General features: G+C 70.8%; 48 protein-coding genes and 1 tRNA gene (1 of these 49 cut by a window edge). 17 read left to right on the top strand and 32 right to left on the bottom strand.

Translation table 11 applies throughout. The annotated features are described in order from the left end of the window. Together ACFWI4_RS12805 and phoU are read right to left on the bottom strand one after the other, a co-directional pair. On the bottom strand, positions 1-347 hold the 5' portion of the coding sequence (locus ACFWI4_RS12805) for an ATP-binding domain-containing protein (protein WP_387194452.1). Its footprint begins 3304 nt before the window's first position; the window shows 347 of its 3651 coding nt (coding positions 1-347); its start codon is at positions 345-347; the stop codon falls past the left edge of the window. Positions 348-1246: 899 nt separating this feature from the next. Continuing rightward, the gene (phoU, locus tag ACFWI4_RS12800; protein WP_387194449.1) at positions 1247-1936 is read right to left on the bottom strand and encodes a phosphate signaling complex protein PhoU; all 690 of its coding nucleotides are present in this window, start codon (positions 1934-1936) and stop codon (positions 1247-1249) included. A 231-nt stretch (positions 1937-2167) separates the two neighbouring features. Here phoU and ACFWI4_RS12795 point away from each other — a divergent pair, with 231 nt between their 5' ends. Beyond that, entirely contained in the window at positions 2168-3445 is a 1278-nt protein-coding gene (locus ACFWI4_RS12795; protein WP_385399493.1) for a sensor histidine kinase, read from the top strand. Then, positions 3442-4122, top strand: a complete 681-nt coding sequence (locus tag ACFWI4_RS12790; protein WP_037622332.1) for a response regulator transcription factor — start codon at positions 3442-3444, stop codon at positions 4120-4122. The genes ACFWI4_RS12795 and ACFWI4_RS12790 overlap by 4 nt, the downstream gene beginning before the upstream one ends. A gap of 160 nt (positions 4123-4282) precedes the next feature. Here ACFWI4_RS12790 and ACFWI4_RS12785 read toward each other — a convergent pair whose 3' ends face one another. Continuing rightward, positions 4283-4954 (bottom strand): DUF461 domain-containing protein, encoded by a 672-nt coding sequence (locus ACFWI4_RS12785; protein WP_385399489.1) that lies wholly within the window; start codon positions 4952-4954, stop codon positions 4283-4285. A 746-nt stretch (positions 4955-5700) separates the two neighbouring features. Here ACFWI4_RS12785 and ACFWI4_RS12780 point away from each other — a divergent pair. The 6 genes from ACFWI4_RS12780 (at position 5701) to ACFWI4_RS12755 (ending at position 12562) form a co-directional block, all read left to right on the top strand. Then, positions 5701-6183: a CarD family transcriptional regulator gene (locus tag ACFWI4_RS12780; protein ID WP_003953493.1), complete on the top strand. Its 483-nt coding sequence runs from the start codon at positions 5701-5703 to the stop codon at positions 6181-6183. A 365-nt stretch (positions 6184-6548) separates the two neighbouring features. Beyond that, positions 6549-7301 (top strand): 2-C-methyl-D-erythritol 4-phosphate cytidylyltransferase, encoded by a 753-nt coding sequence (gene ispD, locus ACFWI4_RS12775; protein ID WP_387194444.1) that lies wholly within the window; start codon positions 6549-6551, stop codon positions 7299-7301. Then, positions 7291-7818 (top strand): 2-C-methyl-D-erythritol 2,4-cyclodiphosphate synthase, encoded by a 528-nt coding sequence (ispF, locus tag ACFWI4_RS12770; protein ID WP_387194441.1) that lies wholly within the window; start codon positions 7291-7293, stop codon positions 7816-7818. Before ispD ends, ispF begins: the two co-directional genes overlap by 11 nt. A gap of 434 nt (positions 7819-8252) precedes the next feature. Beyond that, positions 8253-9653, top strand: a complete 1401-nt coding sequence (gene cysS, locus ACFWI4_RS12765) for a cysteine--tRNA ligase (protein ID WP_339130158.1) — start codon at positions 8253-8255, stop codon at positions 9651-9653. Between the two features lie 119 nt (positions 9654-9772). After that, entirely contained in the window at positions 9773-10714 is a 942-nt protein-coding gene (gene rlmB, locus ACFWI4_RS12760) for a 23S rRNA (guanosine(2251)-2'-O)-methyltransferase RlmB (protein ID WP_385399479.1), read from the top strand. Between the two features lie 123 nt (positions 10715-10837). Then, positions 10838-12562, top strand: a complete 1725-nt coding sequence (locus ACFWI4_RS12755; protein WP_387194682.1) for a DoxX family protein — start codon at positions 10838-10840, stop codon at positions 12560-12562. Between the two features lie 206 nt (positions 12563-12768). Here ACFWI4_RS12755 and ACFWI4_RS12750 read toward each other — a convergent pair whose 3' ends face one another. The 3 genes from ACFWI4_RS12750 to ACFWI4_RS12740 form a co-directional block, all read right to left on the bottom strand. Then, positions 12769-13500 (bottom strand): NDP-sugar synthase, encoded by a 732-nt coding sequence (locus ACFWI4_RS12750; protein ID WP_385399478.1) that lies wholly within the window; start codon positions 13498-13500, stop codon positions 12769-12771. Between the two features lie 136 nt (positions 13501-13636). Beyond that, a complete protein-coding gene (locus ACFWI4_RS12745; protein ID WP_385399477.1) occupies positions 13637-14086 on the bottom strand; it encodes a hypothetical protein in 450 nt (149 codons plus the stop codon). A gap of 266 nt (positions 14087-14352) precedes the next feature. After that, positions 14353-15489 carry an ABC transporter ATP-binding protein gene (locus tag ACFWI4_RS12740; RefSeq protein ID WP_387194436.1) on the bottom strand — a complete coding sequence of 379 codons (1137 nt, stop codon included), beginning with the start codon at positions 15487-15489 and terminating at the stop codon, positions 14353-14355. 238 nt (positions 15490-15727) lie between these two features. Between ACFWI4_RS12740 and ACFWI4_RS12735 the strand changes: the two genes are divergently transcribed. Further along, positions 15728-15801 (top strand) — tRNA-Thr (locus ACFWI4_RS12735). A 47-nt stretch (positions 15802-15848) separates the two neighbouring features. On the opposite strand, the gene ACFWI4_RS12730 is transcribed toward ACFWI4_RS12735, so the two are convergent. From ACFWI4_RS12730 to ACFWI4_RS12665, 14 genes are all read right to left on the bottom strand, one after another. Further along, a complete protein-coding gene (locus tag ACFWI4_RS12730; protein ID WP_387194433.1) occupies positions 15849-17237 on the bottom strand; it encodes a tyrosine-type recombinase/integrase in 1389 nt (462 codons plus the stop codon). A 72-nt stretch (positions 17238-17309) separates the two neighbouring features. After that, positions 17310-17510, bottom strand: a complete 201-nt coding sequence (locus ACFWI4_RS12725; protein WP_365734053.1) for a helix-turn-helix domain-containing protein — start codon at positions 17508-17510, stop codon at positions 17310-17312. Positions 17511-17678: 168 nt separating this feature from the next. Then, the gene (locus ACFWI4_RS12720; RefSeq protein WP_387194429.1) at positions 17679-18836 is read right to left on the bottom strand and encodes a DUF3631 domain-containing protein; all 1158 of its coding nucleotides are present in this window, start codon (positions 18834-18836) and stop codon (positions 17679-17681) included. After that, a complete protein-coding gene (locus ACFWI4_RS12715) occupies positions 18833-19264 on the bottom strand; it encodes a hypothetical protein (protein WP_387194426.1) in 432 nt (143 codons plus the stop codon). The genes ACFWI4_RS12720 and ACFWI4_RS12715 overlap by 4 nt, the downstream gene beginning before the upstream one ends. Continuing rightward, complete coding sequence (locus tag ACFWI4_RS12710; RefSeq protein ID WP_387194423.1) at positions 19261-20178, bottom strand: bifunctional DNA primase/polymerase; 918 nt, start codon at positions 20176-20178, stop codon at positions 19261-19263. Before ACFWI4_RS12710 ends, ACFWI4_RS12715 begins: the two co-directional genes overlap by 4 nt. After that, positions 20175-20903 carry a DNA methylase gene (locus ACFWI4_RS12705; RefSeq protein WP_387194420.1) on the bottom strand — a complete coding sequence of 243 codons (729 nt, stop codon included), beginning with the start codon at positions 20901-20903 and terminating at the stop codon, positions 20175-20177. The genes ACFWI4_RS12710 and ACFWI4_RS12705 overlap by 4 nt, the downstream gene beginning before the upstream one ends. A 91-nt stretch (positions 20904-20994) precedes the next feature. Then, positions 20995-21156, bottom strand: coding sequence for a hypothetical protein (locus tag ACFWI4_RS12700; protein WP_387194417.1), 162 nt, complete (start codon positions 21154-21156; stop codon positions 20995-20997). 396 nt (positions 21157-21552) lie between these two features. Beyond that, positions 21553-21855, bottom strand: coding sequence for a hypothetical protein (locus ACFWI4_RS12695; RefSeq protein ID WP_387194414.1), 303 nt, complete (start codon positions 21853-21855; stop codon positions 21553-21555). A 234-nt stretch (positions 21856-22089) separates the two neighbouring features. Beyond that, positions 22090-24207 carry a hypothetical protein gene (locus ACFWI4_RS12690; RefSeq protein ID WP_387194411.1) on the bottom strand — a complete coding sequence of 706 codons (2118 nt, stop codon included), beginning with the start codon at positions 24205-24207 and terminating at the stop codon, positions 22090-22092. 1 nt (position 24208) lies between these two features. After that, positions 24209-25771: a hypothetical protein gene (locus tag ACFWI4_RS12685; protein WP_387194408.1), complete on the bottom strand. Its 1563-nt coding sequence runs from the start codon at positions 25769-25771 to the stop codon at positions 24209-24211. A 78-nt stretch (positions 25772-25849) separates the two neighbouring features. Further along, positions 25850-26191, bottom strand: a complete 342-nt coding sequence (locus ACFWI4_RS12680) for an RRQRL motif-containing zinc-binding protein (protein WP_387194405.1) — start codon at positions 26189-26191, stop codon at positions 25850-25852. Continuing rightward, positions 26191-27198, bottom strand: coding sequence for a DUF2637 domain-containing protein (locus ACFWI4_RS12675; protein WP_387194402.1), 1008 nt, complete (start codon positions 27196-27198; stop codon positions 26191-26193). Before ACFWI4_RS12675 ends, ACFWI4_RS12680 begins: the two co-directional genes overlap by 1 nt. Then, positions 27195-27728, bottom strand: a complete 534-nt coding sequence (locus ACFWI4_RS12670) for a hypothetical protein (protein ID WP_387194400.1) — start codon at positions 27726-27728, stop codon at positions 27195-27197. The genes ACFWI4_RS12675 and ACFWI4_RS12670 overlap by 4 nt, the downstream gene beginning before the upstream one ends. Beyond that, positions 27725-27982, bottom strand: a complete 258-nt coding sequence (locus ACFWI4_RS12665; RefSeq protein ID WP_387194397.1) for a DUF6284 family protein — start codon at positions 27980-27982, stop codon at positions 27725-27727. Before ACFWI4_RS12665 ends, ACFWI4_RS12670 begins: the two co-directional genes overlap by 4 nt. 448 nt (positions 27983-28430) lie before the next feature. Between ACFWI4_RS12665 and ACFWI4_RS12660 the strand changes: the two genes are divergently transcribed. The 3 genes from ACFWI4_RS12660 to ACFWI4_RS12650 all read left to right on the top strand — a co-directional run bounded on the left by ACFWI4_RS12660 (position 28431) and on the right by ACFWI4_RS12650 (position 31249). Further along, a complete protein-coding gene (locus ACFWI4_RS12660; RefSeq protein WP_387194394.1) occupies positions 28431-29234 on the top strand; it encodes a GntR family transcriptional regulator in 804 nt (267 codons plus the stop codon). Further along, positions 29231-29896 (top strand): YdcF family protein, encoded by a 666-nt coding sequence (locus ACFWI4_RS12655; protein ID WP_387194391.1) that lies wholly within the window; start codon positions 29231-29233, stop codon positions 29894-29896. Before ACFWI4_RS12660 ends, ACFWI4_RS12655 begins: the two co-directional genes overlap by 4 nt. 282 nt (positions 29897-30178) lie before the next feature. Continuing rightward, the gene (locus ACFWI4_RS12650) at positions 30179-31249 is read left to right on the top strand and encodes a hypothetical protein (RefSeq protein WP_387194388.1); all 1071 of its coding nucleotides are present in this window, start codon (positions 30179-30181) and stop codon (positions 31247-31249) included. Positions 31250-31440: 191 nt separating this feature from the next. Here ACFWI4_RS12650 and ACFWI4_RS12645 read toward each other — a convergent pair whose 3' ends face one another. Together ACFWI4_RS12645 and ACFWI4_RS12640 are read right to left on the bottom strand one after the other, a co-directional pair. Beyond that, entirely contained in the window at positions 31441-31803 is a 363-nt protein-coding gene (locus ACFWI4_RS12645) for a mCpol domain-containing protein (protein ID WP_387194385.1), read from the bottom strand. A 35-nt stretch (positions 31804-31838) separates the two neighbouring features. Beyond that, positions 31839-32807, bottom strand: a complete 969-nt coding sequence (locus ACFWI4_RS12640; protein WP_387194382.1) for a hypothetical protein — start codon at positions 32805-32807, stop codon at positions 31839-31841. Positions 32808-34037: 1230 nt separating this feature from the next. Between ACFWI4_RS12640 and ACFWI4_RS12635 the strand changes: the two genes are divergently transcribed. Continuing rightward, positions 34038-34433: a hypothetical protein gene (locus ACFWI4_RS12635; RefSeq protein ID WP_387194379.1), complete on the top strand. Its 396-nt coding sequence runs from the start codon at positions 34038-34040 to the stop codon at positions 34431-34433. 100 nt (positions 34434-34533) lie between these two features. Here ACFWI4_RS12635 and ACFWI4_RS12630 read toward each other — a convergent pair whose 3' ends face one another. Then, the gene (locus tag ACFWI4_RS12630) at positions 34534-37104 is read right to left on the bottom strand and encodes a hypothetical protein (protein WP_387194376.1); all 2571 of its coding nucleotides are present in this window, start codon (positions 37102-37104) and stop codon (positions 34534-34536) included. 384 nt (positions 37105-37488) lie between these two features. Next, the gene (locus ACFWI4_RS12625; RefSeq protein WP_387194373.1) at positions 37489-39240 is read right to left on the bottom strand and encodes a hypothetical protein; all 1752 of its coding nucleotides are present in this window, start codon (positions 39238-39240) and stop codon (positions 37489-37491) included. A gap of 195 nt (positions 39241-39435) precedes the next feature. On the opposite strand from ACFWI4_RS12625, the gene ACFWI4_RS12620 reads away from it, so the two are divergent. Continuing rightward, positions 39436-42372, top strand: a complete 2937-nt coding sequence (locus tag ACFWI4_RS12620) for a BTAD domain-containing putative transcriptional regulator (RefSeq protein ID WP_387194370.1) — start codon at positions 39436-39438, stop codon at positions 42370-42372. A 140-nt stretch (positions 42373-42512) separates the two neighbouring features. On the opposite strand, the gene ACFWI4_RS12615 is transcribed toward ACFWI4_RS12620, so the two are convergent. From ACFWI4_RS12615 to ACFWI4_RS12600, 4 genes are all read right to left on the bottom strand, one after another. Then, positions 42513-44096, bottom strand: coding sequence for a glycosyl hydrolase (locus ACFWI4_RS12615; protein WP_387194367.1), 1584 nt, complete (start codon positions 44094-44096; stop codon positions 42513-42515). Positions 44097-44198: 102 nt separating this feature from the next. Continuing rightward, positions 44199-45044: a hypothetical protein gene (locus ACFWI4_RS12610; RefSeq protein WP_387194364.1), complete on the bottom strand. Its 846-nt coding sequence runs from the start codon at positions 45042-45044 to the stop codon at positions 44199-44201. Positions 45045-45610: 566 nt separating this feature from the next. Continuing rightward, a complete protein-coding gene (locus tag ACFWI4_RS12605) occupies positions 45611-45928 on the bottom strand; it encodes a hypothetical protein (protein WP_387194361.1) in 318 nt (105 codons plus the stop codon). Between the two features lie 246 nt (positions 45929-46174). Beyond that, the gene (locus ACFWI4_RS12600) at positions 46175-48088 is read right to left on the bottom strand and encodes a hypothetical protein (protein WP_387194358.1); all 1914 of its coding nucleotides are present in this window, start codon (positions 48086-48088) and stop codon (positions 46175-46177) included. 322 nt (positions 48089-48410) lie between these two features. Between ACFWI4_RS12600 and ACFWI4_RS12595 the strand changes: the two genes are divergently transcribed. After that, a complete protein-coding gene (locus ACFWI4_RS12595; RefSeq protein ID WP_387194355.1) occupies positions 48411-48917 on the top strand; it encodes a DUF4913 domain-containing protein in 507 nt (168 codons plus the stop codon). 122 nt (positions 48918-49039) lie between these two features. Here the strand turns inward: ACFWI4_RS12595 and ACFWI4_RS12590 are convergent, their stop codons facing one another. After that, a complete protein-coding gene (locus ACFWI4_RS12590) occupies positions 49040-50074 on the bottom strand; it encodes an NlpC/P60 family protein (protein WP_385399442.1) in 1035 nt (344 codons plus the stop codon). Positions 50075-50236: 162 nt separating this feature from the next. On the opposite strand from ACFWI4_RS12590, the gene ACFWI4_RS12585 reads away from it, so the two are divergent. After that, a complete protein-coding gene (locus ACFWI4_RS12585) occupies positions 50237-50629 on the top strand; it encodes a hypothetical protein (protein WP_385399439.1) in 393 nt (130 codons plus the stop codon). Continuing rightward, positions 50626-51867, top strand: a complete 1242-nt coding sequence (locus ACFWI4_RS12580) for a DUF418 domain-containing protein (protein WP_387194351.1) — start codon at positions 50626-50628, stop codon at positions 51865-51867. Before ACFWI4_RS12585 ends, ACFWI4_RS12580 begins: the two co-directional genes overlap by 4 nt. On the opposite strand, the gene ACFWI4_RS12575 is transcribed toward ACFWI4_RS12580, so the two are convergent. The 3 genes from ACFWI4_RS12575 to ACFWI4_RS12565 all read right to left on the bottom strand — a co-directional run bounded on the left by ACFWI4_RS12575 (position 51785) and on the right by ACFWI4_RS12565 (position 56891). Beyond that, a complete protein-coding gene (locus tag ACFWI4_RS12575) occupies positions 51785-53590 on the bottom strand; it encodes a type IV secretory system conjugative DNA transfer family protein (RefSeq protein ID WP_387194348.1) in 1806 nt (601 codons plus the stop codon). The genes ACFWI4_RS12580 and ACFWI4_RS12575 overlap by 83 nt on opposite strands. After that, positions 53578-55095 (bottom strand): ATP/GTP-binding protein, encoded by a 1518-nt coding sequence (locus ACFWI4_RS12570; protein ID WP_387194679.1) that lies wholly within the window; start codon positions 55093-55095, stop codon positions 53578-53580. Before ACFWI4_RS12570 ends, ACFWI4_RS12575 begins: the two co-directional genes overlap by 13 nt. A 302-nt stretch (positions 55096-55397) precedes the next feature. Continuing rightward, positions 55398-56891 carry an SCO6880 family protein gene (locus ACFWI4_RS12565; protein ID WP_385399431.1) on the bottom strand — a complete coding sequence of 498 codons (1494 nt, stop codon included), beginning with the start codon at positions 56889-56891 and terminating at the stop codon, positions 55398-55400. Between the last annotated feature and the right edge of the window lie 287 nt (positions 56892-57178).

The raw sequence follows: 57178 nt of genomic DNA, 5'->3' as shown, positions 1-57178 counted from the left end.
TTCTGCCAGCTCACGGCCAGCGGGTTCGTCCAGGAGACCACCACCTGATCGCGGGTCTCGGTGTCGAAGACGTGGCGTCGTCCGACGTAGAACGTCTCCGGCTCGGCCTCGCCCTCTTCCTGGACGTCGACGCGGCTGATGACCAGGGCCTCGCCCCCGAGACCCCCGTACTCGTCCGCCGCGCTCCGCGCCTTCTCGCGGACCGCGATGCCGTCCTTGCCGCTCGCGGAAGCCGCGGCCGCCGACGGAGACGTCATCTCCGCGAGCCGGGCCTCGTAGCAGTCGTAGGCGCGGTCCACGGCCTTCTGTTCGATGGCGATGACCGCGTCCCGTGGTGTCGTGCTCACGTGTGTCCCCTCCTGGCGGCGCCCCTCGCGCCGCCGCGGGCCGGGCCCGCCTCCCCTGTCCCAGAGGTAGCAGAGTTCGCCGGTCGGACCACGGTCAATCGGACAACAGCACCACAATCGCGCAGATTTCGGTCAGGCCCGGGCGCATACGGTCCTCGCGTGTACGTCTTCGCCCGCGCGGCCGTCCCGATGGATCGCGCCGGGCGGGACGGGCGGGGGAGGAAGGGCGAAGGGCCCCGTCGTGGCGACGGGGCCCTTCTGTATCCATGTCTCTGTACGGGGTCAGCCGCACTGGCAGGGATTGCCCGACTGGCATCCGCAGCCGCAGCCTGAGCCGCAGCCGCAGGCGCCGAACAAAGGGAGACTTTTGATCTCGGCGGGCTGTTGGGTGTCGCGGTCCTGGGTCGGATCGGGCGTGCTGGGGGATTCGGCCATGGGTCCCTCCTTCAGGCAAGGAGGCGTCGGCACACACCGCGCCGCACGGCTCCTGTCGCTCATCTCATGCCCAGCCCGGCGGGCGCATCAACGGCGCACTGAGGCGTCCCATGCGCCCGGAGCGCGATACGCGGGCCGGGGCGCCCACCACCAGAACCACGCCGCCCACCCACCGGGGCCATCACCGGCCCCAGGAACCGGCCCCCCGACACGCCCCCGAAAACAGCCGGGCCCAGCCGCCCCCCGGTGGAACCGGTGGGGGAACGGCTGGGCCTGATGAGCCTGAGCGCCCTCGCGGCCAGGGCGACGAAGGCCGAGGTCCGACGCCCGCCCGGCAGGGCCGAAGGCCCTCGCGACCTGCGCCGGGGAACGCCGGTCGGCCTCCCCGGCTCGGGTGCGGGCGGGCGGGTGGGCCTGCCGTGTGGGCCGGGGGAGGTCGAGGGGCTGGTGGCCGCCCCGGAGGGTTATGCGGTCTCGGCCCCCGTGACCGGCTGGATGTCCGACTGGAGCTCGTCGGCGTGCTCGCCGGTGACCAGGTAGACGACCCGCTTGGCGACCGAGACGGCGTGGTCGGCGAAGCGCTCGTAGTAGCGGCCGAGGAGGGTCACGTCGACGGCGGTCTCGATGCCGTGCTTCCACTTGTCGTCCAGCAGGTGCTGGAACAGCGTGCGGTGCAGCAGGTCCATGTCGTCGTCGTCCTGCTCCAGCTGCATCGCCAGGTCGACGTCCTTGGTGATGATCACCTCGGCGGCCTTGGCCATCAGACGCTGGGCGAGCTGGCCCATCTCCAGGATCGTGGCGTGCAGGTCGTGCGGGATCGCGCGCTCGGGGAAGCGGAGCCGGGCCAGCTTGGCCACGTGCTGCGCCAGGTCGCCCGAACGCTCCAGGTCGGCCGACATCCGCAGCGAGGTCACGACGATCCGCAGATCCGTCGCCACCGGCTGCTGCCGGGCCAGCAGGGCTATCGCGCGGGCCTCCAGCTCGTGCTGGAGATCGTCGACCCGCTGGTCGGCGGCGATCACGCTCTCGGCCAGCTTCAGGTCGGAATCGAGGATGGCCGTCGTGGCGCGCCCGATCGCCGACCCGACGAGCCGGGCCATCTCGACCAGGCCGTCGCCGATCGAGTCAAGTTCCTCGTGATACGCGTCACGCATGTGGTCGTCCCTCTCGTACGTCAGCTTCGGGGTCCGGGGTCCGGGACCGGGCGGCGTCGACCGCCGGAGGGGCCCTGGAACCCCACGCTCCCACGTTCGGCCCCGTACGCGTCCGTTTCCGACACCTCAAGTGAATCAGTACTGGCTCCTGGGTGAACTCTGGGCGACGAGTGTTCGAGCTCGCACGCTGATGGCTGTGGCCAGGAGCTACGCCATGCCTAACCTGGGTGCATGGACGTGAACGCGGCGGTCGCCGCAGCGGCAGCGATCGCCGGAGTGCTCACCGGTGTCATCGCCATGCTGGCGTTCCGCTGGAGCGAGCGCGACCAGAAACGCCCCACCCGCACCTCCCTGCACACGGACGCGGTCCTTCCGCCCGGCGTCGACACCGTGCTGTCCGTGCTGAGGTCCTCGGCGGTCGTGCTCGACGAAGCGGACGCCGTGGTCAAGGCCAGCTCGGCGGCGTACGCCCTCGGACTGGTGCGCGGCGGCAAACTGGCCGTCGAACCGATGCTCCACATGGCGCGTGACACCCGCCGTGACGGGGAGATACGCCAGGTGGAACTGGATCTGCCGAGAAGGGGCACCGGCCGGGGAGAGGCACTCGCCGTCTCGGCGAGAGTGGCCCCCCTCGGATCGCGGCTGGTCCTGCTGCTCGTGGAGGACCTGACCGAGGCGCGCCGCATCGAGGCGGTACGGCGGGACTTCGTCGCGAACGTCAGCCACGAGCTCAAGACTCCCGTAGGAGCGCTCTCCCTGCTCTCCGAGGCCGTCATGGACGCCTCGGACGACCCGGAGGCGGTCGAGCGCTTCGCCGGCCGCATGCAGATAGAGGCCACCCGGCTCACCAACCTCGTACAGGAGCTCATCGACCTGTCGAGGGTGCAGAACGACGACCCCCTGGAAGACGCCGAGCCCGTACGGGTCGACGAACTCGTCGCCGAGGCGATCGACCGCTGCCGCCACCAGGCCGGCGCGAAGCAGATCACCATGGCGGCCGGCGGAACGGCCGACCTGAGCCTGTGGGGGAACCGGGGCCAGCTCGCGGCGGCCCTCGGCAACCTCGTCGAGAACGCCGTGAACTACTCGCCCGCCCGCACCCGCGTCGGCATAGCCGCCCGCCGGGTGACCGCGCCCGGCGGGGAGCACATCGAGATCGCCGTGACCGACCAGGGCATCGGCATCTCGGACAAGGACAAGGAGCGCATCTTCGAGCGCTTCTACCGAGTCGATCCCGCCCGCTCCCGTGCCACCGGCGGTACGGGCCTCGGGCTGGCGATCGTCAAGCACGTGGCCGCCTCGCACGGCGGGGAGGTCACGGTGTGGAGCTCCGAGGGTCAGGGCTCCACGTTCACCCTGCGGCTGCCGGAGGCGAGTGCGGCCCGCGAGCGCGTCACCGATCACCACATGCCCGGACTCGACGAAGAGAACGAGACCGGGCAGCCCGACGGGACGACCACCGTCACATCCCCGTACGAACCGCTTCCTGCCCCGGAGGTCCTTCCGTGACCCGTGTGCTCGTCGTCGAGGACGAGGAGTCCTTCTCGGACGCCCTGTCGTACATGCTCCGCAAGGAGGGCTTCGAGGTCGCCATCGCGACCACGGGGCCCGACGGACTGGACGAGTTCGAGCGCAACGGCGCCGACCTCGTCCTCCTCGACCTGATGCTGCCGGGCCTGCCCGGCACCGAGGTCTGCCGCCAGCTGCGCGGCCGCTCCAACGTCCCGGTGATCATGGTCACCGCCAAGGACAGCGAGATCGACAAGGTCGTCGGCCTCGAAATAGGAGCCGACGACTACGTCACCAAGCCCTTCTCCTCCCGTGAGCTGGTCGCCCGCATCCGGGCCGTCCTGCGCCGTCGCGGGGAGCCGGAGGAGGTCGCCCCGGCCGCTCTGGAGGCCGGTCCCGTCCGGATGGACGTCGACCGTCACGTCGTCACCGTCTCCGGCGGCAAGGTCGACCTTCCGCTGAAGGAGTTCGACCTCCTGGAGATGCTGCTGCGCAACGCGGGCCGCGTGCTGACCCGTATGCAGCTCATCGACCGGGTGTGGGGCGCCGACTACGTCGGTGACACCAAGACCCTCGACGTCCACGTCAAGCGTCTGCGCGCCAAGATCGAGCCGGACCCGGGCGCGCCCCGCTACCTGGTGACGGTCCGCGGTCTCGGCTACAAGTTCGAGCCGTAGACCGGCCCGGTCACCGCGCACGACACGCCCGTACGACACGCCCGTACGGCGCACCGGTACGGCGCACACGCCGAAGGGCGGGATCCCCGGAGAGGGGGTCCCGCCCTTCGGCGTAGATGTACGGACCGCTGTGCGCGGCTGTCCCAGCCCGCGTCCGGCGTCACTGGCCGGCGGACGCCGACGCGGAGGTGGAGGCGGTGGCCTTCGCCGAGGCGGACGTGCCGGGCTTGCCCGACGCGGAGCCCGACGGCGAGGGGGAGCCCGTGACCGACGCGGACGGCGAACCGGCCGGGGCGGAGGGCGAGGCGGGCGCCGACGGGATGTCGCTCGGGCCCCACTTCGAGAAGTAGCTCTCGGCCGGGACGATGTAGGCGCCCAGGCTCACGTCACCGGTCTGGCTGAAGGTGAAGGTGACCTTCTGGACACTGCCGTTCAGGACGGTCTGCGAGGGGCTGGACAGGGCCGCGGAGGCGTTGCCCTTGCCGCCGAGGACGACCGAGCCGCCGGGCGGGACGGTCAGCTTGCCCTTGCCGCTCGCGGGCGTGATCTGGGCGGTGCCCTCGCCCTCGACGCTGACCGAGTCCAGGGTCTGCGGGGTGGTCCCGTTGTTGAACAGCGTCGCGGAGACCACGGCCGGACCGGTGGCCTTCACGTCGGGCTGGGTGATGACGAGCGCGTTCTGGACCTTGATGACGCCCACGGAGGTGGCCGCGTTGTCCGGCTTGACCTCCAGCGTCTGGGCGTCGCTGCCTGCGCCACACGCGGCGAGCGAGGCGATCGAGAACGCGATGACGGCGGCGGCGAGAGTGCCGCGTCGAAGGCTGCTGCTCACGGCGGCGGCAACTCCTTGAACGTGGGCGAAGCAGGGCGACCTCTGTGTAAAGCCGCCCTAAGGGTCTGTCAGCGGCCTTAGGTTACCGATCCGTTCCCGCGGGACCGCACCCGACCCTCCCCAAGGCGCCGACTTTGCCCGTCCGGGGGGAACCGGGGGTCCGCCCGGCCCCCCGGAGAGGACGGGGGAGAGGACGGGGGAGAGGGCGGGGGGAGGCGCGTCCGCGGGCTCCGTCGCGCCGGGCGTGCGCCCCGCCGGTCACGGTCCGCTCCGGCGGCTCCCGCCGCCGCTTCGGCCGCGGGCCCCGCCATTCACATAAGTTCCGCACAGTGTTCCGCGGACTTCGGCTTGCGCATTTCATGGAATGAATGTCCGGCTCTCCGGGAAAAGGATCACGGAGGTGTCCAGGGCCGATGAGCGGGTGATCACGGAACTTCTTGATCAATTCCGGATTCGTCTCGTACTCGGCTCCGTCCATCGAACGGAGTAGCGGAAGTCGCGCTCTTGGAGCAGGACAAAACGGGATGTTCGGACCCTGGCGGCGGGCCCCGGGTGTGTGTAACGTACGCGTTTCACTCCGCATGGACAGCGGCTCCGACCTGCGAATACCCTCTTCCGCTCGCCCCTCGCAGCACGTTCCGGTTGCGGTTGTCAAGCCCCGAGATATGCCCTGACCTGCGAAAACGCCATTCAGAAGACGCCGTTTCCGTGTTACTCTGGATAGCCACGGAAGGGGTACCTGTCACATGACGTTCAAGGTTGGCGACACCGTGGTCTATCCCCATCACGGGGCCGCGCTGATCGAGGCCATCGAAACTCGCCAGATCAAAGGCGTGGACAAGACCTACTTGGTGCTGAAGGTCGCCCAGGGTGACCTGACGGTACGTGTGCCAGCGGACAATGCGGAGTTCGTCGGCGTGCGTGATGTGGTCGGTCAGGACGGGCTGGACCGGGTCTTCGAGGTGCTGCGCGCGCCGTACGCCGAGGAGCCCACGAACTGGTCGCGTCGCTACAAGGCAAATCTGGAGAAGCTCGCCTCCGGCGATGTCATCAAGGTCGCGGAAGTCGTGCGTGACCTGTGGCGTCGTGAGCGCGAGCGCGGACTCTCCGCAGGTGAGAAGCGCATGCTCGCCAAGGCGCGCCAGATCCTGGTGAGCGAGCTCGCCCTCGCGGAGAACACCAACGAGGACAAGGCCGAGGCCCTGCTCGACGAGGTCCTCGCGTCCTGACGCCGGCTCAGTCGCCGAGACGCCCGTCGTCTTGACGTACGCCCAAGCCCGCGCAGCAGCGCAATGAAAATGCCGCGGTGCCCGATGACGCAATTACTCTATTGCTGTCGCCGGGCGCTGCGGCATGTTCGTACCCGCACCCATTCGGTAAACCGGGTGTTCACCCGGCATCGGCTTTCCCGAGGTATACCGGCGTATCCGATCCGTATCCGATACTGGGACACCGACCCGGGTGGTCGACTTGACCGGATGTCACGGAAGGGTCCGGTCAAGGCGTCGCGCCCGGCGTTCCCCCAGCTCCCCGAGCGGGGGGTACCCCCAGGCCATACCCATCCCGGTCGAGCACACAAACCTGACAGGAACCGATGTCTGACGTTTCGCTCCCTTCGCCGTCGGAGGCCCGCACCGCCGCCGTGATCCCGGCCGCCGGACGAGGTGTGCGCCTCGGTCCGGGCGCCCCCAAGGCGCTCCGCGCGCTGAACGGCACGCCCATGCTCATCCACGCGGTCCGCGCGATGGCCGCGTCCAGGGCCGTCTCCCTGGTCGTCGTCGTGGCTCCGCCGGACGGCACGGCCGAGGTCAAGTCGCTCCTCGACGCGCACGCGCTGCCCGAGCGCACCGACTTCGTCGTCGTCCCCGGCGGTGACAGCCGCCAGGAGTCCGTGAAGTACGGCCTCGACGCGCTGCCGCCCGGCTTCGACATCGTCCTGGTGCACGACGCGGCCCGGCCGCTCGTGCCCGTCGACACCGTGGACGCCGTCATCGAGGCGGTACGGGACGGCTCCGCCGCCGTCGTACCGGCGCTGCCGCTCGCCGACACCGTCAAGGAGGTCGAGCCGGCGGCCGTCGCCGGGGAGACCGAGCCGGTGGTGGCCACCCCCGACCGGGCGCGGCTGCGCGCCGTGCAGACGCCCCAGGGCTTCGACCGCGAGACGCTGCTGCGCGCCCACGAGACGGTCACCGACGACGTCACGGACGACGCGAGCATGGTCGAGCGGCTGGGCGTGCGGGTCGTCGTCGTGCCGGGCCACGAGGAGGCGTTCAAGGTGACGCGCCCGCTGGACCTGGTGCTGGCGGAGGCGGTTCTCGCGCGGCGGAGGCTCAACGATGGGTTCTGAGACACCGGAGCGGGCGGCCGGAGCCGCCCAGGGTCCGCTGGTGCTCCCGCTGGTCGGGATCGGCACTGACATCCACGCCTTCGAGGAGGGCCGGGAGCTGTGGTGCGCCGGTCTGAAGTGGGAGGGGGAGGGACCCGGACTGGCCGGGCACTCCGACGCCGACGTCGTCGCGCACGCCGCGTGCAACGCGCTCTTCTCGGCGGCGGGCCTCGGTGACCTCGGGGCCCACTTCGGCACCGGGCGCCCGGAGTGGTCCGGAGCGCCGGGGACCGTGCTGCTGACGGAGGCGGCGCGGATCGTCCGCGAGGCCGGCTTCGTGATCGGCAATGTCGCCGTCCAGGTCGTCGGACCCCGCCCGAAGATCGGCAAGCGGCGGGACGAGGCCCAGAAGATCCTGTCGGACGCGGCCGGGGCGCCGGTGTCGGTCTCGGGCGCCACGACGGACGGCCTCGGCTTCCCGGGCCGCGGCGAGGGCCTGATGGCGGTCGCCACGGCACTGGTCGTCCGCGCGGGCTGAACACCGGCCGGCGGAACGACGCGGGCTGAACACCGGCCGGCGGAACAAGGGGAACCGGGCGGGGAGCGGCGGGCGTTCCGGCGCTCCCCGGCCCGGCCGCGGGCCGTCGCCCGGTTGCCGTTCACCCGGCGGGCTCCCTGCCCGGCCCGGAGTCCGGCCGTCGCCCGGTTGCCGTTCACCCGGCGGGCTCCCCCCCGGCCGGGCCGCCGTCGGTCCGGTGGGGGCCCCGCCTCCGGCCGGCGTCCGGGCCGCGGACCCCCGGTCCCGGGGCTCTCGTTCGGGCCGCGGACCCCCGGTCCAGGGGCTCTCGTTCGGGGCAGGGGCTCCTCCCCGGGCATCGGGCGGCCGGCGAGCGCCCCCCGTATGTCACGAATACATGGCCTTGCCGGGGAAAGGGGCGCGGGGCACTACCCGGGGCCCACTACCCTGGAGTGGTGACCATTCGCCTGTACGACACCAGCGCCCGGCAGATCCGTGACTTCACCCCGCTCGTGCCGGGTTGCGTCTCGATCTACCTGTGTGGCGCCACCGTGCAGGCCGCACCGCACATCGGGCACATCCGCTCGGGCCTCAACTTCGACATCATGCGCCGCTGGTTCGCGTACCGCGGCTATGACGTGACGTTCATCCGCAACGTCACGGACATCGACGACAAGATCATCGCCAAGTCGGCCGACCAGGGCCGCCCCTGGTGGTCCATCGGCTACGACAACGAGCGCGCCTTCAACGAGGGTTACGACGTGCTCGGCTGCCTGCCGCCCACGTACGAGCCCCGCGCCACCGGTCACATCCCCGAGATGATCGAGATGATGCGCGGCCTCATCGAGCGCGGTCACGCCTACGCGGCCGACGGGAACGTCTACTTCGACGTGCGGTCGTTCGAGGGCTATCTCCAGCTCTCCAACCAGGAACTGGACAATCTGCTCCAGCCCTCGGGCGAGGGCGAGACCGGAAAGCGCGACCCGCGCGACTTCGCCATGTGGAAGGCCGTGAAGCCGGGCGAGCCGAGCTGGGAGACGCCCTGGGGCCGCGGCCGTCCGGGCTGGCACCTGGAGTGCTCGGCGATGGCCCACAAGTACCTGGGCAGCGCCTTCGACATCCACGGCGGCGGCATCGACCTGATCTTCCCGCACCACGAGAACGAGATCGCGCAGGCCAAGGCCTTCGGGGACGAGTTCGCGAAGTACTGGGTGCACAACGCCTGGGTCACCCTGAGCGGCGAGAAGATGTCCAAGTCCCTCGGGAACTCGGTCCTCGTCTCCGAGATGACCAAGGTCTGGCGCCCCATCGTGCTGCGCTACTACCTCGGCACCCCGCACTACCGCTCGATGATCGAGTACAGCGAAGGCGCCCTGCGCGAGGCCGAGTCGGCGTTCGCGCGGATCGAGGGCTTCGTGCAGCGCGTGGTCGAGAAGGCGGGGGGCGTCGTCGAGCCCGCCGCCGAGGTGCCGCCCGCGTTCGCCGAGGCGATGGACGACGACCTCGGCGTCCCGCAGGCGCTCGCCATCGTGCACACGACGGTCCGCCAGGGGAACTCCGCCCTGGCCGCCGACGACAAGGAAGCCGCCGTCGCCCGCCTCGCCGAGGTACGGGCCATGCTCGGCGTCCTCGGACTCGACCCGCTCGACCCGGCGTGGGCCGAGGAGAGCGACCGCGGCGACGATCTGCACGGAGTCGTCGACACCCTCGTCCACCTCGTCCTCGACCAGCGTGAGGCCGCCCGCGCCCGCAAGGACTGGGCCGCCGCGGACGCCATCCGCGACCAGCTCAACCAGTCGGGACTGGTCATCGAGGACGGCCCGCAGGGTCCGCGCTGGACGCTCGGACCCCGCTGACCGCCCGCTCCGGCGGTCCCGGCCGGCCCCGGTCGGCCTTGATCGATTGTGCCGCCCGGACCTCCGGGCGGCACACTGCATATACGTACGCACGCACGTCTCACACAGACAGGTAGGTCATGGCTGCTAACAACCGCCGCATGTCCGGCAAGAAGGGCGCGCAGGTCGGCAGTGGCGGCCAGCGGCGCCGGGGCCTGGAGGGCAAGGGCCCGACCCCGCCCGCCGAGATGCGCAAGGGTCACAAGAAGAACCGCATCGCGGGCGCCAAGGCGAAGCAGGCCGTGCGCCGCCCCGCGCCCCGCGGCCGCGGCGGCAAGGGCACGTCCGAGATGGTCGTCGGCCGCAACCCCGTCGTCGAGGCGCTGCGCGAGGGCGTGCCCGCCACGACGCTGTACGTCCAGCAGTTCATCGACAACGACGAGCGGGTCCGCGAGGCGCTCCAGCTCGTCGCCGAGCGCGGCGGCATCCACCTGATGGAGGCCCCGCGCCCCGAGCTGGACCGCATGACCAACGGGCTCAACCACCAGGGTCTCGTCCTCCAGGTCCCGCCGTACGAGTACGCGCACCCCGAGGACCTCGCCGCCGCCGCGTACGACGAGGGCGCCGACCCGCTGATCGTCGCCCTCGACGGGGTGACCGACCCGCGCAACCTCGGCGCGGTCGTCCGTTCCGCCTCCGCGTTCGGCGGCCACGGCGTGGTCGTGCCCGAGCGCCGCGCGGCCGGCATGACCGCCGGTGCCTGGAAGACGTCGGCCGGTGCCGCCGCCCGTACGCCCGTCGCGCGCGCCGCGAACCTGACGCGCGCCCTGGAGTCGTACAAGAAGGCCGGTCTCGTGGTGGTCGGCCTGGCCGCCGACGGCGAGGTCGAGGTCGGTGACCTGGAGGCCCTGGGCGGCCCCGTCGTCATCGTCGTCGGCAGCGAGGGCAAGGGCCTGTCCCGGCTCGTCGGCGAGACCTGCGACTTCCGGGTGCGGATCCCGATGCCCGGTGGCGCGGAGTCCCTGAACGCCGGTGTCGCGGCGGGAGTCGTGCTGTACGAGGCGGCGCGCCGCCGCGCCTGAACGGACGCCCGGGAGCTCACCCTCGGGGAGCGCCCGGGCCCTCCGGAACGATCTTGACGCGGTCCGGACAGTTCGGCGTGGTCAAAGCAGTGTCCTAACCACACGTCACTCGGTTAGATGAGTGTGGACACCAGAACACCCCGCACACCCACGGGGGACCGCTCGTCGGGATTCGACGACGTTCCCGCGCTGAGCATGGTGAAGGTGCCGAGCGATCCGGCGCAGGTCATCGTCAACCATGCGAGCTTCCGCGTCCAGCTGGCGGGTGCGTCACGGGGCCAGTCCCCGCGCATCGCGCGGCACCTGGGCTCTCCCGGCGCCGGCGCGCCGGGCCGAGCGGGCGGGGCCGGTCCGGCCGGCGGGGCCCGCCGCCGCGCGCCCGTCGTCTGGAGCGGCAAGTCCGCGCCGGACGACACCGGCGCCCATCGCCTGCTCCAGGCCGTACGGACCGCGGGCGTGCCCCACGGCTCCAACGGACCGGCGGCGGACGCCGGTTCGACCCAGGTCATCCCGAGGATCGGCGAACAGCCGGGCTACGCGGGCGATCTGGGCGTCGACACGGTCGAGACGCCCCTCGTCGGCAGCCAGCGCGCCCCCCTCGGCGACGAGCAGCGGCTGCTGCCCCAGATGCGCGGCGTGGGCAGCGCCTACGACGAACCGCGGTACGGCGGGCCCGCGTACGGAGGGCCGTCGTACGGCGAACCCGCCTACACGGACGCCGGTTTCGGGGACGACGACGGCTACGAGGACGACCGCTTCGACGACCCGGAGGACGAGGCGCCCGTCAGGCGCCGCGGCTCCGACACGGTGCGGCACGCCTATCACCCCGGGCGCCGGATGAACCTCGGCGTGGTGCTGCTCCCGCTGCGCGTCTTCCTCGGCTTCATCTCCGTGTACGCGGGCATGGGCAAGCTCTGCGACCCCGTCTACTTCGACGGCGGCAAGCGCGGCTCCATGGTGAAGTGGCTCAACACCCTGCACCCGTGGGAAGTCGCCGAGCCGCTGCGGCAGTTCGCGCTCCAGCACCCCGTCGGCTCCGGGCTCGTCATCGCCTTCTTCCAGGTCATCGTGGGCGTCCTGACCGTCCTCGGACTGTGGCAGCGGGTGGCGGCGGTCGTCGGCGCGGCGCTGTCCGCGGCGCTCATCGTCACCGTCAGCTGGAAGACCGTGCCGGTGTACGACGCGCCCGACATCATCTACCTCGCCGCCTGGTCCCCGCTGATCATCGCGGGCGCCCCGGTCTACTCCGCCGACGGACGGCTCTCCGGCGAGGCCTGGCGGACGCTGGGGCCGCGCGCCGACATCTGGGACCTGCGGGCCCGCGTGCTGCGGCGCGGCGCGCTGCTCACCGCCGTCGTCGTGGGTCTGACCCTGCTCGTCGGCTCGCTCCTCGGCGGCGCAGTGCGCGACTCCAGCCGGATCGTCGTTCCGGGTCCCGGCGAGGCCCCGCGCAACGAGCTGCCGGGCTCCCCGCTCCCGGAGACTCCGGGCGAGCGGCACCAGAAGGCCACCCCCTCGGCCTCCCAGGCGCCCACGCACAGCAGCTCCGCGACCCCGTCGCACTCGGCCACCCCGGGGGCGACCCAGGAGACCGGCGGCCCGTCCGGCGGCGGGCAGCAGCCCAGCCAGACCCAGGGCACAGGCCAGGCCCCGCCGCAGCACTCCGCGCCGGCCGGCCGGGCCCCGAGCACCAGCGCGGGTCCCTCCAGCGGCGGCGGCACGGCGACCGGCGGCAGCACCGGCGGTGGCGCCGGCGGTACGGGCGGTACGGGCACCTCGGCCGGTACGTCGACGGGCGGGAGCTCCTCCACCGGGCAGCCGGGGCTGGTGGGCGGCCTGCTGGGCTGAGACCCGCCGCCCTCCCGGGCGGACACCACGAGGACAGGGCCCCGCACATGGTGTGCGGGGCCCTGTCCTCGTGCTGTGTTCGCGGTCCTGTCGGAGCTTCCGGGGGCCTTGCCCGGGCTCGGGGCCTCCGGGTGTCGGGAAGGCCGTGAGGGCGGGGTTCGGTGCCTCTGGTCGGCCAAGGCCGTGAGGGCGGGGCCCGTGTCTCTCTAGCGGCCCAGGGCGGCGAGTTCCTTCGCCGCCTCCGTGAGGTCCTTGGCGGTGTCGATGGCGCGCCAGTAGGCACCCTGCGGGATCGGGAAGCCGGACAGCCGGCGCTCGCGGGCCAGGCGCGGGAACGTGGTGCGCTCGTGGTCGCCGCGCTCGGGGAGCATCTCGGTGAACTCGGGCGAGAAGACGTACACGCCCGCGTTGATCTCGAACGTGGAGGGCGGCGCCTCGATGAAGTCCGTGATGTGCCCGAAGCCGTCCGTCTTCACGGCGCCCCACGGGATGCGCGGACGGGCGAGCGCGAGCGTGGCGACGGCGTCGCGCTCGGTGTGGAAGTCGGCCATGTCGCGCAGCGAGAAACGGGTCCAGATGTCACCGTTCGTCGCGTACCAGGGCAGCTCGGGGTGCGGCAGATGCGCGGCGGCGTACTTCAGGCCGCCGCCGCGGCCGAGGGGCTCGGTCTCGACGACCGTCGTGACGGAGAGCGGGAGGTCGGCGGAGTCGAGCCACTTCTGGAGGACCTCGGCGAGGTGACCGCAGGAGACGACCACGTCGGTCACGCCTTCTTCGGCGAGCCAGGTCAGCTGGTGGCCGATGATCGGTGTCCCGGTGCCGGGGATCTCGACCATCGGCTTGGGCCGGTCGTCGGTGTAGGGACGCAGCCGGGAGCCCTGGCCGCCGGCCAGGACGACGGCTTGAACGGGGCGCGACGCGGCGTTCGGATCGGTCATGTCCGAACTGTACGTGGCGCCCCGCACGCGGAATCGCGTGACGGCCGTTCCTTAAGCAGCTCCTACCGGGCTGCCCGGAACCGGCCGGCGCGCGAGACCGCGGGCAGGGCGCCGCGGGCAGGCCGTGACCGTGACCTCAGAGATGGGTGGCCGCGACCCCCGAGGCGAACGCCGTGTCGCAGACGGGCCGGGCGAAGGACTGGGCACGCGTCGGCCCGTACGCGCGGACCGCGGCGCGGCCCAGGGCACGGGCGATGGACACGCAGTGCTTCGCGAGCGAGGGACGGCCGTTCACCGCTTCCTGGAGGTGGGTGAGGGCCACGCCCGGGTTCTTCTCCTGGAGTTCCATGAGCAGCTTGTCGCGCAGGACGTCCTGCGGGGCACGGGAGACGGCTCGCGTCGAGACCTCCTCGGAGGACGCGGTGAGCACCGAGCTCGACGGATTCCCCGACCAGTTGACTTGGGTGACCGCGAGTGTCCCGGAGAGCACCAGGACGACAGGCAGAACGAGGGCGAGGGTGCGGCCGATCTGGCGGGCGGGGCCACGGCCACGCCGGGGTCGCTGGTTAGTGGTGGAGTGCTTCACGCGAGTGAGGGTAGCGCGGGGTGATGATTTGGCGACATTTAGTCACCGGTTCGGGGGACGGGGAAGTTGGTTTTTCCGGGTAGTGGGTTGACGCGCGGGGCCTCGTCGGGGTCGTGGCGGGCTCGCGTGGTGGTCGAAATGCCCGGTCTGCCGGGGTATTTGTCGACAACGAAGAGGGCCCCGCGGTCCGCCGCGGGGCCCTCTTCGTCAACGTGGGTGAATTCGACCCTTATGGGGTGTGGGCTTTCGCCCGGATGACGCGGACGTCAGTCGGACAGGCGCTCGCCCGTCGAGGTGGAGAACACGTGGATCTCGCCCGGACGCGGCACGACGTGCAGCGTGGCGCCCTTGTCCGGGACGGAGCGGCCGTTGACGCGGACGACGAGGTCCTTGTGCTCGTCGCCGACCTTGGCGGAGCCGTAGACGTAGCCGTCGGCGCCGAGCTCCTCGACGACGTTCACGGAGACGGCCAGGCCGGCCGGGGCGTCCTCGGTGTCCTTGGAGAGCGACTTGGCGGCCTCGCCGTTGTGCTCGACGACGTCGAAGTGCTCGGGGCGGACGCCGACGGTGACCGTGCGGTCGCCCTTGTCGGCGGCGGCCTTCAGGGCCTCGCGGTTGACCGGGACGACGCTGTTGCCGAACTTCACGCCGCCGTCGGTGATCGGGACCTCGACCAGGTTCATGGCCGGGGAGCCGATGAAGCCGGCGACGAAGAGGTTGGCCGGGCGGTCGTACATGTTGCGCGGCGAGTCGACCTGCTGGAGCAGACCGTCCTTGAGCACGGCCACACGGTCGCCCATGGTCATGGCCTCGACCTGGTCGTGGGTGACGTACACCGTGGTGATGCCGAGGCGGCGCTGGAGCGAGGCGATCTGCGTACGGGTGGAGACGCGGAGCTTGGCGTCGAGGTTCGACAGCGGCTCGTCCATGAGGAAGACCTGGGGCTCGCGCACGATCGCGCGGCCCATGGCGACACGCTGGCGCTGGCCGCCGGAGAGGGCCTTCGGCTTGCGGCCGAGGTACTCGGTGAGGTCGAGGATCTTCGCCGCGTCCTCGACCTTCTGGCGGATCTCGGCCTTGTTGACGCCGGCGATCTTGAGCGCGAAGCCCATGTTGTCGGCGACGGTCATGTGCGGGTACAGCGCGTAGTTCTGGAACACCATCGCGATGTCCCGGTCCTTGGGCGGCAGGTGCGTGACGTCGCGGTCGCCGATGCGGATGGCGCCGCCGTTCACGTCCTCCAGCCCCGCGAGCATGCGGAGCGAGGTGGACTTGCCGCAGCCGGAGGGACCGACGAGGACGAGGAACTCGCCGTCCGCGATGTCGATCTCGAGAGCGTCGACGGCGGGCTTCTCGGAACCCGGGTAGATCCGGGTCGCCTTGTCGAACGAGACAGTGGCCATGGTGATGGGCCCCCTTCACCGGCAGGAACGTGCCGGACGATCCGTTGTAAAGGTGGTGATCCACTATGGAAACGCCCATAGTGGTGTAGTCCATATGAGTGAACTGGGTCAGGACGCTACCTGGCGTTCATGTGTTCTGTCAGCACCCCGGCACCGGTGAAGTTCCCGGAAACTCCCGACGGCCCCCCGCCGCGACGCGGGTACACTGCACGGGCACACCCGCCCCACCACGGGCGAGGCCTCCTTAGCTCAGATGGCCAGAGCAACGCACTTGTAATGCGTAGGTCGTCGGTTCGAATCCGACAGGGGGCTCCCTGCAAGAGCCCAGCTCAGACTGTGTCTGAGCTGGGCTCTTGCGTTCAGCGGATGCGTCGGCGGCGGCGAGCGGCGCGGGCCGCGCGGCTGTCCAGGGTCTCAGTTGCGGTCTCAGTCGGGGCCTGGGGCGGGGGTAGGAAGGTGTCGCCCATCCGGCGCATTGCGTCCTTCGAGAGATGGGAGCGGCCCTTTACGTACCGACGCGTCTGGCTGATCTGGGTATGCCGAAGGATCTCCATGATGGTGACCATGTCCACACCCAGCTCGTTCAGGATCGTGCCGGCCGTGTGACGGCTTCCGTCGTAGAGACGGCGGTCGTCGATGCCCGCTTCGGCGAGCAGATCCTTGAATTCCTCCCAGTCGGCCCGGGGATCGAGCGGTCGGCCATCGGGTCGGGTGAAAACGGCGCCGTGGTGCTCCCACCCGTCGCCCGCGGCTTCACGTAAGGCTTCCTGCCGGGCCTTGTGCTCGTTCAGGAAGGGGATGAACGGCGGCGGGATCGGCACGGAATTGCGGCTCTTCTTCGTCTTGGGGCGGGTGAATACGAGACCGCCGTCCTTTCGGTCAGGGCAGGCGCTCGCATGCCGTGTGCATGCCTTCGGGCACAGTGCGGGGCATCCGCGCTTGTATCCCTTGTGCGTGGTGCAGTCCGGCGGGCAGGGCTCGAATCGGTGGAGCCGTTCCCCGCACCTGTTCGGGTCCTTGCAGCCGTGGCGCCAGGTGAGCCGCTGCAACTGCCACTGGGGGTGGAACATCTCCCCTTCCAGGTCGACGTACGGCCACCGGAGGCCGAGTACTTCCCCTTGCCGGAATCCCATTCCGACGCCGACGATCCAGCGCATCGAGGTGGGGCGCTTCGCCGCTGCTCGCAGGAAGGATTTCGCTTCCTCGATCGTGAACGGGTTGGCTTCGGTCTCGTCGACTGTGGGCGGGTCCACGAGGGTGGCGACGTTCTCGGCGATGATCCGGCGTCGGTGGGCAATCTTCAGGGCACGCGACAGGATGCGGTGGACTTTCAGCACATGCGAGGGGGCGTGCCCGTCGTCGAGCATCGCGCGGTACATCCGCTCCAGGTGCTCGGGTGCGAGCTTGTCTAGGCGGTGTTGGCCGACGCCCGGGATGATGTCGTTGCGGGTCTTGGACCAGTAGTCGTCGAGAGAGCGCGGGCGGAGCTTGAGGCTCGCGATGTTGGTCAGGTAGTTCTCCATCCACGCGGCCACCGTGGGCGCGCGGCCGGCCTTCGGAGCCCGTCCCTTGTCACGGAGCTTCTCCAGTTCCTTGACCTTGCGCCGTACTTCGGCCTCCGTCTTGCCGCGACGGTGACGGCGGTCCGGGCTTCCGTCGTCCTTGACGCCCATGGTCACGCGACCGTGCCACCAGCCGTCGCCACCCAGGTAGATGGACGATTCCATGTTCTGTCTGCGGGGGCTCATGCGTTCCTCCATGCGCGAGGCGGCCCCGGACGACGTGGTCCGGGGCCGCCTCGGTCGGGCTGTCGGTCGGGGTCAGTTGGGCGACGGTTCGAGGCTGTTGACGAACGCCTCCAGGTCGCTGCGCCGGATGCGGCGGGAGCGGCCTCGCTTCACGTACTTGAGGAGTCCTTCGGCCATCAGCTCGTAGACGGTGGAGCGGCCGAAGGACAGAACCTCGGCGGCGGCTTCGGGGGTGTAGAGCAGTTGATCGGTTGCCAGGCGTGTGCTGCTCATCAGGACGTGTCTCCTCTGTGGGTTCAGGGTCCCTCTCAGAAGTCCGCTACATCCGCTACACCGCTACATCGCAGGTCAGCGGCATGATTTTTGTAGCGGACGGGTCGGATGTAGCGGCTACGGCGGTTTCCGGGCGGGTGGCCGTAGCCGCTACATCGGCGGTTGCCGCTACAGATTCAGTTGCTCTGACCTGGGATGTAGCGGCGTAGCGGATGTAGCGGACCCTGGCGGAGGGCAATAGCGCGCCCACGCGTCTTCGAGGTCCTTGGCGAAGAATCCTTTGAGGACTCCGCCAGCCGTGCGGATGTTGCGGGATACGACCGGATCCCCCTCGGCTGTGACGTAGTCGCCGAGCATCTGGGACAGGCGCCGATTGTCGAGCGGCTTGCCGTTGAGGTCCGCCCACGGGGCGTCGTCGAGGGCATTGAGGCGGTCGAGGATGGCGACGGTGGGAAGGCGGTCGATGCCGATGAGGACGTGGTCGCGGAGGTCCGTCAGCAGGCGGATACCGATGCTGCCTTTGTCGTTGGCACGGGAGGCGTTGACCAGGGTCACGCAGGCTTCGCGGGCCCGCCCGGGCCACACACCCCCAGCGGCATCGGCGACGGCGAGCAGGGGTTCCCACACGTCCGCCGGACGGTCAGTGACCCCGTCCGGGAGCGCGGGGAAGGCACCAGCGACCTGCTTCTCCACGGACTCGGCCCACTTGGCGAGGCGGTCACGGATCTGGTTGCCCTCCCGCACGTGGATGCGTGTGCGGAACGATTCGGCCTTCTCGTTCCTGGCCCGGCGGCGCATGCGGATGATGACGGACCGGGTCAGGATCGTGTCGGGCAGAGATCCGAGGCCCGCGACAGCGACGGCGCAGTACGAGGGGAAGGCTTGTACCTGCTGGTTGGAGCCGTCCCCGACGCACCGGTACATGGGACGTCCGCGTGAGTGGCCTGCGTTGATGAAGCCGCGTAGCTGCTCGTTGTCCCCGGCCTTGGGGCCGAAGATGGTGTCGATTTCGTCGAACAGGATGGTGGGCCGGCCGCCGTCGATGCCGGACACGGACCGGAACAACGCTGCTGCGGACGCATCCGCAGCAGCCATGGAACGCGGCACCAGGGTCTCGACCACGTCCAGCGCCCGGGACTTCCCCGACCCCGGTTCGGGGGACAGGAAGGCGAGGCGCGGAGTGGAGTCGAAGCAGTCGAGCAGATGGGCGTGCGCGTCCCACAGCACGACGGCCACATAGGCAGCCTCGTGCGGGAAGACGTTGAAGCGGCGGTGGAAGGCTTCCACCTCGTCCAGCAGCGCGGCCCCGTCGATGGCGTCGGTCATGCGGCGGCCCTCCCTTCAGGCAGAGTCACGGGCTTGCCCGTGCAGGCGGGTTTGTGGGCGGCGTACTCGGCCGCGAGCGCGGCGACGTCCGCGGCTCCGGTAGCGGTGCCGGTCTGCCCGCAGGCGCAGGCGTAGGCGGCGTTGGGGGTGTCGCCGGGCTGTTTCCACCAGCGGGCCCCGTCGTAGTGGTGGCGGTAGACCGGTGGGGCGTAGATGCGGATCCCGGGCTCATCCGGTGTCGGGTCGGGTGTGCTGTGGCGGGCCTGGTTGCTGCGGAACTTCTCAGAGCGAACAGCAGAAGGGACGCCCTTGCGGGCGGCGCCTTTCGGTTCGCCTACGGCCGGCCGCGGTGCCGCTGCTCGGGCGGGGTTCGGGTGGTTGACGGGTTGGGGTTGGCCTTCCAGGTGGGGGGAGTCGGGGGTGGTCATGCTGCCTCCCGCGGCCGGACGGTTCGGATGGAGCCGTCCAGTGCGCTGCGGATCGTGGTGCGGCACTCGGCAGCGGTGAGTCCGGCCGACTCTCCCGCCGCCTGGAAGGCCTCCTCCACCACGTGCCGGGGAAGGTCGCCCCACGCGACGAATCGCCCCACCTTGAACGCGCTGCGGTTGAGCACGCTGTTGCGCGTGCCGTCCGCAGCCCCGGCCACCGCGGCGCATTCGGCCTCCAGCGCCGCCTGCGCCGCGAGGCTGCCCGCCACCACAGGCAGTCGCAACGGCCCCGCCACCGCGACGGGAGCGTCCGTCAGAGCCTCCCGCAGCCAGTCCGGCAGCGGAGCGGGCTCATGGTCGTCCAGGACCGTGTACGTGCCGTCCGGCGTGGTGCTGCCGGGGGCGACGACGTACCCGCCCCACCCCCGGGTGTCGATCTTCTTCGCCAGGCGTCCGGCCGTGGAGTGCAGCCGGATTCCGGGCGGTTGGGTGAAGTACAGGTGCTCACCGCCGCGTGCGGTCCGGACCCGGTAGGTAGTGGGCGCCACCTGCCCGGCGCGCTCGCAGAGCGCTGCAAAAGAAGTCACGCCGTCAGGCGTCCCTTTCGGATCTTTGGGCTTGAGCGTGTCCAGGTCGATGACCAGCAGCCCCGAAGGACCGGTGGCAATCCCGACGTTGTACGGCGCCTGTCCCCACGCCGCGGCGAGCAGGGCCGTGTCGGTGGTGGCGCGCTGCTCGGGTGTCCTGTGTCCGTCCGCGCACCGCCCGGCAGCCGGGCAGTGCTTCTCCGCGTGGCCGGCCGGGCGCTTGTCGCCGGGTCGGAGCGGGATGACGTGCCAGCCGCGCTGTGCGGCCTGCGTCGCCCACGCGAGCAGACCGATCCGCGTGAGGTCCGAACTGGGGGTGCCGTTCACGCTGCCACCCCCAACACGGTCCGCGCGAGGAACGCGCGGCCGATGAACTCGGTGTAGGCGGGCGGGATGGCCTCGGTCAGTTCCTCGCGGACCTCCGTCCACGTGATCCCCATCGCGGCTTGCAGCTCGGGGATGGAGGGCTTGCCCCCGCCGTTGCCGTACGCGGCGACGTACGGACCGTCGAAGTACTCGCCGTGCCGCCATCCACGGACACGGCCCCGGTGTCGGACGTGCGCCGGCTGCTCGATGGTCCAGCCGCCCAACTCGAAGTTGCGGTGGCGGATGACTCCGAGCCCGAACATCTCTCCGCACAGGGTCAGGTCTTTGCGGATCTCGGCGCGTCCGTTGGGCTGCTCGATCGAGTACGGCAGCCCGGTCTGTTCGAGCAGGGCCCGGGTCGGGGCGACGAGGTCCACGTGTGTTCCGCCCCATCCTTGGGAGCGGTTGGTGCCCACGGTCAGCGTGCACTTGTCCTGGCACGGCGGGGAGGCGTGCACGTACACGTAGCGGCGGATCTCCCCCGACTCGATCAGGTGGGCGAGGTATTCGAGCGCGTCGCCCCGGTGGTACGGGTAGGGGTAGTTGGGGCGGTCGGCCGTGTCGCAGCCGTCCACGTCGAAACCTGCGTCGGCGAGTCCCTTACCGGCGCCGCCGGCGCAGGAGAAGAGGTCCAGGGCGAGGGGCCGTAAGCCGTGCTCTCGCCGGATGTCGGTCGGTTGCGTCATGCTGGGTTGTCTCCAGTTCCTTCGTTGGATGCTGGGTTGGCAAGGGCGGCCCCGTGACTTTGGCGAGACGTGGGGGCCGCCCTTGGCGTAGCTAGTGGTCGTTGGCGTGGGCGGCGGGGCCGGGACAGAAGGTGTCGGGGCAGTCGCAGCCGTTGCACTCGTTGCAGATGTCGCCGGAGCAGTGGTCACACAATTCGTGTCCGGAACAGCCGTGGTCGGCGCAGTGGTCGCAGTACGGTTCGTTGTCGAGCACGCGAGTCCTCCCAGGTATCAACAGTTGACGTGGGTGGGGTTGTTGGAGCCTTGCTGGTGTCGTTTGGCGCTGTCGCCGTCAAAGGCGGCCATGTTGCGAAGGCGAACGCGCGACATCTGTTGCGGCATGGGTTACGCCTACTGTTGCGACATCTGTTGCGACTTCTCTTGCGCTCACTGATTCGGCCACCACGTGTTTCCGCTGGTGACAGGCGTGCCGGAGCGTGGTCGGGACGCTGACATCCCCTCTGCTGCCCCTCGCCCTTCGCTGTGGTGGAGGGAGTGAAGCGGTGGTGCGGGTGCGGGACGGCATCGGGGATCGGGGCGGTCCCTCTCGCGTTGCGCGTCGGTCGGAGCCGCGCGCCGCGCCGCCGGATGGCGGCTCGGGAGGGTAGGGCTACTTCGATCGGGCGAGCTTGAGCGTGATGCCGCCGGCCCCGATGGGTCCGGCGGTGCCTGCGATGACGGTGGCGGTGTGTGCGGCCGCGTCCATGAGCCAGGCGATGGCGAGGACGACGCCCCAGGTGCCGAGTGCGGCGGCCCCGGCGATCGCGAACGGGATCAATAGCCGCTGCCAGGGGAAGGCGGCCGGGGCGCTCTGGACCACGACCACGACCGGCTGCCCGGTCGCCTGCGCGCGCTGGAAGACATCAGCGGGGATGTGCGGGGCTATCTGGCCGGGCGGGGTGGGCTGGCTCATTTCGGACTCCCTCAGGGCAGGCCGCGGGCCCGCGCCAAAGTGGTGGCACGGGCCCGCAGCGGGGTGGGTTTGCTTGTCGTCTGGCTTGTCGTCTCTCTTGTCGTGCGGCTTGTCGTCTTGCTTGTCGTCTTGCTTGTCTTGTCGCTTGTCGCCTCCCAGGTCACAACCCGATTCCGGGCCCCACGGGCCCGTCGGACGACAAGCCCTGGCGCGGAGGCGACAAGCGACAAGCGATCAGGCATCCGGGGCGTGGTTGCGGTGGACGTAGCGGGCTTTGGTGCCCTCCCCGACGCGAACGGCGATGCCGTCGTGTGTCCACGTTTTCAGCCACCCCACGACCGTCTGACGCGTCGTCCCGAACGCTTCCTCCAGCGCGCGAGCGATCGCGGACGCTCCCGTCCCGGCGGGACCGGCGGCGAGCAGCGCGGCGAGCGCGGCCTGTTGCGCGGGGCTGTCCTCCTCGCCCCGCAGGGCCGACAGGTTCAGTCCGGCCGGCCGCTCCGCACCGTCCTCCTGCTCGCTGCTACGCGGCTCGGGGGCGGTGCCGAACTGCGCGTCGATCTCCTCCCGGAACCGACGAGCCAACGCGTCCTCCGGGGACTCCTGCTGCTTGCTCAGCGCGGACAGGCGCAGGGCCGACGCCGGCCCGTACGGCTCGGCATCGGTGCTGTCGTCGTAGGCGACCTGGTCACGCATCCATGCGGTGCGCTCCGCATCCCAGCGCCGCGCGTACGCGGGTCCGGCGGCCTGAGCGGACACGTCATCGAGCGTGGGGTGCCGGTCGGAGGTCGCGGCGGTGATCTCCCGGATCTGGTTCGGGAGAATCCGCCACGTCTTGAACAACGCGGCAGGCGACTCGGGAGTGCCCATGAACCCGGCTCCCTTGTGCGGGGCCTGATCGACGCGGAGGCCGCGGCTGCCGGGGAACATCTTGGACAGGTCCATGCCCTCGGTCTCACCGCCGGTCAGGGCGACGCGGACCTTTGCCTCGCGGCGGATCATCAGGTTGTTGAGCACACTGCCGGTGGCCCCGAGCGCGGTGATCACGGTCCGGACGCCCATGGCGCGGGCAATCCGGATCACCTCCAGGATCTTCTCCCCGAGCTTGCGGATCTGCCGGTCGGTGCTGGCCAGGATCTCCGCACCCTCGTCAATGACGAGCATGATCTGAGGGATCTTCGCGCTGACCGGCAGCAGGTCCGTGTTGGCCTTCGAGAGAAGGGCCTGGTAGCCCATCTTGCGCTGTTTGGCCACGCGCACCGCGGCATCGAGCATGGCCGCGGCTTCCTCGTACGTCCCTGCCAACCAGTCGACGCCGGGCCGAACTGGCTTGCCGTCCTCCCGGGTCAACTCCCCGTTGAGTGCCGGGAGCACCCAGGGGAGTCCGGCCGATCCGGCGTTGAGGTCGATCACCCAGGTGAGCATGTCCTCGGCGCGGGCGAACCCGGCGAGGATGTTGTGGACCATGTTCGTCTTGCCCGAACCGGTCGGGCCGACGATCAGCGCGCATTGCTCACGCAGGTAGGCGAGGATCTGTTCGGCGTTCGTCCGGTAGCCCCACGGAATGCCCGTGTGCACGGACAGCGGCCCGTAGTCCGCCGGGTAGTTGCGCACTTCCTCCAGCACGTTCACCGTGGTCACGTCGATGATGACGCGGCCCTGATGAATGCCGGGGCCTGCGGTGGCGGTGCAGCCGTGCGGCAGCCGCGCATCCGCGGACAGCCGCGGCGACTCACCGGCAATCCTGTTCCAGGTGGCGCCGCCGGGCGGGAGTTCGGCGTCGATGGAGTACCCGGCGCCGGTTGCCCAGATCTCCACCCCGACCACGCGGATCGTGATGGAGCAGACCCGCTGGACGCGGTCGACCCACTCCGCGGCAATGGCTCGTCGTTCCGCGGACAGCTCCGCGTTGATGGCGCGCTGTTCTGCGGCGTTGGCTTCGTCCTCGCGAGCCTCTTCGTACAGGGCGACAGACCGTGCACCGGCCCCCATGCCCACCCCGATCGCGGTGAGCGATCCGAGAGCGGTCCAGGTCAGTGGGCCGGTGGTCATGGCCCAGGTGGTCCATCCGGCGCCGACGAGCCAGGATGCGGCCTTGAAGGCGAGGGTGCGGCCCGCGTTGCGCACGCGGAGACCGGCGACGGTGTGACCGAGAGCCCCGGCGGCGCCGACGGTCAGCGCCCATCCGGGCGGCATGGACAGGGCGGCGCCGCTGGTGGCGACGGCGAAGGCTCCGGTGGTGGCGGACAGAGCGCCGGTCACGGGTCCGTGACCGGCCGCCCAGTCCAGCACCGGACCACTGCCCTGCTGCTGCACCTGCTTCTTCTTTGTGGCGGTGGCGGTGCTGCTCATCTCAGACGTTCCAGCCCTTCTCAGCCTCGGTGCCGTTGCGGGGGTCCTCGTGCCGGGCGATGTCCTGCTCGTGGGCCTGCCGGAACAGCGGCCCCATGTCCTCCGCGACCGCGACGGCGCTCATCAGCGCGCCGAAGATGTCGTTGAACCCATCGGCCACTTCCTTCTCCAGCGGGAACTCCGAGTCGGAGCGCTCCGCGAGGATCTTCATCACGTTGGCCACCGCGGTGAGCGCGGCCGGCAGTCCCTCGACCATGGCCAGGATCTCCATGGCGTTCTCGGGCTGGTACTGGTTGGCGGCCTGCTCCATCTCGGCAGCGGCCTCTTCGAACCGGAATCCGGACACGTGCTCTCCTTCACTCACAGAGGTAGTCGTGCTGGTGGGAACCGTGGCCGCGGGACGCTGAACGTCTTCCGCGATGCCGTCCGTGCCGTCCTTGGTGGCCTCCGCGTCCGCGGCGGCCTCCTGCTCGCGCTGCCGCTCGCGTGCGGTCTCATCCCGGGCTGCGCGCTGCTCCGCGGCGGTCTGCACGAGACGCCGGTACAGGCGGCGCCCCGGGTACATCAACCACGGGATATCGAACTTGCGTCCGATCGGGGTGGTGATCAATCCGAGCAGCCCGACCGGCAGGGAGAGCAGCGCGGCGAGCAGGCGCCGACCCTGGAAGCGGGCCGCGGACCTGCGCAACGCCTGCCGGGCCGCCCGGCGGGCCGGTGCCTTACGCACCGCGGCCCGCTGCGCGGCGACCGTGCCGCCGGTCCTCGCGTCTCGCCTGTTGCGCTGCTGCGCGATTGCCGCGTCCCGCGCCGCGCGGGCCTTACGGGCTGCTCCGCCCATCAGGCGACCGGCGAGGCCGGGCCGCTTGTTGGGCCGGTTGGTGCCGTGGTTGGCGTTGGCGTTGGCGTTGCGGCGAGCGTCGGCGACCGCACGCCGCGCGTCGCCGGTCTGCCTGCGCTGCGCACCGCGCGAGCCTGCCGCATCCTTCTGGGCTGCTCGCAGGGCCTTGACCTGCCCTAACCGGCCCGTAGCACTGCCCGCGCTGTGCTTGGCCGGGCCGTGCGCAGACTTGTGCAGAGCCTTTCCGCCGCTGGTGGCGCCGTGCCGGGCCCCGGTGCTGTTGGTGCGGCGGTGCTGCTTGGGCACGCTGCCCGACCGGCCACCGCCGCGGCCACCGCGCGAACCTCCGGAGCTGCCGCGGCTGCCCGAGCTGCGCAGCCCGGAGGTGCGGGCGGCGGATCGGCCGGCGTTGCGGACCGCAGTCCGGCGGGCCTCGCGGCGCGGGTTGGGCTTGTTGGAGCGGGCGGCGGCGAGGGTGCCGAGGACGACCATGCCGGTCGCGGCCACCGCCGCGGCGATGGGACCACCGGCCAGGGACGCGGCGGCGACCGCGCCGACGCTGCCGTTGACGCCGGACAGGGCGAGCGGGACGACCGGCCACCCGCCCGGCGTGTGGTCCACCTCCTTCGCCTCACCGTTGGTCATGGTGGGCGCGGTGGTCGGTGGCGGGGGAGGTGTGGTCGGGGGAGCCGGGACTACTACCGGCTCGGTGCTGAGTTCCGTCATGCTGTGAGCACTCCTTCACGGGAGTAGGGCCCGACCGAGGTCTGTGAGAGGTCTTCCGGTCGGGCCTGCCAACAGGGCTTATGCGGCGCACTGTTCGTCGTCGGGGTAGGCGCAGGGCACGCACGTGCCGAAGGATGCGGGGATGACGTATCCGGCATCCCGTTGGCACTGTGGGCAGGTACGCCGCGCCGTATTGGCTTTGGCGAGCGCGGCCCATTTCGCCGGCGTCATCGGGCGGACGGGCTTGGCTCTGTCGATCTCGTACAGGTAGGCGACGAGCGGCCCACGCCGGTAGCGGGGCCGCTCGATCTGCGCGGCGACGTCCTGCCCGCCGGGCCGCAAACCGCGCGCTCGCAGTTGGCGGAGCGTCGCTAAACCGTCGGGGGCGAGGTGCCAGGGGTAGACAGGGAGGGCGGCCATCAGTTGCCGCCGATGGCAAGACCGGTGGTCCCGTTGTCGGAGTCGCGCTGCTCGGCGTAGCGGGCGGACACCCACCCGACCGACCAACCGCACAGCTCCGCGGCCGACCGGACCGAGAGCCCGGTAGCGAACGCGGCAGCCACAATGTCGTGAGCCTTGTCCTCGGGCAGCTTGCCCGCGGCCGGCCCGCGCTCCAGCAGAGCAGCGCGTTCACGCGTCAACTTCTCCGCGTTTTCATGCTGTTCACGCTCGGCCTGCTCGGCCTGCTCGCGGCGCGCTGCTTCGGCCTGCTCCTGTTGCTGCTGTTCACGGATCTGGCGGTCCTGTTCACGCTGTTCACGCTCGCGTTCACGGCGTTCACGCTCCCCGCGCTGAAAGGCTTCCGCACGCTCCCGGGCTTCGCGTTCCTCCCGAGCCCGGCGGTCTTCCCGCTCGGCCTGCTCGCGGGCGAGCCGGGCTTCGTGTTCACGCTGTTCACGCGCCAGCGCTTCGGCGTGCTCACGCTCTTCGCGTGCCTCGCGGCGGGCCCGTTCTCCGCGCTCCCGGGCCTCCTGCTCCGCCTGCTCCCGCTCCACCTTCTGCGCCGCCTGGATGGCGCTGAGGGCGGAGGCGATGGCGCGGCGGTAGGCCAGTCCGGTCTCCGCGGTGACGATCAGCAGCAGCGGCGCGACCGCGTGGACAGCTACGCCCACCAGGTCTTTTGCCAGCGCGGCATCCGCGGTGTTGAGGGCGAGCGTCATGAGCCCGGTCATCCACCGCAGGACCACCGGCCACCTACCGCCGTTGCCCCCGAGACGAGCCAGGACGTCATCGAGCTTCACCACGATGACCACCGCCGCATCCACCACCAGCGGCAGGATCGGCGCGGTCCAGTCCCACTGATCGGCCGTGTGAGCAGCCATCAACGGCGTGACCGTCAGGACCGAATAGAGCATCGCCCCGAACACGATCAACCACGTGCCGGCCGACAATGCGCGCTCCGCTGAACGCACTTGAACGCTGTTCACGCCGCACCCCCGACCGGCTCCGGAACGGGCCGCAGCGCCGGGCGGAACCCGCTCGCGCTGCCCTCCCGAATGAACGCCTCAAGGCGCCACGTGAACGCGGCGGCCGGGCGTTCATCGCAGGGCATCCAACGGACCGTTTCCGGCACTCCGTGGGTTGCCGTGTCGGCGAAAGCGTCCTTGCGGGACGGGTAGATCGTGTGCGGCTGCCCGTGGTGCATGAGCAGCGTCAACTCCCGCCCCGACTCCCGGGCCCCGGCCAGTTCCTCGCGCAACCGGCGGACCGTGATGCCGTTCAGGAGAAGTTCCTTCTGCGCGTCGGCCAGCTCCGTGACCGCGGCAGACAGCAGCACCCCAAGCTCACGGGTAGCGGTCTCGGCGTGCTCCGCGCGGGCTGTGGCCGCGAACAGCTCCCGCACGTGGGAGCCGAATTCCTCGGTCGCGGCGGCGCTTGCCTGCCGCGCCTGCTCGCGGGCCGCGTTCGCTTCCGCCTCCAGCCCGTTGAGGCGGGCTCCGGTGACGAGGCGGATCATGCCGCCTCCTCCGCCGCAGCGCGGTTGGCCAGCGTCGCCCGCTCCGCGAGTACCTTGTGCGTCGCGCGGCGCAGCTTGCGCTGCCCGAGCGTGGACGCCTGCCGGTCCAGCAGAGCGATCTGCACGTCCAGCAGCTCCAGCTCCGCGGCAATCAGCGGCGCTTCCTGCTCGATCGCGTCCAGCTCCGCATCCGTCGGCTCCATGAAGTCGGCGAACGCGGTAACAGCGTCCTGAACAGTCACAATGGATTCCATGGGTCGTGTTCCTCTCAAGGGGTGAACGGCCCGAACAGCGGCCCCGGTGTTCGAGCACCGGGGCCGCGCGCCGTTGAAGTCGGTAGATCCGGCTCCCCTCGGCGCTGCTCGTGCGAGACGAGCAGCGGAGGCAACCGGCCGCGGCACGAAATGCCGCGGTAGGCAGTGGTCGTGCGTTGTGTCTCCTCCGGGAACACGGGCTCCCGTTTCAGGCGTATGGAGACGTGACCTTTCGGTCTCAAGCCGTCCCGAATGACAAGGGTCGGGTCCGCCCTCGGCCCGCTCTGCCCCGGGCCCCTAGCCGCAGTTGGAAGGCAACCCAAAGAGAGCCCTCCGATTCGCTGTCCTAGGACTGCGAGCGGCCTGAGATGAGAATGCATCGCAGTCCTAGGACTGTCAACAGTCCTAGGACTATGTGCTTCACTTGGATCTGTCGGGAGGAGTCGACATGGCACCGAAGGCGCCAAAGTGGCGGGAGCTGGCTGACCGGTACGCCGGGCTGATCAGGAGCGGCGAGATTGGGCCCGACCAGCAGCTTCCGCAGATTCGGGAGCTCGTAGAGGCGGGCGAAGGCTCCAAAGAGACGGTCCACAAGGCTTACAAGGCTTTGGAAGCCGAGGGGCTAGTCGCGATGACCCGCGGCCACGGCACGGTCGTCCGGTCGAAGCCTCCGCTCAAGCGATTGGGCATCGCGCGGTACGACAAGGCCAAGTGGCGGGACAGCGATGAGGTCGCGTTCATCGCCGACCGGGTCGCGTCCGGGCGCTCGTACAACCGGAACGAGCAGACTCAGACCGTCAGTCGTGTGAAGGCGCCAGCCGCCGTGGCCGCTGCTCACGGTCTCCCCGAGGGGGCCGAGGTGTATGCGCGTGCCCGACTGGTCAAAGAGGGCACGCAGCCGACCCACACCCTGACGAGCTACTACCGGCCTGAGCACGTTGAAGGAACCCGGATCGTCGACCCGACCCCGGGTCCGGCCGGGAAGGGTGGAGGCTTCAGGGTCCTCTACGACGCCGGATACGAAATCGACCACATGACCGAGGTTCTCTTTGCTCGCGCGCCCACCACGGATGAGGCTCAACTGCTTCAGCTCTCGCCGGGTGAGTGGGTGGTCGAACTCCACCGGACCACGCGCACGGCGGACGGTACGGTGATTGAGTTCGCCGTCGGGGTACATGCGGCGACACGGTTCGCTTGGTCGTACGACTTCCAGGTGCCCGACTCGGCAAAGGCGCAGGTGGAGGGCGAGTGATCTCGGCTCAGGTATGGGCGGACGCTCAGTTGCTGTGGAACTTCCAGCAGATGGGCGATGAGCCCCGCCCATGCTCTGTGGCAGTCGTTCTTGGCAGTCACGATTTGGGGGTGGCCGACACCACGGCGGACCTGTACCTCCGGGGCATGTTCCCTCTGATCGTCTTCTCCGGAGCGACCAGCCGCACGACTCAAGAGCGGATGCCCCGAGGTGAAGCCGAGCACTACCGCGAGCGTGCCGTGGAGCTGGGGGTTCCCGGGCAGGCCATCCTGGTTGAGCCGAAGGCTCGAAACACGGGAGAGAACATCCGCTTCTCTCGCGCATTGCTAGAGGAGCAGCGCGTGCCCGTCTCATCTGTCTTGCTTGTGAGTAAGCCCTACGAGGAGCGGCGCTCGTATGCGACTGCTCGCAAGCTGTGGCCTGACGTGGAGTGGGTGTGTGCGTCCACCTCCATGACGCTCCCCGAGTACATCGACTCGATCGGTGACGCGCGTCTTGTGCTCGACATGATGGTCGGCGCTCAGCAGCGTCTCATGATCTATCCCCGACAGGGGTTCATCATCGAACAGAGGATTCCCGCCGACATCGTGGCCGCGTTTGAGCGCCTGCGCGACCAGGGGTTCACGAGCCGGCTCGTCCCGGAAACCGCAGACCGGGCCTGACGGTGCTGGGCATTCTGGATGTGCGGCGACCTTGTTAGGCCCTCTACTTCGGGGTAGCCCTGGGAGGCGTGAGGCGTCTCATGCTCTGCATCGCTTCGCTCCAGTTGCTGCTGAACGCAGGAAAAAAATGGGGCGAGAGATCCGCCAAGCGGCCTACGATCGTACGTCATGAGCGTATACACGAGATGGAATCGGACGGATCCGGCACCAAAGCGGGCGGCTGAGTCAACGTCCGAGTTCTTCGAGAGAGTTGCCGGTCCTTTCTGGGACCAAGTTCGGAACGTGATCAACAAATGGTGGTCGCGCTTCCCCGACCATGCTCAGCCCGGTCTGCTCAGTCGGCTGCGGGACCGGAACTCCGACACGAACGTCTTCTCTGCTCTGTGGGAGTTGTACCTACACGAAATGCTGCTCGGTTCCGGATGTAGCGTAGAGGTCGAACAGCGCACTGGAACACGTGGCAACAGGCCCGACTTCCTGGTCACTCGTGATGACGAGCAGTTCATTGTCGAGGCAATTTGGAAAGTTGAGAAGCTGAGCGACGCTGGGTCCAACGCACTTCCGCCGCAGTTGACTGATGCAATCGACCGTCTGCCGAGTCCAAACTTCTTCGTGTCCTGCAAACTTCACAGCGCCGGATCGACCACGCCGCCCCAGAAACGGCTGAAGGCCGAGCTGACGAATTGGCTTGCAAGCTTGGATCCAGACCAAGTCATCGCTGACTATGAACGCAAGGTGCCGCTTCCCAAGCACACTTGGCAGGAAGCTGGCTGGTGCCTCACGTTTGAGGCGATCCCCCGGAGTCCCGGCAAGCGTGGTGATCCATCTAGCAGGACTATCGGCATCTACCCGTCGGCGTGGATGGTCGAAGACGGTTCGGAGCGAGTGCTCGACGCTGTCCGCAAGAAAGGCGGGAAGTACGGTGACCTAGAACTGCCGTTCATCGTGGCGGTTGGCCACGCAGCCGTCTTCCCCGAAGACGAAGACATTGAGAGCGCGCTGTACGGGAGGACGGTCGAGTACGCCTATGCCGGCGGATCGACATTCGGCCGATTGTCCGATGGCTACTGGACTGCCGCCGACAACCACGGACACAGCCGGGTCAGTGGCGTCCTCACCGTCGACAACCCAGCACCCTGGACCTGGACCAAGAACACTCCTGTCCTCTGGCAAAGCCCCAACCTCAACTCACTTCCGGCACCCGTCCTCTCTATCTGGGCGACCGCCCAACTGGCTGAGGTCCAGATCGAGCGACAGCCCGCGCTTGGCCCCGTCCACGCCGCACTCGGACTTCCCGAGCTCTGGCCGACCGGCGACGCCTTCCCTCAACGTCACCAGCACAGTCGGGAATGACCGCAGCGGCGCTGCTGCCCTCGGCTTCCCTGCCTAGTAACGTCAGAGGGCTGGAACATCGACCCCATTTGGGCCGTCCCCATGTACGCGGCAGCGTTCCGCTCATGTTCGGTGTTGCAGGGGACGCGATGTGCTTAGCCAACGAAAATCCACGCCACAGGGGAACCTGTCGCGCGTGATTCTTCACGTTGTCAATTGTCCGCGAAGATCGAGATCCGGCGCTTCCCGGATGACTTGGCAACCCTCAGCGCGATGAAGCTCTCTCGGAGAGTCTGTCCGATTCCGACGGAGAACGTGAAAACGCCCGGATCCTGTGATTCTTCGAGAGCTTCCATCAATGAGGCGATAGAATCTTCGGCGACTTGTAGAAGAACGCTATCTCCGCCCGACGATATGACGGTGACTCCGGGAAGCGTCGACGTATAGTCAACCAAATTGTGCACGACGTCGGCAATCATCTTTGATGTACGAACGAAACCCGTGACGTCATTAGCGAGTATGCGGGATTCGATTTTATTGCCTACGTCGTCACCGTCGATAATGGCGAACGCCAAGAGGGTGCCCCTTTCTGAGGCTGGTCATGTCCAAGCTAAACGTATTCGACCACTTTCGTGGAATTTGAAATAAGGGCCCCGAGTGAAAAAGCCAATGATGTGGGGCCTGAAATAAAAAGACGCCCCTCGGGGATGGATCCATGGGATGCTGCTTGGGTGGATAGATAAAATGACCAGTACTGGATAATGTCTTTTAGGAGCTCATTGTATGCGGATTTATCGTCGGGGAACGTGGGTGCTGTGCACTGGTAGATGAGTGCGCTGCTGCATAGGTCTTGAGGCCCGACCGCATACCTACCATTTTGTCCCTGTGTACCTTCTGCTGCATCTTTGGCTTCTGCGACCATAGCCAAATTATTTGTGATGTTCACAATGAGTGCATGTCGGTTAACGTTCTGTCCGCCGGTCGGGGATAGGGCGATGGTGTTCCGGCTGACAATGGGCGTAAGTTGATAGCTGCTCGGATTCGTCTGCGGCCCGCTTGGGGTTCCCTCCAGCGTCAAGGGTGGAAGAGGGGGATTTGGGCCCGCTGTTGATACTTGATGAACCGAGATATCCTTGAACTCAAGAATGCGCAGTCCTGCGCCTCGATTGCTATTGAAGATGCTTTGACCCAAGCGAAATGCATTAGCGAGACTGCATGTCAGGTAGAAGGATACGTGGCTTGAGTTCTTTGGTTCTTCTTCCTTGAGTCTTGCCTCAATCGCACGTTGGGTGAGATCGGCTCTAGCGTCTCCGGTCAAGCCTGGGTGTAGTTCGTCCACATTCACATAAAAGAAGCTGACGTGGTGGCTTCTTGTTGTGGAGGAATGTTCAATTAGGCGGGCGTCAGACCATCCCGAAGTGGGAGCGGGTTGTAGGAATACCGCCACTCCGACCCCGGTGCGGCCGTGAAGGTTGACCCAACTCGCCACCAGTACGAGAAAGCCGACGATCATTATGATCCAGAGCGTCCTTGTTTTTCCTGGAATCAACTTCAAGATTTCTGGGAACGTTCCAGCCACCAAAGCTGACCCCAGAGCGGCAAAGAGAGCGGAGAGAATCGCCCTGTCCTCATTGATTCGGCGGTAGCTCCTACGGATCCGACCAGCCATCAGTACCCCCGAAGCACTCTCTCGTACGGTTCGAGGGTCAAGATACCGGCCCACAGGACACCCAGGTGATGGCTGAGGTCAGTCTCAGTTCCAGTCTCGATTGATGTGGCGTCCGTCGTGCTCTGCACTCATCCACGAACGTCCAGCATGGCCCCTGACCTGTGAGAAAGGTTCGCTGCCGGATGCCTCCGGACTGCTGCGGAACAAGGTCGGACAGCTTGTAATGCGTAGGTCGTCGGTTCGAATCCGACAGGGGGCTCTGAGAGAGCCCAGGTCGCCCAAGACTCGACCTGGGCTTTTTGCTCGGCGGACCGCCCCTTCACATACCGTCGGCGGGGAGCCGGCGCGGGGGAGGAAGCGTGATCTGCGTTGCGGGGCCGGCGGCCTGGTGTTCGTGAACACCGACCCGATGCGGGGGCTGGCAAGAGGGGTTTCGATCGGGGTGCTTCTTCTCGGCTTGAAGGCGCTCCGGTCGTGCCGACGCCCCGGACGTGCCGATGTGCCGGACCTGAACGAGTCCTAGGGGCTCAGGACCGAGCGAGGTACTGGGCCGCCCGCGGTTCCGCACAACCTTGAGGGGTGGGTGGAAGTCTCCTTCCGCGACGTGCAGGTCACGGCCGCCGTGCACGCAGGGGAAGGGGACTTTGTGCGTTCATGGGGATCGAAGCTGTTCGGCACCGCTGTCGCGGTCACGCTGCTCGCCGGTTGCGGCGGGGGCGGCTCCGGCGCCGCATCGGAGCCCGCTCCGCGGAGCGCGCTGGTGGACGTGTTCGAGAAGCTCCCACCGGGCGGCCTCATGCTCATCGACTATCTCGACCTGCGCACGGTCCGGCCGCTGATGGCCCGGGACAAGGACTTGTACGCCTTCCCGCCGTACTACTACATCCATGACATGTACGACTTCCGGTCCCCGTCGGAGAGCGGGAACGATTCGCTGGTGGTCAAGGCGACGGCCAAGGAAACCTACGGGTACGACGAGACGGACGTGGACACCGCGGTCTCGTACGAGAGCGACGGAAACTACCTCACGGGCCGCTTCGACAAGAAGGCCATCGTTACCTCCCCCGCCACGGGGGGAGGGCTCGAGTTGCTCACGGACAGCGTCATCTATCGCATGATGAGAGTGCCCAGGGCAAGAGCTTGGCGGACGACCCGTCGTACGTCGCCGTGGCCAACTGCCTCGGCAACGTCTTCACGGCGAACTTCGACCGTAAATACCCGCGCAAGACCAGAGCGCTGCTGGCGGCCGTCGGCACCCGGATGGGCACCGACGGCAGGCCCGTCTCGAAGCTGTGCGCCCTGAGCGGCTCGCGCAAGGACGCCGACGAACTGGCCGTGATGCTGCGCGCGTTCACTGCGAAGGGCAAGCCGTTCGAGGGCGCGACCGTCGTGGTCGAGGAACGGGACAAGCCGATGGTCGTGATGAGCTGGAAGAACCAGGCGCGGCCCGGACTCCGGGTCGGCCAGCACCCCCTGCTCGGCTACGGGAAATGGAGCACCGCCGACTCCCAGCCCAAGTTCATTCTGGGAGACTGATCCGGTGTGAGGCGCGTCTCGCACTCACCACCGCTGAACGCAAAAGCCCAGCTCAGGCAAGGTCTGAGCTGGGCTTTCGCGTTCAACGGTCGTCAGGGTGTCAGGTTCTGACCGTCAGGTACTGCCAGCTGCCCCATGTGCTCACGTTGGCGGTGTCCTTCGCGCTGTGGGCGTATTCCGAGCGCACCCGGAATTTCTGGTTGACCGCGTGGGTGAGGCTCAGCCGCACCGCCGCCGTGCTCCTGGAGTCGAGCGTGAAGCAGCCCGAGGTGCTGAGCGTGTGCCAGGCGCCGCTGTAGTACTGCTGGACCTGGAAGTGCACGCACTGGCCGGCCTTGTTCGGCGACACGGTCGTGGTGACCGTCGGCTGCGCCGTGTGGTGGTAGACGCGGTAGGTGGTGCCGCTGTACGTGGTGGTCGTGTAGTAGCCGCTCAGGGCCTGCGCGACCTTCGCCTGGCCGCTCACTGCACGGGTGGCCGTGGCCGGGGCGTAGAGGTAGTCGCCCGCGTAGGACGCGGTGAACGTCGTATTGCCGACGATCTTGTACGTGGCCGTCAGGTTGCCCTTGCCGTCCACGGCGCCCGTCTTGAGCAGCGTCTTCTTGCCGCCGGCGGGGGTGGCGTAGAGCGAGACCGTACGGCCGTTGCTCGTGGTGCCCAGGTGGGCGGTGACGGTGGCCGTCGCGCCGTACGCGTAGGTCGAGGCGTTGGCGGCCACGGACAGGCTCGTCGTGGCGCGCGAGACCTGGACGGTCGCGGAGGCGGTGGCCGCCCGGTGGCGGGAGTCGCCCGCGTAGCCGATCGTGTAGGCGTTGGCGCCACCGATGGTGGGGGTGTCCTTGACGGTGATCCTGCCGTCGGCGGCCACGGGGGCCGTCCACGTCACGGGTGTCGTGGTGTGCGCCGCGTCCGTGCGGGTCACGGTGACCTTCTCACCGCTGTCGTACGGGCCCTCGCTCAGCACGGCGCCGAAGCTCAGCGCCTTGCCGCGCGTGGCGGTCGCGGGGGCCTTCAGCGTGAGCGCCGGGGCGTAGGGCGAGACGGTGAAGCTCGCGTCGTTCGAGACCGGCTGGTGCGTGACGTCGCCCCCGAACGACAGGCGGTAGGTGAACCACCCCGCCGTCCCCGGGGCGTCGGTGACCGTGAACGTGCCGGTGGCCGGGTCGAGCGGGGCCGCTGCGAGCTGGACCGACTCGTGGGTGTCCTCGTTCGTCCGGGTCACCTGGACGGTGTCGCCCTCGGCGAAGGGGCCGCGGGTCAGGTCGGTCATGACCGTGCCGGTGAAGGCCACCTTGCGCGGCGTCAACGAGCTGACCTCCGCGTACGGGCCGGAGGTTCCGGCCCTGGACACCCACACCTTGAGCGAGGTGGTCGCGGGCCGGTGCGTCGCGTCACCGGCGTACGACACCTCGTAGGTGTACCCGCCCTCGTCCTGGCGGGTGTCGGTGATGCCGAACGAACCGTCCGCGCCGACCGTGACGTCGGGCAGGCCGGTGCCGTCCCGGGTGACCTTCAGCGTGGCGCCGGCCGGCACGAAGCCGTGGCCGCCCACCGTTCCGTTCACGGTGAACCGCTCGGTGGGGATCGCGTACGGCGACGGGGAGTTCAGGGTGAGCGCGGTGTCCGTGAGCTTGGCGTCGCCGCTGACGTCGAGGGTGTAGGACCCGTTGGCCTGGGTGACGGCGTAGAGCGTGCGGCCGTCGGCGCCCCAGGCGAGGCCGTCGGGGGCGACGGTGCCGGCCGGGAAGGCGAGGTGGTTCTCGGCGAACTGGTCCGCCGCGTAGAGGTAGGCGCCCGCGCCCGAGCCCGCGGTGGCGCCGAGGGCGATCGTGCCGTCGGAGTCGATCGCGACCGAGTCGACGGAGGAGCCGACTCCGCCGGTGTAGTACCCGTAGGGCTTGGCGGCCATGAGGTCCGCCGTGCCGTACACGTACACGGAGGCCGACTGCGGAACGAGCAGTCTCGTGCCGTCGGAGGTGACCTCGACCGGGCCCGTCGTGGCGCCGCCGAGGCCCATGTCGACCTTGAGGGAAGGGGCCCCCGAGGAGACGTCGTAGGTGGCGATGTGGGTCATGGAGGAGTGGGCGTCCTGCGCCGCGGTCACCGCGAGCACCCCGCCGCCCGTGCTGAGGAGGGGGGTGCCCGGCCAGTGCGGCATGACGGGCTGCGGGGTCGGCACCGGGTCGGCGGCGGAGGGGTCCACCGAGCCGACGGTGCCCTTGCCGTCGTCGGCCGTGTAGCCGTACCAGAGTTCGCCGCCGGCCAGCGCGACGGAGACCGGGGCGCTGGCGGTGCCGGTGCCGATGCGGCCGGTCTCGGTGAGCGTCGCCGTGTCGATGACGGCGATCGCGTCGCCGTCGGTCAGCGCCGCGTACAGCGTCCCGCCGTCGGCGGACAGGGCGAGGCCGTCGGCGCCCTGCTCGCCGTCGATGGTGGTGACGGGGGCGCCGGACAGGTCGGTCACCACGATGCCGGTCGTACCGGCGCCCTGGCTGAAGAACAGGTGCTGGTGGGCTCCGTCGACCGCCATGTGGGCGTAGTGCGACAGGGGCAGCGCAGCCGTGGTGACGCCGTCGGCCCAGGCGGCGGGACCGGTGAGGCCGACGGCGGCGGTGGTCAGACCTGCGACGACGGATATCGCCGCCGCGAGCGAGACCTGCTTGAGGCGCATGGGACTCCTGAAGAGCGGGCGGACAGGCTGCCGTACGACGGAGCCTGTCGCTGACAGAACGGCCGGCAGACGGGTACCGGACACGCGTGAGACCGCTGACCTCGCCTTTTGGTTGTACGGCCGTGCCGCCGGATTTCGGGACCGCGTCGCCGGGCCCGGGACGCACCGCGGCCGACCGCCAACTGCTGGGCGGCCCAGCGGTTTGATGATCCCTCAGGGAGGGGGGACGCCCGGGGCGGGGGCCGGATCGGCTGATGGCCTGATCGGGCGCAGGCGGCGATGGCGGGATCGGGCGCAGGCGGCGATGGCCGGCCGGGATCGGGCGAGGGCGGCGCGGGGTGTGCGCCGCCCTCCGTCGTGCGGCTGTCTCGGGGTGACCGGCCGTCAGACCGTGAACTTGACCGCTTCGAGCCAGCGGTCGTTCTCCAGGGCGCCGCCGAAGATGTAGCCGGGGCGGGCGTCGGCGCAGCCCTGGGCGCCCCAGTCGAAGCCGTGGACCTTGGCCGACTGGCAGATCCGGCCGCTGCCGATGTTGATGGCGAAGCCCGACATCACGGGGGCGCCCTTCTTCGTGCTGCCGATGTAGTTGTTCCTGCCGTCGGCGATCACCGCCGTCCAGTTCGGCTCCCACGTGCCGCGTCCGTCGGTCGAGCCGGGCTTGTGCACGAAGGCGTTCGCGGCCGAGCCGCCGCCGCCGGACACCGCGATGTTGAGGGCCTTGATCGGGTTGTTCCGGCCCGAGGTGCCGGCCATCGTGCCGTCGCACACCGGCTTCTGCCAGCCCTGTCCCGAGACGTAGGCGCGGTAGCAGATGTGCCGTCCGGAGGGATCGTTCCGGGCGAGACGGTTCACGGCGGTGGCGGCGGTGTCCTGTGCGGGCTTCGCGGTCACCGTGGCCTGCGGCGGCCTCGCGGTCACCGTGACGGTGACCCCTCCGCCGCTCCCCGGGTCCTCGGCGCCCTTGGCACCCTTGGGTCCCTTCGACTCCTTCGCGCCCTTGGACTCCTTCGGCCCGGCCGACGGCGAGGCCGAGGAACCGGGCGATGGCGACATGCTCGTGGTCGAGGTGGAGATCGGCCCCGGCTTCTCGGCCCGCGGACGTCCGCTCTTCTCGTCGCTCGACCGGGCGGCCTGTGTCTGGCGGCTGCCGTCGTCCGACCCGCCACTGCCCAGGATCACCAGCGGCACGATGACGAGGGCTGCCGCGACGAGGGCCACCGGGCCGACCACCAGGGGCCTGTGGAGCAGGCCGGGTCCCACGTACTCGTCGTCCGACTGACGCGTTCCGTTTCGGCGGACGAGTTGCGGGGCGAGTTGCGGGACGGGCTTCGCACCGGGGCTCGCGCCGAGGTCGCCGCCCCCGCCGGGGGAGGACGGCGGGGGCGGCGTGGGAGGAGACGCGGATACGGATTCCTGCCGGCGCTGCCGTGCCAACGCGTACGCATCGACGTCGAAGCCGTCGTCGTCGTCGCCATCGCCATCGCCATCGCCATCGCCATCGCCATCGCCATCGTCGGCGTAGGCATCGTCGGCGTAGGCATCGACATAGGCGTCCGCATCGGAATCGTCGAATGCGTCTTCGTCGTCCAGATCGTCTTCGGCCCGGTCGTCGGCTTCCAGGCTGTCGTCGGCGTCCTCGTAGAGCGGCTCGTCGGGTTCCGCCTCTCCGGCGGACGCTTCGGCGGACTCCTCGATGAATCCTTCGGCGGGACCGTCTCCGGCGGTTCCGGCCCCCGAGTACGACGCAGCCGTGTTCTCGCTCTCGGTCGGCTCCGGAGAGCCCTCGGCCGGTTCCGGAGAGCCCTCGGCGGCCCGGGAGGGCTCCGGCCGCTCCCGCTGGTCCATCAGCGTGCTCGAACCGTCCGGGGCCACCTCGACGTACGCCACGTAGCCGGCGGAGGGGTCCGAGACGGTGGCGGTCACCGGGGTGCCGCGGTCCCGTGCGTATCCGTGCAGAACGTCGAGGATCGCGGCGTCGACCGTCACTCCGTCCGCCGCCGGTACGGGCTCGCCGTCGATGGCGGCCGTGCCGTCGCCGGAGATGACCACGGCGAAGCCGGGCGCGGGGGCCGGCTCTTCGGGCACGGCGGGTTCGTCCCCCGTGGTCTCTCCGGGTGTCTGTTCGCCCCGGCTCATGGCGCTTCCTTCCTGACGCGTCCGGCCGCGTGGCGCCTGCCGGGCCCGTCGCCTCGGGTCCTCGTAGCGCAACGGGAGCCGCCCGCGAACGGTTCAAATCCAGGACGGAGCGAGACGGAACCGGAAGGGCCGTGTGGCCCCTCGCACACCCCCAACTCCCCTTTGTGGAATGGAGTGTTCAGTAGAGTGCGGAGAGTGAACGCCTTTGAGGAATCCGTGCGCTTCGCCGTACTGGGGCCGGTCCGGGCATGGCGTGGTGAGCGGGAGGTGGACGTCGGCCCCCCGCAGCAGCGGGCCGTGCTGGCGGCACTGCTGCTCAGGCGGGGCCGCCCGGTCATGCTCGCCGAACTCCTCGACGCGGTCTGGGGCGAGGACCCGCCGGCCGCCGCCGTGTCGGTCGTACGGACCTATGTGTCGCGTCTGCGCAAGGAGCTGGAACCGGAACGGGACGCGGCCGACGCCCCCCGTCTGGTCGTCTCGGTCGGGGACGGATATCTGGTCCGGATTCCCGAGAACGCCCTGGATCTCGGGGTGTTCGAGCAACGGGTGGCCGACGCCAGGAGACTGCGCGCCGCCGGTGACCCGTCCGCGGCGGCGGATCTGCTGCACGCCGCGCTCGGCGGCTGGCAGGGTGCCGCGCTGGCCGGGGTTCCCGGGCCGCTCGCCGAGTCCGAGGGCGCCCGGCTGGACGAACAGCGGCTGGCCGCGCTGGAGTCGCGGCTGGACGTCGACGTGGAACTCGGGCGCCACGGCGAGGTGATCGCCGAACTGGCCTCGCTGACCGGGAAGTACCCGCTGCGGGAGGGGCTGTGCCGACTGCTGATGCTGGCGCTGTACCGGTCCGGACGGCAGGCCGAGGCGCTCGCCGCCTACCGCGCGGCACGCGCCACCCTGGTGGCCGAGCTCGGCATCGAACCCGGTGCGCCGCTCAGGGACCTGCGCGACCGCATCCTGGCCGCCGACGCCTCCCTGGCCGCCGACGCCTCCCCGGGAGCCGGGCCGTCGCGGACCACGGAACCGGAACCGTCCGCGCGCCCCGCCCCGCCCGTCACCGCGCACGCCGCGACCCCGGCCCAACTGCCCGCCGACCTGCCGACGTTCGTCGGCCGGGAAGCCGAACTCAGCCGTGTACGGGCCCTGTTGCCCGACGGGGACAAGGCCCCGGCCTCGGTGGTGATCAGCGCCATCGGCGGGATGGCCGGCATCGGCAAGACCGCCCTGGCCGTGCACTGGGCCCACGAGCTGACCGGCCGCTTCCCCGACGGACAGCTCTACGTCAATCTGCGCGGCTTCGATCCGACCGGGGTGGTGGTGACGCCCGAGGACGCCATCCGGACCTTCCTCGACGCGCTCGGCGTCCCCCCGATGCGCATCCCCGCGAGCCTCGACGCCCAGGCCGCTCTCTACCGCAGCATGCTCGCCCGGCGACGGGTGCTCGTCCTGCTCGACAACGCCCGCGACACCGAGCAGGTCCGCCCGCTGCTGCCGGGCTCTCCCGGCTGCCTGGTCATCGTCACCAGCCGCAACCAGCTCACCGGACTCGTGGCCGGTGACGGGGCGTACCCGCTGACGCTCGACCAGCTGACGCCCGCCGAGGCGTACGACCTCCTGGCGAGCCGCCTCGGCCCCGGCCGGCCGGCCGCGGAACCACGGGCGGTGGACGAGATCGTCGAGCGGTGCGCCCGGCTGCCGCTGGCGCTGTCCATCGTGGCCGCGCACGCCGCCGCGTACCCCGGCTTCCCGCTCAGCGCCATCGTCGACGAGCTCCGTGAGAGCCACGGCAGCCTCGACGCGTTCGCCGGGGGCGACGACCTCACCACCGACGTACGGGCCGTCTTCTCCTGGTCGTACAAGGCGCTGTCCGCCCCGGCCGCGCGCCTGTTCCGCCTGCTGGGCCTGCACGCGGGGCACGACGTCTCCGCGTCCGCCGCGGCCGCGCTCGCGGGGCTGCCGCCCCGGGAGACCCGTGGCCTGCTCGTCGAGCTGACCCGGGCCCATCTGCTCAGCGAGCACTTCCCGGGCCGCTACACCCTGCACGACCTGCTGCGCGTGTACGCCGCCGAACGCGTCCGCGCCGAGGAGGCACCGCGGGAGCGGGACGCGGCCGTCGAGCGGCTGCTCTCCTGGTACCTGCACAGCGCCGACGCCGCCTACCCGCACATCACCCCGCGCCGGCGCCGGATCCCCCTCGATCCGCCGCCCCCGCTGTGCCGGCCGCGGGAGTTCACGACGCACGACGAGGCCCTCGACTGGTGCGAGCGGGAACGGGCCAACCTGGTCAGCGCGGTGCACCAGGCCGCCGCCTCCGGGCAGCCGGGCATCGCGTGGCGGCTGCCCGCGGTCCTGTGGGGGTTCTTCTACCTCCGCAGCCACACCCACGACTGGCTCGACACGGCCGGCGTGGGCCTGGCCGCCGCCCGTGCCGCCCAGGACCGCGAGGGCGAGGCCCAGGGGCTCGCGGACATGGCGGCCGCCCTGCGCAGCTCGGGCCGGTTCGACGAGACGATCGCCCACCTGCACCGGGCGATGGCCGCCTACGAGGCCCTCGGGGACGACGACGGCACGGAGTCGGCCGTGGCCAACCTGGGCGACGCCTACCTCCAGTCCGGGCAGCTCGACGAGGCCGTCGAGTACATCCGGCGGGGGCTTGACTTCGACCGGGGTGTCGGCGGGGCCTGGGGCGAGGGGATCGCGCTCAGCAACCTGGGCGACGCCTACCAGCGGCTCGGCCGCTTCGACGAGGCGGTCGCGATCCTGGAGCAGGCGCTGGTCGTCCTGCGCGTCAACGACAACCGCTGGGTCGAGGGCATCGCCCTGGACATCCTCGGCACCGTCCACCGCCGGCTGGGCCACCACGACGACGCGGTCGCGCACTACCGCCGGGCGCTCGGCACCCACCGGGACATCGGCAACCGCTGGGGAGAGGGCCACACCCTCGGCAACCTCGGGGACGCCCAACTGGACGCCGGCGAACCGGAGGCCGCACGCGAGAGCTGGCTCCAGGCCCTGGCCATCTTCGTGGAGTTCGATCACCCGGACGCCGAGAAGGTCCGTGCGCGGCTCGGCGGCCTGGAGGACGGCCCGCCCGGCGCCCGCGCCCAGGAGGCGGCCGAGCCGGGGCGGAACGCCTGACATACGTCTCCTTCGCTCCCCGCGCCGCGATGTCCTCGGTGTCTTCGGTCATGGTCCGGCCGGGGCTCCGGGGGCGGTGCCCCGGCCGGGTTCCCCCGTACAACGGACCCCGGCGGAGGACGGTTCAACCGGGGCGGGGGTCAGCTCGCGTCGCGGTAGACGCGACCGCCGGCGTTGGCCGTCGCTCCGTCGTAGAGGCCGGTCGGGCTGGTCACGGTCGAGAGCGTGAACCACGCGTAGCGCTCCACGAAGTCCAGGCCGTCCAGCATCGTCGTCGACGACCTGATGAAGTCGGTCTGCTCCTGCTCGCCGGGATAGCGGGGTGTGGCCCCGGAGAAGTCGATCAGGCCGTACTCGGTCAGCCAGATCGGCTTGTGGTAGCGGTCGTGCACGGCCTGGAGGTAACCGCGCAGCTGGTCGGCGGCCGCCGGGCCGAAGTCGGAGCCGTACCAGTGCAGCGGGATGAAGTCCACGCGCAGACCGCGCTGGGCGGCTCCCTGCATGAAGCGGTCCAGCCAGCCGCCGGCCACGTCGGCGCCGCCGGCGACCGCGGGAGCGCCCAGGCGCAGGCCGGTCGCCTCCAGCCGGGGCCACAGGTCGAGCGCCTGCTCGGGAGTCATGGCGGCCTGCTTCGGCGAGTCCGGCTCGTTGAAGCCGAGCAGTTCCCTGCCTTCCGCCGCGGCCCGGCCCAGTTCGGTGTCGTTGACCGAGCCGGGGCCCCAGATCATCGGGACGTAGTCGACACCGGCCGGCCTGGTGACGGCACCGGTGGAGGACGCCCAGTTGAAGTACCAGGACGCGCCGGAATCCGCCAGCGCCTGGGAGGCCCCGTCGACCGGGTTGAGGCTGACGCCCTTGCGGCCGGCGGCCGGGGTCTCCTTGCCGGGGCCCGGCGGGGCCGTGGTCGCGGGGTCGGTCGGGGCGGCGGCGCCGGTCCCGAAGGCGACGGTCAGGCCGGCGCACCTGGTGCACTGGTACATGACCTTGTTGCCGGGCTCGGCGTCCTGCCTGGACCAGGCGTACGCGGTGGGGCACTTCTGGTTGATCATGTCGCTGTAGGGGGTCTTCGCGTCCCGGTCCGGGTTGACGCACACCAGCGGCGCGCCCGTGCCCGCGTCCTTGACGAGGTCGTCGGCCGGACAGCCGGACAGCAGGTCCTCCGCGCAGCCCGCGACCGCGCACGCCCCGGTCGGCGGCGGTGCCTCGCCGTCGGGCGTGATGGTGACGGGCGCGGCGACGGCGTTGACGTAGCTGACGTCGTACCAGGGTGCCAGGGAGTCGGCCGGATCGAAGTTGAACTCGGCCAGTCCCGTGGGCTGTTCACCCGTGGAGCAGTGGTCCGCGAACGGTCCGCAGTCACCGACGGCACAGTGGAACGTACTGCCCTCCTCGCCGCCGCATCCCTGGCGGGCGAAGAAGGTGCCGCGCCAGTGACCGGCACCCTCGCGCTCGGGGACGGTGAGGGTGGCGGACTGGCCCGGGTCCAGCACCGGCAGGCCGGTGAGCGCGGTCGAACCGTCGGCGTTCACCGTGCTGCCGACCCAGATACGGCCGTCCGTCCTGTTCTGGAGGGTGACGGTGTGCTCGGCGGTGCCGACGTCGGCGGCGGGTCCTTCGTGGAGGCCTCCGCCGCCCGAGCCGTTCCGCTGGATCGCCAGGGCCGTGCCGGTCACACCGACGACGACCAGGAGCAGGGCCAGGAGTAACGAGGTGCGTCTGCGCATAGAGCGTGTGCCTCTCCATCGGGCGGGTGCCGAAGCGGCGACGGGATCGTCGCCGCAGGCACGACGGCCGGGCGGGGGTGGACGGTTCACCGGTGGCGTATGTCAGACCCGTCGCGCCTTCGGGGTGGTCGCGTTCGTGTTCTGTCCGGTGCGCACAGGGGTGGCGACGGGGGTGGAACGTGCGGGGGAGGCGGCATCGCGGGAGGTGGAGGCCGTGTGGGTGGAGGAGATCGAGTCGCGGGCGGCCAGGCGTCCCGCGTCGCTGAGCAGGGGCCGGGGCTCGCCCGTCGCCGCGACCGTGGGACTGGCCAGGGGAGACACCGGCGTCATGGGGCTCGGGAGAGCGTGGGGCAGCGGTGGCGGGCTCCCGGACAGCGGGGCGGTCCCGGCCGCGAGGAAGGCGTGGCCGTCGCTCAGCGGTTCCCGGCCCGGGGCGTCGAAGGCGGTGTCGTTCCCGTCGTGGTGGGCCTGTTCGGCCTCATGGACAGGGGCGGGCGTCCGGCCCAGGGGGAGGGCGGTGACCCTCGCGAGGCTCGCCTCCCGGGCCGCCTGGAAGCCGATCGCGTCACTGAGCTGGTCCTGGCCCGGATTGCGGGAGCTGTCGACGCTCGGGGCGTACCGCGCCCGCCGGGCCCCCTCGAAGGCGAGGCCGTCGCTCATCTCGTTCTCGCCCGGAAACGCGAAACCACCGCCGGTGGACGAGGCGAGCGAGTCCCGCCGGCCGGACGCCGGGCGCTCCCAGAGCGCGCGGACCCGCTGGAACTGCTCCCGGTCCCGGGCCATGATCGAGTTCTGGGCGTCGGTCATGGCCTCGGCGGCGGTGGCCGTCCGCGGTACCTCGCCCGGTGACCGGCCCCGCGTCCGCGGCGGCGGTTCGGCGCTCGGGGGAGCGTTGCGCCGCAGCTCCCTCAGGTAGGCGTTGTTGGCGTACATCGCGACGCTCGGCATGCTCGTGGGGGATGCGTTGTACGCCTTCCTCCACTTCTTCTCGGTTCTGACCAGGTCAAGAACCGCGTCCTCGAAGGCCTCCCGCGCAGGGGGCGGAAGCCGGCTGATCGTCCCTTCGAAGGCTTCCCTCGACGCGTGCGGCGGCTGAGGGGAGGGGGGCTGCCCGGGTGCCCCGCCCGGCATCGCCTGAGCCGGTTCCGGCCCGGTCCGGTCGGACGATCCCTCGGCCTGCGACCCGCCACCGGCCGAGGGAGCTCCGCCTCGCGCCGACGACCGGCCCCTCAAGGTGTCGATGAAGCGGCGCAGCTCGTCCGCAAGTTGGTCCCAGGCGCTTCCCGTGTCCCTCGGGCGCGCCGGGCCGCCGAGCCGCCGGCCTCGCATGGCGTACTCGGTGCTGAGCAGGCCGCGCGCCAGCCGGACTTCGGGGGGATCCGGCCGCGCGATCGGTGCCCTTGCGGCCGGCCGCCTCCCGGCCGGGGAAGCGACGCTGTCATTCGCCACGGTTGCCCCTCATCCCTGTCCGAACCTCGCCCTGCCGGATGTACGCCTTCGAGGCGGCGCGCGGATCACGCCCCGCGCAGCTCGAACCCGCTCGGCAACGGCAGCAGACCGGGAGGCAGCGGGGCCTCGGGGAACCACACGGCGCCGCCCTCGGGAGTCCGCGCGGCGCCGTCGTCGCGGAACGACGGGTCGCTTCCCCGGGGGGACGACGGGGCGCTGTCCTCGCGGGACGGCAGGGAACCGTCCTCGGGGAACCACGGGGCCCCGGCGACCGGTCGCGCGGGGCCGGTCCGAGGGACATGGCCGCCGTCCGCGGCGGACGCGGACCGGCGGCGTTCCAGCAGACCCTGCGACGCGGACCGCCAGGCGTGGGCTGCGGTCATGGCGTACCTCCGATCTCTCGGCTGTGATCCGTCGGCCCGATGCCGACGCCAGTCCGAGGGGAACAACGGACCCGGCGCGCCCGGCGGTTCAACCGGCCGCCCCCAAAAGGGACTTCGGTGTCCCGCGGGCGCGCCGTCAGCCCCGGCGGACCACAGCCTGCCGACGGCGCGGCTTCCGGCAGGACGGCGCCTCCCACGGCCGGGCCCGCGGCGGCACGAGCACGTCGCGGGCCCGGGTGGAGTCCGTCAGCTCCTGCTCGGGCCGGGCTTCTTCTTCTGGTGGGACCCCGTGGTCCCGCCGCTCGGCTTCGGCTTCTTCGGCTTCCCGCTGTGCTTGTGCCCCGACGAACTGCTCTGCGCCGGAGCCTCGGACGGAGGACTGGGGTTCCGTTGGACGGGGGCCAGGGGCGCTCCGAAGTCCGAGGAGGCCGAGCCCGTGCTCGGGGTGCGCTCCTGCGGCCCCGTCGCCGCGGGGGGAGCGGGTTCGTACGACGGGGACGAGGGGGTGTAGTCGTTGGCGTTGACCCGGTTCAGGGGTTCGCCGAACTGGCTGTCGGAGGAGCCGCTGTTGCCACGGTGCGCCTGGGAACTGGGGAAGTAGGACTGACGGTCCACCGAATCGATCTGCGGCGTGGCGCTCATGGTGTACCCGGCGTACGGACCGGGGACCGCTTCGTACGAGCCGCCGCCGTAGGTCTGACGCGGGTTCTGGGTGTCGTAGTGGGAGTCGAAGTACGAGGACCCGCCGGTGCCGTACTCCTCACCGGGCGACACCGCCAGGCTCATGTTGGACATGGTCGTCGAGAGCGGATTGTCGATCCCGTAGTCCGGGGTCTCGAAGTGCGGCGCCGGGCCGCCGGTGGGTGTGTAGCCGCTGAACATCTGGCCCCCGGTGGGAAGCTGATGGCGGGCGTTCGACATGTACAGGCTCTGCTCGCTGCTCAGCGTGTTCACCGGGACCAGGTACTCGCCGGACCCGTGGCTGGAGGTCGTCGTCCCCGTCTGGAAGGACTCCCTCACCGTGTTTCCGGCCGGGAGCCGCGGGTCGGAGCCCGATGAACGGCTCGACGCGCTCCCTAGCGCGTCCTGCGCGGAGGCGAGGGCCTGGAGCCTGTCCTCCAGCGTCTGGGCGGCCGACGGCGCGGCGGGCCAGTTCTGGCCGGACTGCGAACTCTGCGAGGGATGACGCTGCCATCCCGCGATCTGCTCACGGGTCGCCGTGCTGTGCGGGAACTCCTCGCCCGCGCCCGTCATGAAGACGACTTCGTCGGGGTTCCTGTTCGCGTTGTCGAGGATGGTCCTGAAACCGTCGAGCGACTGCTGGAGTCCCTGTCGGTTCCTGAGTATGGAGCGTGCCACCTGCTGGGTCTGATACTCCCGGCCCTGTTCCGCGAGGTACGAGGGCGTCCGGTCGAGAGGCATCACCTGGTCCCAGGAGTTCTGGGACCGGACCGTGTACGTGCCGACCTCGTCCAGCACCGCCGTCTGCTGGTTCCGCCGCCGTACGTGGAAGGTCACGCCATCGACCTCCCCCCGCGCCATCTTGTTCAGCAGTTCGGGCATCTCGATCGTCTTCAGCACGCTGTTCTCGTCCACCCCGCGGTAGACGTCCGCGTGGACCATTCCGCGGGAATGGCCCATGAAGGTCTGGGACGACTGGCCCCACATGTAGTTCAACGAGGGCGAGGACGACCCGCGGTCGTGTCCCGTCTCCAGCCCGTCGAGGATCGCCGCCCCGGGGGTGCTCTCCAGCGTCCTTCCGTTGTTGAACTCCGCCCTCAGCTCCGCCGGCATCCCGGTCGTCTTCGACCACGCGCCGGTGTTCCTGACGTGGTCGGCGCCCGCCTCCACCAGGGCGTCGGCCCATTTGCGGGGCTTGCTGTAGGCACTCTTGCTCTGGTTGTCCAGCCACCAGCGCGCCCGGACCGCGAAGGCGCCCTGCTTGTCCAGCTCACGCACCAGGTCGTGGACCACCTGGGTGTTCGCCGCGGGCTGCCGTCCCGCGTTGATCTCGCGCCCCTCGAACCTCACCTGGTCGTAGAAGGCGGTCATGGCGGCGTGGAGGGCGGGATTGTCCGCCTGCCGCAGACCCCGGTAGCGGTTCAGACGTTCGAAGGATTTGTCTCGCCCGCGCCGGAATTTGGATTCGCTGAAAGCCATCGCGGTCTTCCCTTTCTGCCCGACGAGCAGCCGCCGTCCACCCGCACCGCGGATCGAACGGGGGTGGGACCGACGAGTGCTCACGTGATCGTGTGCGGTTGCCCGGGGGCGGATCCCACCGCCCTGTCCGTCTTCGGGCCTGTCCGTCTTCGAGGTAACAACGGCAGGCGCCGGACCACGGTTCACCGGGGAATCGCCGCATCCGTGAACCCCGTACGACAGGCGTGCGTTGTGGTGACCGGACGGGACCCGGACCTCGTTGTTCCGGGGGTTCCCGGCCACTGTCCGACGCGGCTCTCACCGAACACCAGGAAGGAGCGCCATGACGGTTCAGACGCCCGACGCCGAGCAGGTGACCGCAGCGCCCCCGGAACCTTCCCCGGAATCCGCCGCTCAGGCGCCGCCGGAAAGTCAGCCACCGCCCCCCGCGCCGAAGTTCATCCTCTATCTGGAGGCGCCGGAGTACGGCCGGGCACTGCGGCAGCTCACCCTGTGGGTGCACCACGTGCTGCTGCCGGTCTACGGCCGGGAGGTCACCTCCATGGCTCCCTGGTGCTCGCGCTGGTGGGAGCATCCGGAGGCGGTGGCCCAGCTCCACGGGCTGTGGCTCGCCTGGGGCGAGATGAGCGACACCGGCTCCGAGTCGGGACCGAGCGGGCCGGCGAGCTGGCACCGGGACTTCCTGGGTCCGATCATGCAGAACCTGCGGGACCCGTCGGGTGTGTTCGCCGGCTGCAAGCCCGGCTCGCACCGCGCGAAGGAGGTTCCCGCCGTCGACGCGATCGACCCGTTCGGACCGCCGCCGGGACCGCCGCCGGCCCAGGGCTGACGGACCCGCTCCGGGCGCCGCGACGGGGCGGACGCCGCCTGCCGCGGCACGAGGGGCGGACCACGGCGGTCCGCCCCTCGTCCTCGTCCGTCCTCTTCCCGGCTTCCCGCCCGCGTCGGCGGTCAGGCGTCCGGCCGGACCACCCCGAGGATCTCCATCGACGCGGCCGGGGAGACGTACACCCAGCGGCCGGGGCGCGGAGCCTGGATGATCCTTCCGCCGCCGATGTAGAGGGCGACGTGGCTGGCGTCGGAGAAGTAGATGATGAGGTCGCCGGGCCGCATGTCCTCGATGGGCACGTGCTTCAGCTGCCGCCACTGCTCCTCCGAGGTGCGGGGGATCGGGTGGCCCGCCGCGAGCCAGGCCTGCGAGGTCAGGCCGGAGCAGTCGTAGGAGTCGGGGCCCTCGGCTCCCCACACGTAGGGCTTGCCGAGCTGGCGGGTGGCGAACGCGATCGCCTTCCGCCCGGCCGGGGTGGCCGCGGTGCCGACCTTCTTCAGGATGCCGGTGCCCACCCACTTCGCCTGGGCCTCGTCCGCCTCCTTCTTCTCCAGCGCCGCGATCCGTTCGACCTCCTTCTTCTCCAGCCGCGACTCCAGGCTCTTCGCGTCGGCGATGTGCCCCTCGATCGCCTTCCGCTCGGTGTCGCGGGCGCCGCGGCTGGCCCGCAGCCGCTTCAGCTCGGCCGCGGCCTCCTCGGTGCGGGAGCCCAGGTCCTCGCGGGTGGCGCTCAGGGCGGTCAGCACCCCCTGCGTGGCCTGCTGCGCCTGCCGCGCCAAGGAGGCGTCGTCCAGGGCGCGTTCGGGGTTGTCGGAGAGGGCGAACTGCATCTCGGCGGGCAGGCTGTCCCCCCGGTACTGGGCGCGGGCCGCCGCGCCCGCGAGCGAGGTGAGCCGGCCCAGCCGCGTCTCGGCCGCCCGGATCCGGGACCGCAGCGACCGGACGCGCTTCTCCTGCTCGGTCACCTTCTCGTCGGCCGCGTCGTACTTGTTCGTGGCGACCTCCGCGTCGTGGTACAGCCGGTCGAGTTCGGCGCGTACCTCGGGGAGGGTGCCGGGATCGGCCCGGGCCGGCTGCGGGGCCGTCGCCGTCAGGGCGAGGGCCAGGGTGACGGTCGCCGCCGTCCGCCGGCCGTGTGCGCGCAGGGTCCGTCTCATCAGTGCCGAGGCTCCTTCCGTGGGCGTCGCATGAGCTGTGCGGGTGCGGGGTCGTTCCCACAACGGGGCTCCGGCGTCCGGTGGTTCAAAGCACGGGTATGAACCGGTGGGACGCGCGCCCCGTTGTGCGTCCAGGTGCGGTCGGCGGACGAAGGGAGCGGTATGGGCGCGGAGTTGGTGCTGCTGGCGCTGAGCACGGGGTTCGGCCTCGGCTTTCTTGCGCTGGCGACACGGTCGGCGCTGGGGGCCCTGAAGCTGTCGCTGCGCGGACGGCGGGTCATGGGCCGGGTGACGCCCCGCGGCGCCTCGGACCCGCGGTGGGGCGGGCTCGTGGTCTTCCCCGACCAGCTGGGGCGGGGGCTGGTCCTCGACCCGGGATGGCGGGGGCCGCTGTGCGGGCTGCCGCCGGTCGGCGGCAGCGTGCCCGTGGTCTACGCGCGGAACCGGCCCGCCACGGCCCGGCTGTGGACGCTGCGGTATCTGCTGGCGCCGTCCTTCGGCTGGTTCCTGTCCTCGACGCTGGCCTTCGGCGCCGGTGTCGTGGTCTCCTCGTGAGCCGGGGCCGGGCCGCGCCGGGGGACACCGGGGACGGGTCCGGCGGCCCCGGGCGGGTCGACGAGCTCGACGTGCTGCGCGGCTTCGCCCTGTTCGGCATCCTGCTCGTCAACGCCCAGCTGATGGCGGGCCCCTACACGGCGTTCGGCGGCGGTCCCGGGGCCTCGGCCGCGGACCGGGCGGCCGCGTGGGCGGTGACCGCGACGACCACCGTCTACCAGCTCTTCTCCTTCCTGTTCGGCTACAGCTTCGTCCTGCACCGGCGGGCCGCCCGGCGGACGGGCGCGGTGTTCCCCGCGCTCCATCTGCGGCGTACGGCGGGCCTGTTCGGCCTCGGCCTCGCGCACGCCGTGCTGCTGTACCCCGGCGACATCCTCATGACGTACGCCGCCCTCGGGCTGGTCCTGTACGGGCTGCGCGACCTCACGCCCCGGGCCGCCGTGCGCCTCGCCGTCGCGCTGGTGGCGGGACTCGCCGTCCTGCTGCTGGGGTACGGGCTGCTGACCGTCGCCCTCACCGAACCGCTCACCCCGTCCGCGTACGCGCCCCGGGTCGCGGACACGGTGGCGGCCTACCGGGGCGGCGCCCTGTCGGTGGTGGGGGCGCATCTGCGCGAGCTGCCCACCGCGCTCGGCGCCAATCTGATGTACGCCCCGGACATGCTGGCCGCGTTCCTGGCGGGACTCGCGGCGGCCGGGACGGGACTGGTGGAGCGGCGCGGCCGGGACCGGCGGTGGCTGCGGCGGACCCTCGCACGGTGGCTTCCGGTCGGCCTGGCCGGCGGTGTCGTCACCGCCTGCTGCGCGAACGGGCCGCTGGACAGCCGGTGGTTCCTGGTCGGCCACGCGGTGTCGTTGCTCACCGCGCCGGCCCTCACGGCGTCGTACGCGTGCGCGGTGCTGCTGCTGGCCGGTGCCGTGCGCCCGGTGGCGGACCTGCTCGCCGCCTCCGGGCGCATGGCGCTCAGCCAGTACCTCACCCAGTCGCTCCTCCTGGCCCTGGTGTTCACCGGCTACGGCCTCGGACTCTACGACCGGGTCGGCACCGCCCTCGTCCTCGCGGGCTGCGTTCCGCTGTACGGCCTCCAACTGGCCGTCGGCGCCCGGCTGATGAGCCGGGTCCGGTACGCGCCCGCCGAACTGCTGCTGCGCACGCTCACGCTGGCGCGGCGTCCCGGCCGGGCGCCGGCTTGCCCAGACTCACCCCCGGCAGCGCACGTTCCGCGGCCCGCCGCGTGATCGCCGCCGTCTCCTCCTTCGCCGCCGCCGAGATGGCTCCCGCCCCGGGCTCCTTGTACCAGGGGCGGAGCCGGATCAGGGCGGGCCTGACGCCGGTCGCGAGGAGCAGCGCGGTCCCCTTCGGCAGCGCGCGGATCCGGTCGGGCGGCAGGACGGCCTCCTGGCGGTAGGAGTACGAGCGTGACGTGCCGTCCTTGCTGCGGGAGACGCTCGGGGTGCGGACGTCGTGCTGGCCGACGAGGGTGGAGATCTTCTGGACGAAGTCGGCGTCGTCCAGGCCCGCGCCGAGGAGCTTGACGGTCGCCGCGCTCCACAGCGCGTCCATGCCGACCTCGCCCCACACCCGGGCACCCTGCCGGTAACTCTGGAGCAGGGTCACGACGTTGATGCCGCGGGAGCCGAAGTGCGAGTAGAGGTCGGGGAGATCGGAGATGCGGCATACGTTCGCCGCCTCGTCGAGCACCGCGGTCAGCGGCGGGTCGAGGCGTCCGCCCATGCGCTCGGCGGCCACGACCCCGGCCCGCATGGTCGCGTCCGCGAGGCCCGCGATGACACCGGCCGCGGAACCGCCGCCGTCCTTGGAGAGCAGGTAGAGGGTGTCGTTGCCGAGGACGTGCCGGTCGGGACGGAACTCGGGCAGGTCGGGGTCGGGGGTGACCCAGGCGAGGATCTCGGGGTCGAGGAGGCAGGAGACGGTCTGCCGGGCGGTCTCGTAGATCCCGTCCCGTGTCTCCACCGCGCCCCGCACCGTGCCCTGCAACTGCTCGGCCATCGCGACGAGTCCGACCTCGCGGAGCAGGTCGATCGGGGTGCGGTCGGCGGGGTCGGCGAGCCAGCCGAGGAGGTCGGTCAGCGGGGTCCGGCCGCGGGCGGCGGCGAGGAAGAGCGCGGTGAGCGTGTTCTGGGCGGCCGAGATCCAGAAGTCCTTCTTCGCGGTGTCGTCGTTGACGGACGCGACGAAGTGGCCGGCCATCCGGCGGGCGCCCTCGATGGTGTGGCACTCGCCGAGGATGTTCCACCACATCGCGCGCGGGGTGTGGGCGATGCCCTGCGGGTCGAACGTCCAGACCGTGCCCGCCTTCGCGCGTTCGGCGCGGGTGACGGAGTACACGTCGGACTTGTTGGACGTGAGCAGGACGGCGCCCTGGGCGCGCAGCACCCGGGGCACGGCGATCCCGGTCGACTTGCCGGCGCGGGGCGCCATGAGGTCGAGCTCCACGTCCTCGTAACTGCTGCGCAGTTCGGGGCCCTTGGGCTCCAGGTCGCCGAGGAGGTTGCCGGTCTCGTCCGGGTGCACCTGGTCGCGGCCCTTGAGGCCGGGGCGCAGCTCGCGGGCTCGGGCCTCGATGCCCTTGGGGCACATGGCGGCCAGTTCACGCCGTCCGGCCAGGCCCTTGGGGCGGGCGGAACGGTCCATGAAGAGGCGTACGAGGAGGGCGACGGGCAGCACGAGGAGGGCCAGCAGGCCGAGCATGCCCGCGTAGACGGCGGCGGCCGGCGCGGTGGGCCACAGCGCGGCCGGTCCGTCGGTGACCAGACGGGTGACGGTGGACAGGGCGTACGGCGGGGCGGCCCAGCCGTTGCCGGAGAGCCCGGACCCGAGGGTGCCGCCGGACCAGGCGACGGTGAACACCAGCAGTCCGGTGCCGGCGACGGCGACGACCGCCCACGGCAGCAGGTCGTGCGGGTCGCTCCCGCTGCGGCCGCCCCTCACGCGGTCCACCGCCCGGCCGCCGCCTCGGAGCCGGGGGCCGCGGGGGTGCCGGGGGCGCCGGGGAGTCCGTGGAGGCCCTCCCGCGCTGCCCGTGCCACCTGTTCGGCGGCGCGGGCGGCGGCCTTCTCGACGGCTTCGTCGTTGGGCGTCCAGCGGGTGTTGGTGTTGTGCAGCCGGCGTTCCGCGTCGGTGATGGCGACCTTGATGGGGATGCCGGGCCGGCCGCCGACCTTGATGAGGAAGCGGCCGCGGCCCGGCGGTTCCTCGTTGTCGCCGTTGACGCCCCAGCCGGGCGGCGACGACCAGGACGACACGAGTTCGATCTCGCGCCGGGACAGGCCGACGACCTTGCCGAGGTCCTCCATCTCCGTCTTCGGCAGTCCGGCGCACACCACCATCCCGGCGCGCTCGACGAAGCCGCGGGCCTTGGCGCGGTCGGCGTCGGTGCCGAGCGCCTCGGCGTCCTTGAGGGTGTGGGTGATCTTGGCGTCGCCGAGGCCGAGCGAGCGGTTCAGCCGGGTGAGCGCGTCGATGCGGTCGACGATGCCGGAGGCGGCGCGCAGCGGGCGCCACAGTTCGTCGAGGACGGTGAAGAACCAGCGTCTGGGCGCGAGTCCGGCGTCCGCGAGGGCGTGCGAGGCGGCGACCGTGCCGAGTCCGTCGGACCAGGCGGCGAGCATCGCGGCGGCGGTCAGCTGGGTGTCGGCCTCGCCGATGCCGGAGATGTCGATGCACACGGCGGGGGCGTCGGGGTCGATCCGGGTGGACGTCTCGGAGGCGAACGTGTCGCCGAGCGGGCCGTCGAGGATGCCGAGCAGGGAGCGGTGCAGCGGGTCGACGGCGTCGCGGTAGCGGGCGTCGTCACCCCGGTCGAGGGTGACCGCGCGGACCCGGGGCGGGCCCTCGGTCAGCACCCGCAGCACGTCGGGCAGCAGCACCGCCCGGCCTTCGGGGGTCCGTTCGCGCAGATGGTGCAGGACGGCGGAGAGCACGGACTGCTCGTGGTCGTCCATGGGGCGGCCGCGGACGATGGTGATGAGGGCGGCGACCATGTTCAGCACACGGCCGTGGGCCTCGGCCTTCAGGACCTCTCCGGCCTCGCCGCCGATCTTCGCGGCGGCCTCGCCCATGGCGCCGGGGTCGAGGACGTTGATGCCGCCCCGGCCGCGGCCGATGGAGATGACCTGGCCGCCGAGCGCGCGGACGGTGTCGGCGTAGTCGGGCTTGAGGTCGCCGAGGACGAGCGGGACGACACCGGTGGCGGCGAGCCCGATCAGCATGCGGTTGATCAGGGTGGACTTGCCCAGGCCCGGCATGCCGAGCATGAACAGGGAGGGGTTGGAGATGTAGCGGGCCCGGGTGAACCAGTTCAGCGGGTCGCCGCAGACGGTGGCGCCGGTGAACAGATGCTGCCCGAGCGGCACTCCGGTCATGGGCGACCCGGAACCGGCGGCGAAGGGCCACATGCCGCATGCCTGCACGGTGGTGGCCCGCCACATGGTGGGCGGATCCATGTAGCCGACGCGCCCGCCGCCCACGCCGTACCAGCCGCGGTGCGGCACGAACAGTTCCCGGGGCTTCGCCGGAGCCTTGGACGCCCGCTTCGAGGCCTCCTTCTCCGCTCCCTTCGCCGACCCCTCGGCCGCTCCCTTCGAGGCGCCCCGGGAGGCCCCCGCCGTCGGGCCGCCCGTGGGACCGCCGGACCGTCCGGACGCCGGACCGGCCGTGCCGGAGCGGCCCCCGGTCACGGCCGTGAGCATCTGCCGCTCCTCGGCCAGCCGGTCCGCGCGTTCGGCCTGCTTCTGCTCGCGCCGGCTCACAGCGCCTCCTGGAGTTCGTGCGGGACGAGGGTCTGCTCCCAGGGGAGGATCCCGGCGGGCAGGGTGCAGCTGAACGCCGCCGCCTGCATCCGGTCGGCGGGCCGCATCAGCACCCGGGACGCGGCCGTCAGATTGCGGACGGTGACGCTGGCGTCCGCCAGCTCCTCCAGGTTGTCGACGGTGACCGTGAGCATCAGGGAGAACTCCACGAGCCCGGCGCCCGAGGCCTCCTCGGCGGCGGTCTGCTCCGCCGCCCTCACCTCGGAGGCCGCGCGGGCCTGCACCATGCCCTTGCCGGACGAGGCCATGAACTGGGCGCTGCGCCGGTCCGCCTCGACGATGCGGGCCGAGGTGGCGGGGTCGATGGGCCGGTAGACCAGGGCGACCCGCTTGCGCCGGGTGCCGGGGGCCGCCTCCAGCATGCCCCGCAGCACCGAGGAGCGGATGGTGCCGCGCGGCGCCAAGGTCAGCATCCAGGTCCGGGAGACACCGGAGTCGTGCTGGTAGCTGTTCACCGTCTCGACGGCGGCCGCGGGACCGGCGTCGTCCCACTCCAGGCCCGTACCGCCCTCCTGGGCGCGGGCGTTGAGGACGTCGGCGGCGACGGCGGGGTCGTAGGCGACCCGGACGACCTCGGCGATCCGCTCGGCCGACAGCGGGTAGGCGGCACCGCCGCCGGCCGCGACGAGCCCGCTGAGCAGGCCCGGGATCCGGATGGCGAGATCGGAGATCACGTCGTCCTTCTTGCGCCGCTGGCCCGGCGGGACGCCGTAGGTCAGGGTGACGTACGTGTGCATCTCGGAGGACGCGCTGGGGTACCGCTCGACGACCTCCTCCATGACCGCGCGGGCGGCCGGCGGGGCGTCCGGGTGGATGCGGGGCAGCACCTCGTGGGCGAGCCGGGTGCCCGGGTCGGGGGCGGTCTCCACGATCACCGTGGCACCGCGCAGCCCCGGTTCGTGGGCCAGCCGCGCCAGCCACTCGCCCCACAGCGCGACCCACACGTCGACCTGGTCCGGGTCGATGAGCGAGCCGCCGTCGGGGTCGCAGCCCAGGACGATCGTGTACAGGTTGCGGACCGGGTGGTGCAGGACGCCGAAGGGACGGTCGTAGGCGTCCCTGCCCTCGGTCGCGCTGACCTTGTTGAGCAGGCCCGGCGGGCGGAACCGGCCGCCGGGCCGGGCGGACAGCGGGCCGGACACGTACAGGTGCGCGCCCTTCGCCTTGCGGCGCCACCAGCCGATGCGCAGGGTGATCAGCTGGTAGACGTTGCGCCCGTCCTGGGTGCGGACGGCGAGCGGCACCAGGAACACGACGGTCGGCACGAGCACGACCAGCGCCGCGTACAGGGAGATCAGCGAGGCCAGCAGGGTGACGATGAGCCCGCCGAAGACCCCGAAGGTGCCGACGAGTCCGAGCGGTCCGAGCCCCGGCCGCCTTGGCCTGCGCCAGTTTCCGTAGGTCGGATGGATGACGGCTTCCGTGGACATGGGTCCGGTTTCCCTTCAGGAGGTGACGGGGGTCGGGCGCGGCGGGGTGAGACCGCCGGGTTCCCGCGGGGGGAGCGGGAACCCGGCGGCCGTTCGGGGGGAGAGGGACGAACGGGAGGGGCGGGTCAGGCGAGGGGGGTCACTTGTTGTGGCCCAGTTCGCCGTCGGCGCCCTCGACGGCGCCGGTCACCGTGGAGCCGGCCACCTGTGCCGCGGCCACCGCCGCGAGGACGGCGACTCCCGCGGGTCCGGCGGCCGCCGCCGCGCCGCCCGCCGCCGATGCGCCC

Origin of the sequence: Streptomyces sp. NPDC127038, from assembly GCF_042725875.1 — a bacterium.
Lineage (GTDB): Bacteria > Actinomycetota > Actinomycetes > Streptomycetales > Streptomycetaceae > Streptomyces.
The sequence above is the reverse complement of the archived record's forward strand: the minus strand, read 5'-3'. Positions and strand labels throughout refer to the sequence as shown.

What these genes read in the sequence shown, in the direction of transcription:
- ACFWI4_RS12715 (WP_387194426.1), bottom strand. Translation starts at nt 19,264, where the DNA reads ATGACCACCCCCGACTCCCCCCACCTGGAAGGCCAACCCCAACCCGTC.
- ACFWI4_RS12685 (WP_387194408.1), bottom strand. Translation starts at nt 25,771, where the DNA reads ATGACGGAACTCAGCACCGAGCCGGTAGTAGTCCCGGCTCCCCCGACC.
- ACFWI4_RS12750 (WP_385399478.1), bottom strand. Translation starts at nt 13,500, where the DNA reads ATGACCGATCCGAACGCCGCGTCGCGCCCCGTTCAAGCCGTCGTCCTG.
- ACFWI4_RS12630 (WP_387194376.1), bottom strand. Translation starts at nt 37,104, where the DNA reads ATGCGCCTCAAGCAGGTCTCGCTCGCGGCGGCGATATCCGTCGTCGCA.
- ACFWI4_RS12660 (WP_387194394.1), top strand. Translation starts at nt 28,431, where the DNA reads ATGGCACCGAAGGCGCCAAAGTGGCGGGAGCTGGCTGACCGGTACGCC.
- ACFWI4_RS12740 (WP_387194436.1), bottom strand. Translation starts at nt 15,489, where the DNA reads ATGGCCACTGTCTCGTTCGACAAGGCGACCCGGATCTACCCGGGTTCC.
- ACFWI4_RS12695 (WP_387194414.1), bottom strand. Translation starts at nt 21,855, where the DNA reads ATGAGCCAGCCCACCCCGCCCGGCCAGATAGCCCCGCACATCCCCGCT.
- ACFWI4_RS12590 (WP_385399442.1), bottom strand. Translation starts at nt 50,074, where the DNA reads ATGAGACGGACCCTGCGCGCACACGGCCGGCGGACGGCGGCGACCGTC.
- ACFWI4_RS12725 (WP_365734053.1), bottom strand. Translation starts at nt 17,510, where the DNA reads ATGAGCAGCACACGCCTGGCAACCGATCAACTGCTCTACACCCCCGAA.
- ACFWI4_RS12600 (WP_387194358.1), bottom strand. Translation starts at nt 48,088, where the DNA reads ATGGCTTTCAGCGAATCCAAATTCCGGCGCGGGCGAGACAAATCCTTC.
- ACFWI4_RS12680 (WP_387194405.1), bottom strand. Translation starts at nt 26,191, where the DNA reads ATGGCCGCCCTCCCTGTCTACCCCTGGCACCTCGCCCCCGACGGTTTA.
- phoU (WP_387194449.1), bottom strand. Translation starts at nt 1,936, where the DNA reads ATGCGTGACGCGTATCACGAGGAACTTGACTCGATCGGCGACGGCCTG.
- ACFWI4_RS12565 (WP_385399431.1), bottom strand. Translation starts at nt 56,891, where the DNA reads ATGTCCACGGAAGCCGTCATCCATCCGACCTACGGAAACTGGCGCAGG.
- ACFWI4_RS12690 (WP_387194411.1), bottom strand. Translation starts at nt 24,207, where the DNA reads ATGAGCAGCACCGCCACCGCCACAAAGAAGAAGCAGGTGCAGCAGCAG.
- ACFWI4_RS12610 (WP_387194364.1), bottom strand. Translation starts at nt 45,044, where the DNA reads ATGCCGAGCGTCGCGATGTACGCCAACAACGCCTACCTGAGGGAGCTG.
- ACFWI4_RS12795 (WP_385399493.1), top strand. Translation starts at nt 2,168, where the DNA reads ATGGACGTGAACGCGGCGGTCGCCGCAGCGGCAGCGATCGCCGGAGTG.
- ispD (WP_387194444.1), top strand. Translation starts at nt 6,549, where the DNA reads ATGTCTGACGTTTCGCTCCCTTCGCCGTCGGAGGCCCGCACCGCCGCC.
- ACFWI4_RS12595 (WP_387194355.1), top strand. Translation starts at nt 48,411, where the DNA reads ATGACGGTTCAGACGCCCGACGCCGAGCAGGTGACCGCAGCGCCCCCG.
- ACFWI4_RS12570 (WP_387194679.1), bottom strand. Translation starts at nt 55,095, where the DNA reads ATGGATCCGCCCACCATGTGGCGGGCCACCACCGTGCAGGCATGCGGC.
- ACFWI4_RS12615 (WP_387194367.1), bottom strand. Translation starts at nt 44,096, where the DNA reads ATGCGCAGACGCACCTCGTTACTCCTGGCCCTGCTCCTGGTCGTCGTC.
- ACFWI4_RS12670 (WP_387194400.1), bottom strand. Translation starts at nt 27,728, where the DNA reads ATGATCCGCCTCGTCACCGGAGCCCGCCTCAACGGGCTGGAGGCGGAA.
- ACFWI4_RS12730 (WP_387194433.1), bottom strand. Translation starts at nt 17,237, where the DNA reads ATGAGCCCCCGCAGACAGAACATGGAATCGTCCATCTACCTGGGTGGC.
- ACFWI4_RS12585 (WP_385399439.1), top strand. Translation starts at nt 50,237, where the DNA reads ATGGGCGCGGAGTTGGTGCTGCTGGCGCTGAGCACGGGGTTCGGCCTC.
- ACFWI4_RS12625 (WP_387194373.1), bottom strand. Translation starts at nt 39,240, where the DNA reads ATGAGCCGGGGCGAACAGACACCCGGAGAGACCACGGGGGACGAACCC.
- ispF (WP_387194441.1), top strand. Translation starts at nt 7,291, where the DNA reads ATGGGTTCTGAGACACCGGAGCGGGCGGCCGGAGCCGCCCAGGGTCCG.
- ACFWI4_RS12605 (WP_387194361.1), bottom strand. Translation starts at nt 45,928, where the DNA reads ATGACCGCAGCCCACGCCTGGCGGTCCGCGTCGCAGGGTCTGCTGGAA.
- ACFWI4_RS12705 (WP_387194420.1), bottom strand. Translation starts at nt 20,903, where the DNA reads ATGACGCAACCGACCGACATCCGGCGAGAGCACGGCTTACGGCCCCTC.
- rlmB (WP_385399479.1), top strand. Translation starts at nt 9,773, where the DNA reads ATGGCTGCTAACAACCGCCGCATGTCCGGCAAGAAGGGCGCGCAGGTC.
- ACFWI4_RS12780 (WP_003953493.1), top strand. Translation starts at nt 5,701, where the DNA reads ATGACGTTCAAGGTTGGCGACACCGTGGTCTATCCCCATCACGGGGCC.
- ACFWI4_RS12720 (WP_387194429.1), bottom strand. Translation starts at nt 18,836, where the DNA reads ATGACCGACGCCATCGACGGGGCCGCGCTGCTGGACGAGGTGGAAGCC.
- ACFWI4_RS12665 (WP_387194397.1), bottom strand. Translation starts at nt 27,982, where the DNA reads ATGGAATCCATTGTGACTGTTCAGGACGCTGTTACCGCGTTCGCCGAC.